General features: G+C 75.7%; 53 protein-coding genes and 1 tRNA gene (2 of these 54 running past the window's edge). 29 read left to right on the top strand and 25 right to left on the bottom strand.

Features of this window, described 5'->3' with window-relative positions; all coding sequences use genetic code 11:
* A protein-coding gene (locus tag HDA31_RS22840; protein WP_246384455.1) for a hypothetical protein crosses the window boundary here: on the top strand, positions 1 to 435 show its end. 513 nt of this gene lie to the left of the window's left edge; 435 of the gene's 948 nt are visible here — the last part of the coding sequence; the start codon falls outside the window, past its left edge; it ends in the stop codon at positions 433 to 435.
* Positions 436 to 555: 120 nt separating this feature from the next.
* Positions 556 to 894 (top strand): hypothetical protein, encoded by a 339-nt coding sequence (locus HDA31_RS22835; RefSeq protein ID WP_246384456.1) that lies wholly within the window; start codon positions 556 to 558, stop codon positions 892 to 894.
* Positions 895 to 1150: 256 nt separating this feature from the next.
* On the opposite strand, the gene HDA31_RS22830 is transcribed toward HDA31_RS22835, so the two are convergent.
* On the bottom strand, positions 1151 to 1876 hold the full coding sequence (locus HDA31_RS22830) for an MIP/aquaporin family protein (protein ID WP_178063647.1): 726 nt from the start codon (positions 1874 to 1876) through the stop codon (positions 1151 to 1153).
* 240 nt (positions 1877 to 2116) lie between these two features.
* Between HDA31_RS22830 and HDA31_RS22825 the strand changes: the two genes are divergently transcribed.
* Positions 2117 to 2395 (top strand): adhesin, encoded by a 279-nt coding sequence (locus tag HDA31_RS22825; RefSeq protein WP_178063648.1) that lies wholly within the window; start codon positions 2117 to 2119, stop codon positions 2393 to 2395.
* Here HDA31_RS22825 and HDA31_RS22820 read toward each other — a convergent pair.
* Positions 2382 to 3455: a beta family protein gene (locus HDA31_RS22820; protein ID WP_178063649.1), complete on the bottom strand. Its 1074-nt coding sequence runs from the start codon at positions 3453 to 3455 to the stop codon at positions 2382 to 2384. The genes HDA31_RS22825 and HDA31_RS22820 overlap by 14 nt on opposite strands.
* A gap of 88 nt (positions 3456 to 3543) precedes the next feature.
* Between HDA31_RS22820 and HDA31_RS22815 the strand changes: the two genes are divergently transcribed.
* The 4 genes from HDA31_RS22815 to HDA31_RS22800 all read left to right on the top strand — a co-directional run bounded on the left by HDA31_RS22815 (position 3544) and on the right by HDA31_RS22800 (position 7738).
* Positions 3544 to 4437 carry a sulfotransferase domain-containing protein gene (locus HDA31_RS22815; protein ID WP_178063650.1) on the top strand — a complete coding sequence of 298 codons (894 nt, stop codon included), beginning with the start codon at positions 3544 to 3546 and terminating at the stop codon, positions 4435 to 4437.
* Positions 4438 to 4692: 255 nt separating this feature from the next.
* Positions 4693 to 5091 carry a hypothetical protein gene (locus HDA31_RS22810; protein WP_178063651.1) on the top strand — a complete coding sequence of 133 codons (399 nt, stop codon included), beginning with the start codon at positions 4693 to 4695 and terminating at the stop codon, positions 5089 to 5091.
* Positions 5092 to 5405: 314 nt separating this feature from the next.
* Positions 5406 to 5798, top strand: coding sequence for a cupin domain-containing protein (locus HDA31_RS22805; RefSeq protein WP_178063652.1), 393 nt, complete (start codon positions 5406 to 5408; stop codon positions 5796 to 5798).
* Between the two features lie 155 nt (positions 5799 to 5953).
* Positions 5954 to 7738, top strand: coding sequence for a glycoside hydrolase family 15 protein (locus tag HDA31_RS22800; protein ID WP_178063653.1), 1785 nt, complete (start codon positions 5954 to 5956; stop codon positions 7736 to 7738).
* Between the two features lie 110 nt (positions 7739 to 7848).
* Here HDA31_RS22800 and HDA31_RS22795 read toward each other — a convergent pair whose 3' ends face one another.
* Positions 7849 to 9039 (bottom strand): threonine synthase, encoded by a 1191-nt coding sequence (locus HDA31_RS22795; protein ID WP_178063654.1) that lies wholly within the window; start codon positions 9037 to 9039, stop codon positions 7849 to 7851.
* A gap of 209 nt (positions 9040 to 9248) precedes the next feature.
* Here HDA31_RS22795 and HDA31_RS22790 point away from each other — a divergent pair, with 209 nt between their 5' ends.
* Positions 9249 to 10034, top strand: a complete 786-nt coding sequence (locus HDA31_RS22790) for an aldo/keto reductase (RefSeq protein WP_074473632.1) — start codon at positions 9249 to 9251, stop codon at positions 10032 to 10034.
* 57 nt (positions 10035 to 10091) lie between these two features.
* Here HDA31_RS22790 and HDA31_RS22785 read toward each other — a convergent pair whose 3' ends face one another.
* Complete coding sequence (locus HDA31_RS22785; protein WP_074473634.1) at positions 10092 to 11210, bottom strand: glycoside hydrolase family 12 protein; 1119 nt, start codon at positions 11208 to 11210, stop codon at positions 10092 to 10094.
* Between the two features lie 132 nt (positions 11211 to 11342).
* Positions 11343 to 12164, bottom strand: coding sequence for an IclR family transcriptional regulator (locus HDA31_RS33150; protein WP_246384458.1), 822 nt, complete (start codon positions 12162 to 12164; stop codon positions 11343 to 11345).
* Between the two features lie 229 nt (positions 12165 to 12393).
* Here HDA31_RS33150 and HDA31_RS22775 point away from each other — a divergent pair, with 229 nt between their 5' ends.
* Positions 12394 to 13500, top strand: coding sequence for an FAD-dependent monooxygenase (locus HDA31_RS22775; RefSeq protein WP_178063656.1), 1107 nt, complete (start codon positions 12394 to 12396; stop codon positions 13498 to 13500).
* A gap of 257 nt (positions 13501 to 13757) precedes the next feature.
* Positions 13758 to 15515 (top strand): aa3-type cytochrome oxidase subunit I, encoded by a 1758-nt coding sequence (ctaD, locus tag HDA31_RS22770; RefSeq protein WP_074473640.1) that lies wholly within the window; start codon positions 13758 to 13760, stop codon positions 15513 to 15515.
* A gap of 340 nt (positions 15516 to 15855) precedes the next feature.
* Here the strand turns inward: ctaD and HDA31_RS22765 are convergent, their stop codons facing one another.
* The 4 genes from HDA31_RS22765 to HDA31_RS22750 all read right to left on the bottom strand — a co-directional run bounded on the left by HDA31_RS22765 (position 15856) and on the right by HDA31_RS22750 (position 21978).
* Positions 15856 to 17157 (bottom strand): MFS transporter, encoded by a 1302-nt coding sequence (locus tag HDA31_RS22765; protein ID WP_246384459.1) that lies wholly within the window; start codon positions 17155 to 17157, stop codon positions 15856 to 15858.
* A gap of 72 nt (positions 17158 to 17229) precedes the next feature.
* A complete protein-coding gene (locus tag HDA31_RS22760; protein WP_178063657.1) occupies positions 17230 to 17811 on the bottom strand; it encodes an isochorismatase family protein in 582 nt (193 codons plus the stop codon).
* 53 nt (positions 17812 to 17864) lie between these two features.
* Entirely contained in the window at positions 17865 to 19151 is a 1287-nt protein-coding gene (locus HDA31_RS22755; RefSeq protein WP_178063658.1) for a nicotinate phosphoribosyltransferase, read from the bottom strand.
* Between the two features lie 16 nt (positions 19152 to 19167).
* A complete protein-coding gene (locus tag HDA31_RS22750) occupies positions 19168 to 21978 on the bottom strand; it encodes a LuxR C-terminal-related transcriptional regulator (protein WP_184871972.1) in 2811 nt (936 codons plus the stop codon).
* A gap of 198 nt (positions 21979 to 22176) precedes the next feature.
* Between HDA31_RS22750 and HDA31_RS22745 the strand changes: the two genes are divergently transcribed.
* The 10 genes from HDA31_RS22745 (at position 22177) to HDA31_RS22700 (ending at position 30216) form a co-directional block, all read left to right on the top strand.
* Positions 22177 to 23823 (top strand): hypothetical protein, encoded by a 1647-nt coding sequence (locus HDA31_RS22745; protein ID WP_178063659.1) that lies wholly within the window; start codon positions 22177 to 22179, stop codon positions 23821 to 23823.
* A gap of 127 nt (positions 23824 to 23950) precedes the next feature.
* Positions 23951 to 24241 (top strand): ATP-dependent Clp protease adapter ClpS, encoded by a 291-nt coding sequence (gene clpS, locus HDA31_RS22740; RefSeq protein WP_043962170.1) that lies wholly within the window; start codon positions 23951 to 23953, stop codon positions 24239 to 24241.
* Between the two features lie 2 nt (positions 24242 to 24243).
* Entirely contained in the window at positions 24244 to 24738 is a 495-nt protein-coding gene (locus tag HDA31_RS22735) for a DUF2017 domain-containing protein (protein ID WP_176734816.1), read from the top strand.
* Positions 24739 to 24792: 54 nt separating this feature from the next.
* Complete coding sequence (locus HDA31_RS22730) at positions 24793 to 25281, top strand: M67 family metallopeptidase (protein ID WP_074473645.1); 489 nt, start codon at positions 24793 to 24795, stop codon at positions 25279 to 25281.
* A gap of 74 nt (positions 25282 to 25355) precedes the next feature.
* On the top strand, positions 25356 to 25709 hold the full coding sequence (locus HDA31_RS22725) for a MoaD family protein (protein ID WP_178067138.1): 354 nt from the start codon (positions 25356 to 25358) through the stop codon (positions 25707 to 25709).
* 11 nt (positions 25710 to 25720) lie between these two features.
* A complete protein-coding gene (locus HDA31_RS22720; RefSeq protein WP_178063660.1) occupies positions 25721 to 26686 on the top strand; it encodes a PLP-dependent cysteine synthase family protein in 966 nt (321 codons plus the stop codon).
* 266 nt (positions 26687 to 26952) lie between these two features.
* On the top strand, positions 26953 to 27699 hold the full coding sequence (locus HDA31_RS22715) for an MBL fold metallo-hydrolase (RefSeq protein ID WP_178063661.1): 747 nt from the start codon (positions 26953 to 26955) through the stop codon (positions 27697 to 27699).
* A 163-nt stretch (positions 27700 to 27862) separates the two neighbouring features.
* Positions 27863 to 28591 carry a ribonuclease PH gene (rph, locus tag HDA31_RS22710; protein WP_178063662.1) on the top strand — a complete coding sequence of 243 codons (729 nt, stop codon included), beginning with the start codon at positions 27863 to 27865 and terminating at the stop codon, positions 28589 to 28591.
* A gap of 52 nt (positions 28592 to 28643) precedes the next feature.
* Positions 28644 to 29261 (top strand): RdgB/HAM1 family non-canonical purine NTP pyrophosphatase, encoded by a 618-nt coding sequence (rdgB, locus tag HDA31_RS22705; RefSeq protein ID WP_178063663.1) that lies wholly within the window; start codon positions 28644 to 28646, stop codon positions 29259 to 29261.
* 34 nt (positions 29262 to 29295) lie between these two features.
* Positions 29296 to 30216 (top strand): AEC family transporter, encoded by a 921-nt coding sequence (locus HDA31_RS22700; protein ID WP_074473650.1) that lies wholly within the window; start codon positions 29296 to 29298, stop codon positions 30214 to 30216.
* Positions 30217 to 30318: 102 nt separating this feature from the next.
* Here the strand turns inward: HDA31_RS22700 and hutH are convergent, their stop codons facing one another.
* The 6 genes from hutH to HDA31_RS22670 are packed head-to-tail and all read right to left on the bottom strand — an operon-like array spanning position 30319 to position 38210.
* Entirely contained in the window at positions 30319 to 31857 is a 1539-nt protein-coding gene (hutH, locus tag HDA31_RS22695; protein WP_178063664.1) for a histidine ammonia-lyase, read from the bottom strand.
* A complete protein-coding gene (hutI, locus tag HDA31_RS22690; RefSeq protein WP_178067139.1) occupies positions 31845 to 33053 on the bottom strand; it encodes an imidazolonepropionase in 1209 nt (402 codons plus the stop codon). The genes hutH and hutI overlap by 13 nt, the downstream gene beginning before the upstream one ends.
* Positions 33053 to 34423, bottom strand: coding sequence for a formimidoylglutamate deiminase (locus tag HDA31_RS22685; protein WP_178063665.1), 1371 nt, complete (start codon positions 34421 to 34423; stop codon positions 33053 to 33055). The genes hutI and HDA31_RS22685 overlap by 1 nt, the downstream gene beginning before the upstream one ends.
* Positions 34424 to 34439: 16 nt before the next feature.
* Positions 34440 to 35681, bottom strand: a complete 1242-nt coding sequence (locus tag HDA31_RS22680) for an allantoate amidohydrolase (RefSeq protein WP_178063666.1) — start codon at positions 35679 to 35681, stop codon at positions 34440 to 34442.
* Entirely contained in the window at positions 35675 to 37342 is a 1668-nt protein-coding gene (hutU, locus tag HDA31_RS22675) for a urocanate hydratase (protein ID WP_178063667.1), read from the bottom strand. Before hutU ends, HDA31_RS22680 begins: the two co-directional genes overlap by 7 nt.
* Before the next feature lie 13 nt (positions 37343 to 37355).
* The gene (locus HDA31_RS22670) at positions 37356 to 38210 is read right to left on the bottom strand and encodes a MurR/RpiR family transcriptional regulator (RefSeq protein ID WP_178063668.1); all 855 of its coding nucleotides are present in this window, start codon (positions 38208 to 38210) and stop codon (positions 37356 to 37358) included.
* A gap of 105 nt (positions 38211 to 38315) precedes the next feature.
* Here HDA31_RS22670 and HDA31_RS22665 point away from each other — a divergent pair, with 105 nt between their 5' ends.
* The gene (locus HDA31_RS22665; RefSeq protein ID WP_178063669.1) at positions 38316 to 40325 is read left to right on the top strand and encodes a trypsin-like peptidase domain-containing protein; all 2010 of its coding nucleotides are present in this window, start codon (positions 38316 to 38318) and stop codon (positions 40323 to 40325) included.
* A gap of 135 nt (positions 40326 to 40460) precedes the next feature.
* Here HDA31_RS22665 and HDA31_RS22660 read toward each other — a convergent pair whose 3' ends face one another.
* Positions 40461 to 41318 (bottom strand): glycosyltransferase, encoded by an 858-nt coding sequence (locus tag HDA31_RS22660; RefSeq protein ID WP_246384460.1) that lies wholly within the window; start codon positions 41316 to 41318, stop codon positions 40461 to 40463.
* Positions 41319 to 41464: 146 nt separating this feature from the next.
* Between HDA31_RS22660 and HDA31_RS22655 the strand changes: the two genes are divergently transcribed.
* From HDA31_RS22655 to HDA31_RS22635, 5 genes are all read left to right on the top strand, one after another.
* Positions 41465 to 42952, top strand: a complete 1488-nt coding sequence (locus HDA31_RS22655) for a hypothetical protein (RefSeq protein ID WP_178063670.1) — start codon at positions 41465 to 41467, stop codon at positions 42950 to 42952.
* Positions 42918 to 43778 carry a glycosyltransferase family 2 protein gene (locus tag HDA31_RS22650; protein ID WP_074473663.1) on the top strand — a complete coding sequence of 287 codons (861 nt, stop codon included), beginning with the start codon at positions 42918 to 42920 and terminating at the stop codon, positions 43776 to 43778. Before HDA31_RS22655 ends, HDA31_RS22650 begins: the two co-directional genes overlap by 35 nt.
* 91 nt (positions 43779 to 43869) lie before the next feature.
* Positions 43870 to 45228, top strand: coding sequence for a lipopolysaccharide biosynthesis protein (locus HDA31_RS22645; RefSeq protein WP_178063671.1), 1359 nt, complete (start codon positions 43870 to 43872; stop codon positions 45226 to 45228).
* Positions 45218 to 46387 (top strand): polysaccharide pyruvyl transferase family protein, encoded by a 1170-nt coding sequence (locus HDA31_RS22640; protein ID WP_178063672.1) that lies wholly within the window; start codon positions 45218 to 45220, stop codon positions 46385 to 46387. Before HDA31_RS22645 ends, HDA31_RS22640 begins: the two co-directional genes overlap by 11 nt.
* Before the next feature lie 97 nt (positions 46388 to 46484).
* Positions 46485 to 47606, top strand: coding sequence for an endo-1,4-beta-xylanase (locus HDA31_RS22635; protein ID WP_178063673.1), 1122 nt, complete (start codon positions 46485 to 46487; stop codon positions 47604 to 47606).
* Between the two features lie 28 nt (positions 47607 to 47634).
* On the opposite strand, the gene HDA31_RS32455 is transcribed toward HDA31_RS22635, so the two are convergent.
* The 4 genes from HDA31_RS32455 to HDA31_RS22615 form a co-directional block, all read right to left on the bottom strand.
* Positions 47635 to 47880 carry a DUF4253 domain-containing protein gene (locus tag HDA31_RS32455; RefSeq protein ID WP_178067141.1) on the bottom strand — a complete coding sequence of 82 codons (246 nt, stop codon included), beginning with the start codon at positions 47878 to 47880 and terminating at the stop codon, positions 47635 to 47637.
* Positions 47877 to 48539 carry a response regulator transcription factor gene (locus tag HDA31_RS22625; RefSeq protein WP_178063674.1) on the bottom strand — a complete coding sequence of 221 codons (663 nt, stop codon included), beginning with the start codon at positions 48537 to 48539 and terminating at the stop codon, positions 47877 to 47879. Before HDA31_RS22625 ends, HDA31_RS32455 begins: the two co-directional genes overlap by 4 nt.
* Positions 48527 to 49837, bottom strand: a complete 1311-nt coding sequence (locus HDA31_RS22620; RefSeq protein WP_178063675.1) for a sensor histidine kinase — start codon at positions 49835 to 49837, stop codon at positions 48527 to 48529. Before HDA31_RS22620 ends, HDA31_RS22625 begins: the two co-directional genes overlap by 13 nt.
* 108 nt (positions 49838 to 49945) lie before the next feature.
* Positions 49946 to 51013, bottom strand: coding sequence for an LCP family protein (locus tag HDA31_RS22615; RefSeq protein WP_178063676.1), 1068 nt, complete (start codon positions 51011 to 51013; stop codon positions 49946 to 49948).
* Positions 51014 to 51128: 115 nt separating this feature from the next.
* On the opposite strand from HDA31_RS22615, the gene HDA31_RS33145 reads away from it, so the two are divergent.
* On the top strand, positions 51129 to 51962 hold the full coding sequence (locus HDA31_RS33145) for an O-methyltransferase (RefSeq protein WP_178063677.1): 834 nt from the start codon (positions 51129 to 51131) through the stop codon (positions 51960 to 51962).
* Positions 51963 to 52031: 69 nt separating this feature from the next.
* Positions 52032 to 53069: an expansin EXLX1 family cellulose-binding protein gene (locus HDA31_RS22605; RefSeq protein ID WP_246384461.1), complete on the top strand. Its 1038-nt coding sequence runs from the start codon at positions 52032 to 52034 to the stop codon at positions 53067 to 53069.
* A 104-nt stretch (positions 53070 to 53173) separates the two neighbouring features.
* Here the strand turns inward: HDA31_RS22605 and HDA31_RS22600 are convergent, their stop codons facing one another.
* From HDA31_RS22600 to bcp, 5 genes are all read right to left on the bottom strand, one after another.
* Positions 53174 to 53725: a GNAT family N-acetyltransferase gene (locus HDA31_RS22600; RefSeq protein WP_178063678.1), complete on the bottom strand. Its 552-nt coding sequence runs from the start codon at positions 53723 to 53725 to the stop codon at positions 53174 to 53176.
* Positions 53726 to 53840: 115 nt separating this feature from the next.
* The gene (locus HDA31_RS22595; RefSeq protein WP_178063679.1) at positions 53841 to 54287 is read right to left on the bottom strand and encodes a DUF5980 family protein; all 447 of its coding nucleotides are present in this window, start codon (positions 54285 to 54287) and stop codon (positions 53841 to 53843) included.
* A 210-nt stretch (positions 54288 to 54497) separates the two neighbouring features.
* Positions 54498 to 54585 (bottom strand) — tRNA-Leu (locus tag HDA31_RS22590).
* Positions 54586 to 54666: 81 nt separating this feature from the next.
* Positions 54667 to 55248 carry a pyridoxamine 5'-phosphate oxidase family protein gene (locus HDA31_RS22585; protein ID WP_178063680.1) on the bottom strand — a complete coding sequence of 194 codons (582 nt, stop codon included), beginning with the start codon at positions 55246 to 55248 and terminating at the stop codon, positions 54667 to 54669.
* Between the two features lie 223 nt (positions 55249 to 55471).
* Positions 55472 to 55948: a thioredoxin-dependent thiol peroxidase gene (gene bcp / locus HDA31_RS22580; protein ID WP_074473679.1), complete on the bottom strand. Its 477-nt coding sequence runs from the start codon at positions 55946 to 55948 to the stop codon at positions 55472 to 55474.
* A gap of 152 nt (positions 55949 to 56100) precedes the next feature.
* Here bcp and HDA31_RS22575 point away from each other — a divergent pair, with 152 nt between their 5' ends.
* Positions 56101 to 56478, top strand: the 5' portion of a protein-coding gene (locus HDA31_RS22575; RefSeq protein WP_074473681.1) for an energy-coupling factor ABC transporter permease. Its footprint extends 342 nt past the window's final position; 378 of the gene's 720 nt are visible here — the first part of the coding sequence; it begins with the start codon at positions 56101 to 56103; its stop codon lies off the right edge, out of view.

The raw sequence follows: 56478 nt of genomic DNA, 5'->3' as shown, positions 1-56478 counted from the left end.
GTCCGCAAGCGCGACGGGTCGGGGGAGATCGCCGACGAGGGCGGCCGCGGCGACCGGGTGGGCCACGACGTCAGCCCGGAGACGTTCAGCTGGCGCGACGGTGCCCCGGTGACGTCGTCTTCGGCAACCACGACAGGCGTCTCCGCCTGCGGCGTCGGCAGCGGCTTCGCGCTCGCCGTGGACGGTGGGGGCGAGGCCCGCACCGTGCGCCTCTACGCCGGCCTGTGGATGGCGCGCGGCCGGCTGGAGGCGCGGCTGTCCAGCGGCGGCGGGACGGCCGTCCGCCGGCTGGAGGACCCGCACACCACGCACACCACCGAGTTCACCGTGCGGTTCCGGGCCCCGAAGGGGACGAAGCTGCTGCTCACCTGGACCGTCGAGGCCACCTTCGGCGGGTGCGGCAACGTCAACCTGCAGGCCGTGGCGCTGCGCTGAGCCGGTGCGGGCGGTCGGGGCCCGCCCGCCGGTCGGGACAGTTTGTCCGTCGGGCCGCCTCCGGACGGTCGTAGGTTGTCCGCTGACCTGGTCCGTCCGTCCTCTGTGGAGGCATGCCCGATGAGCCGCACCGCCACCCCCGCCCGTGCCGTCCGTTCCGCCGCCGTCCCCCGCGCCCGCGAGGAGGCCGGGGAGGGGCTGTGGGACATTCCGCTGCCGCCGTACGTCACGGGGGAGGACGCCCAGTTCGCGGTGCGGGCGGTCGTCGTGCACGCGCCCCGGCGCTGGTCCGGCGGGATGGTCTGCCGCAACGACGCCAGCCCGCACCCCTGCCGGCTGCACCGCTGGGGCCGGCGCGTGCTCGCCCTGCGCGGCCTGCGGGCCGCCGAGATAGACCTGCTGATCGAACGGGGCGACCCGGCCGCCACGGTGCGCCCGCCGGACCGCCCCGGCGCGTGACGCGCCCGTCGGCCCCTGGGACGCCCGTGGGCCCGGGCCCCTTCCTCCGCACCCGGAAGGGGCCCGGGCCGGTCCGACAGGTGACGCCTCCACCCGCTCGGGGCCTGCGGCGCGACGCTGCATGCGCTGATGCTGCCATGGAGAATTCTGCCGGCCAAGCCCATGGAGCGAAGGTTAGTGCCGGATCGGACGGCGTTCGGGGTCCGCGGCGGGCCGACGGGCCGGTCCGCCCCGTCTCCCGGCCCGCCGGCTCGCGTCAGGCGGTCCCGGGCGCGGGGCCGGTGGGCTTCTCCGGATCGGCGCGGTAGCGCGGGTCGCGCCGCACCACGAGGGGGGCTGCGAGGGCGGCCAGCGCGCCGCCGAGCAGCGGGAAGACGACGAACACCCAGAGCTGCCGCAGGGCCGTGCCGCCCTCGAACACCGCCGGGCCGAACGACCGGGCCGGGTTGATCGAGACGCCGTCGAGGGTCAGACCGACCAGGAGGCAGGCGGCCAGGCTCAGCCCGATCGCCAGCCCGGCGAACCCGGCGTGCTCGGCCCGGCTGGTCACCACCAGCACGACGAGGACGAACAGGAAGCTCAGCACCGTCTCCAGCACGGCCGTGCCGCCCAGGTTGATGTGCGCGCCGTAGCCGTTGGTGCCGAGCACCCCGGTCTGGTCCGCCACGCCACCCCAGCGGGTGAGCCCCCAGATGAGCAGCGCGGCCACCGTCGCCCCGGCGAACTGCGTGATCCAGTACGCCGCCGCGCCGACCGGGGAGATCTTGCCCGACAGCAGCACCCCCAGGGTCACCGCCGGGTTGACGTGGCAGCCCGAGAGCGGGCCGATGGTGTAGACCAGCCCCACCAGGATGAAGCCGAAGGCCAGCGCGACCACCACCATGCCGCCCTGGACCTGGGCGAAGACCGCGCTGCCCACGCCGAAGAAGACCAGCAGCAGGGTGCCGACGAACTCGGCCGCGTACCGCCTCGCGTCGTCCATGGGCTCCAGCGTAGGGAGCATCCGGGCAGCTCGGAGCCGGTTCCGTCGCAAGGCCCGATCGAACTCGTTCCATTTGACGGATGCCACCGCAGCGGGCACGGTGGGTGCAGGGGCGCGTGCCGAGCAGCCCCGTTTCGCCCGGTGACGGCCCCGCCGTCACCCGAGCTCCCCCGTGTGACCGTCCGCGGGCCGAGCCCGGTCCGCACCCGGGTGCCACCGAGAATCCACGAGGAGTGCCCCATGCTGACCATGACCGACAACGCCGTGCTGGTGATCCGCGACCTGGCCGCCCAGGAGGACGTCGCCGAGGGCGGCGGCCTGCGCATCGCCGCCGACACCGACGCCGGCTCGCTCACCATCGAGCTGGTGCCCGAGCCCGTCCAGGGCGACCAGGTGGTCGACCGGCAGGGCGCCCGGATCTTCCTCGACTCCGACGCCGCCGACCTGCTCACCGACACCTCGGTCGACGCCGCCGTCGACGACGAGGGGATCGTGCAGTTCGGCTTCACCGAGCAGTAGCCGGCCCCTCGCCGCGTCGGCCCGCCGCGCGCCTGGGCCGGGCGGCGGGGCGGCGTTCGCCGTCGTGACGGAGCTGGTGCAGCACGTGGGCCAGGTGGTGCGAGGTGCTCCAGGCCGCCCAGTTCGTCGTGGAGCCGGCCCCGGCCACCCGCCGGGCCCGACGCAGGATCTCGTGGTCACCCCACGAGAACGCCGCCCCGGTCGTCGGCCAGTGCGTCGCCGACACCAGCGTCCGGCACAGGTCGGCGACCCGCTCGTCGCCCCGGCCGCCCCGCCGGGACCAGCGGTAGAGCCACCACGCGTGGTCGGTGGTGTAGCGGACCGTGGGCAGGCGGTCGGAGAGCGCCTCGCCGCCGGGCACGGCGCAGCCGACCGCGTAGTCGCCGTACCGGACGCCGAGGTCGGCCAGCCGACGCCAGAGCAGCCAGTCCCAGCGTTCGAGGCGGACCGGCTCGTCGGTGGGGAACCCGGCCCGCGTCGGCGGCAGCCCGCCGGCCGCCACCGTCACCGCCCGCCAGGCGTGCCGCCGCGCCCAGTCCACCAGCCGCCGCACGCGCGGCTCGGCCAGCCGGACGTCCGCCGGGCAGCAGACGTCCCCGGCGTCGACGAGGAGCTCGCACTGCTCGGGCACGAGCCGGGTGAGCCGCCAGATCCGCTCCACCGAGGCCGTCGCGGCGTCCGGGCCGGACCGGTCGCTGCGGGCCCGCAGCCGCACGACCAGCCGTCCGGCGTACGCCCGGGCCGCCACGCCGTGCGCGGCCAGCCGCACGTCACTGTCCGCGAGCCCGGCCACCGGCACCAGGGGCACGTTCCACCGGGCCAGCTCGGCGTCCGGCCCGTCGGGCAGGGCGGTGACGTCGACCGCCGGCAACAACCCGGGTGGGAGCCGGGTGAACGCCTCCGCGAGGGCGCGGTCCACGATGGACACGTCGAGGACCGGGGCGACCAGGGCGGCCGTGGCGCTGTCGAGGTGGCGGAGCGCCTCCAGTTCGCCGCGGTGGCAGGCGAGGATGGGGTGGTAGACCGGTTCCGCCGCCCGGCCCCCGTGGGCGGGCACCATACCTCAATGTAGCGATACATCGGCCCTCGTCACAGGGCTCGCGGCAAATGCCGGGCGTCCGGCCGGGGGGCGCTCGTACGATCCCCGGATGCCCGACGCGCCCTTTCGCTACCGATCGTCCGAAGAAGACAGCGCCCGCTGGGCCGGATTCCCGTTCCGCGACGGCGACATCGTCATCAGCACCCGGTCCAAGAGCGGCACCACCTGGATGCAGATGATCTGTGCCCTGCTGGTGTTCGGCACGCCCGACCTGCCGGCCCCGCTGTCGCGGCTCTCGCCCTGGCTGGACTGGCTGGCCGAGCCCCGCGCCGAGGTGTACGCCCGGCTCGCCGCCCAGCGGCACCGCCGGTTCGTCAAGACCCACACGCCGCTCGACGGGGTGCCGCTGGACGACCGGGCGCACTACGTGGTGGTGGCCCGGCACCCGCTGGACATGGCGGTGTCGCTCTGGCACCAGAGCGGCAACCTGGACCGGGCGCGGCTGGCGGAGCTGACCGGCCGGCCCGCCCCGGCGGGGCCGCCCGCCCCGCGTACCCCGTTGGTGGAGTCGTTGCGGCGGTGGGTGGACCGCGAGGTCGACCCGCGCGCGGAGCTGGACTCGCTCCAGGGGGTGTGGTGGCACCTGGGCGACGCCTGGGGGCGTCGCGACCGGCCCAACGTGACCCTCGTGCACTACGACGACCTGGCGGCCGACCTGGCGGGGCAGATGCGCGCGCTGGCCGGCCGGCTCGGCGTCGAGGTGGCGCAGCCGCGCTGGCCGGAGCTGGTCGAGGCGGCCACCTTCGACCGGATGCGTGAGCGGGCGGACCTGCTGGTCCCGGATCCGGCGGGGGTGCTGAGGGACCGGCACGCGTTCTTCCGGCGCGGCCGTTCGGGGCAGGGGCGGGAACTGCTCGACGCGGCGACGCTGGCCCGCTACCGGGCGCGGAGCGCCGCCCTCGCCCCGCCGGACCTGCTGGCCTGGCTGCACCGCGACGGCTGACCGGGCCGGGCGGCCACGCGGGCGGCGGGGGTCCGTGATCGGACAGAGTCCGCCCAGCTCAGGGCCCTGATCAAATAGCCGGCTGTCCATGATTGGACAGCGGGCGGGGATGGCTGGCCGGCGGGTGGCGGGGCTACCGTTCTACTCGTAAAAGGTATTGATCGGCGCGAAACTCTTCTTTCGTTTCGATCACTACTTTTCACTACATCCCTCTATTTGGTCGTCCGCCGCCCGGGCGGCCGCGAAGGAGTCATCATGTCCGAGTCCAAGAAGACCGCCGACCAGCCCGCCGCCAGCCCCGAGACCCTCGCCGAGGTGGCCGCGCTGGCCGTCCCCGCCACGCTGTACGGGATGCCCCCGACAGCGCAGATCCTCTTCGCCGTGGTCGACGCCAACGGGACGCTGATCCGGGGCTTCGGCACGGTTTCGGCGACCCGCCTGGGCGTCGGGACCTACCAGGTCGTCTTCTCCCACGACCTGACCCGGTCCGCGTACCTCGGGACCCTCGGCCTGCCCGGCAGCGTCGGCGGCTCGCCCAGCGGCGAGATCGCCGTCGTCGGCCGCGCCGGCGTGCCCAACGGGGTGTTCGTGCAGACGTTCACCTCGGCGGGGGCGCCCGCCGACCGGGCGTTCCACCTCGCCGTCGCGTCCTGACGCGCCCGCACCGGCCCCCGTCGCAGCCCGCGGCGGGGGCCGTCCGCCGCCCGCCCCGCGCACCGGTCGCCGGCCCCGGACAGGAGCGCACGGCGCCGCTGCGACCCGAGGGTCGTAACGTCGCCGCGCTCCGGCCGTCTCCCGCCACCGCAGCCGTACGGCGGTACGCCGGCGGGGACCTGGCTCGACCGGACGGGTGCGCCGGTCGAGGTGTCGATGCCCGGTCCGCACGGGTCCAAACCTCGGATCAGTGGGAAATCGCACCATCCGTCGTTCCCGGCGTGACGCGCGGCGGGACCGGGTATGTGCGGGCCATGGAGCATTTCACGATCGCGACCGTCGCCGAGAAGAGCCCGGACTTCCGCCGGGTGCTGTGGACCGGTGACCACACCCAACTGGTGATCATGACGATCCCGCCGGGCGGTGAGATCGGCGAGGAGGTCCACGAGGGCATCGACCAGATCCTCACCTTCGTCAGCGGCACCGGAGAGGCCCGGGTCGCCGGCGAGACGAAGGAGGTCGCCCAGGGCGACCTGGTGGTGGTGCCCGCCGGCACCAAGCACAACTTCGTCAACACCGGCCCCAACCCGCTGGTGCTCTACACCGTCTACGGCCCGCCCGAGCACGCCGACCAGGCCGTCCACCACACCAAGGCGGAGGCCGACGCGGCGGAGGCGGCCGGCGAGGACGAGCCGCCCACCGCCTGAGGCCGGCGGGCGCGCGGCCCGGGCCCGCCCGCGCGGCGGTCCGGGCCCGCCGTCCGAGGGGCCGCCGGCCGGTCGAGGCCGGCTGCCTGGTCGGGGGGCCGGCTGTCTGACCGGGGCCGCTGTCTGATCGGGGCCGGCGCGGGTACCCCGGGCGGGTGGACCAGCCGCCCATCTCCGACTACGCCTTCCTGTCCGACTGCCGCTCCGGCGCGCTGGTGGGCCGGGACGGCTCGATCGACTGGTGGTGCCCGGACCGGTTCGACGGGGCCGCCGTCCTCGGCCGGGTGCTCGACCCGGCGGCCGGGCACTGGCGGCTCGCACCGCTCGCGCCGTCGCGGGTCGAGCGGGCGTACCGGCCGGACACCCTGGTGCTGCGCACCGTCCACCACACGCCCGCCGGCAGCGTCGCGGTCACCGACGCGCTCGCCGCCGAGTCCGGCGCGCGCGGTCACGAGCTGGGCATGAACTCCCCGGCCGTGCTGCTGCGGGTCGTCGAGGGGCTCACCGGCCGGGTCCGGATGGGCCTGGACCTCGCGCCCCGGCCGGAGCACGGCCTGCTCACGCCGTACCTGCACGAGCAGGCCGACGGCAGCGTGCTGGCCGCCGCCGGCCCCGCGGTGCTGGTGCTGGCCGGCACCGGGCCCGCCCTGCGCGCGGACCGCGACCGGGTCCGGCAGGAGTTCACGGTCGCGGCCGGTGAGACCGTCGGCTTCACCCTCGCGTACGCCCCGGCGTACGGCGGCCCGCCGGTGCGCCTCGACCCGGTCGCCGCGCTCACCGACACCACCCGGGCGTGGCAGGCGTTCCGCGAGTCCCACCACTACGAGGGGGAGTACGTCCCGCAGGTCCGGCACAGCGCGGTCGTGCTCACCGGCCTCACGTACGCCCGCAGCGGCGCGGTCGCCGCGGCCCTGACCACGTCGCTGCCGGAACGCCTCGGCGGCGACCGCAACTACGACTACCGGTTCTCCTGGCTGCGCGACTTCGCCTCGACGATGCGCGCCCTCTGGGTGGCGGCCTGCCCGGAGGAGGCGTCCCGGCTGTTCGCCTGGGCGGCCCGCTCGATCGGCCGCATCGGCGACGCGCCGGTGCCCGTGCTGTTCGGGCTGGAGGGGGAGCGGGACCTCTCCGAGCACGACTGCCCCCACCTGCGGGGATACGCCGACAGCCGGCCCGTCCGCCTCGGCAACGACGCCTGGCGGCAGCGGCAGCTCGACGTGCCGGGCGAGGTGATCTCGGCGGTCTGGCGGCTGCACGAGCAGCTCGGCGACACGCTCGCCGACGAGCTGGCGGAGATGGTGGTCGGCCTCGCCGACCAGGTGGCCACGACGTGGCGGCTGCCCGACCGGGGGATGTGGGAGACCCGGGACGCCGACCGGCACTACCTGTCGTCCAAGGTGCTCTGCTGGGTGGCGCTGAACCGGGCGGTGGCGCTGGCCCCGCAGCTCGGTGGGCGGGCCGACCCGGGCCGCTGGGCGGCGACCCGCGACGAGATCCGCGTGATGGTGCTCCGGGAGGGCTGGAACGAGCGGGTCGGCGCGTACACGGGGGCCTTCGGCTCGCCGGAGCTGGACGCCTCGGCGCTGCTGCTGCCCCTGGTGCGCTTCGCCGACGCGACCGAGCCCCGGATGCGCGCCACCATCGAGGCGGTCGAGCGCGAGCTGGGCGCCGGCGACGGCCTGGTGCGGCGCTGGTCCACGGACCCCGCCGGCTTCCCGCTGTGCTCGTTCTGGCTGGTGGAGTGCCGGGTGCTGACCGGCGAGCGGGACCGGGCCCGGCGGCTGTTCGAACGGCTCCTCGGGCACGCCAACGACGTGGGGCTGCTGCCCGAGCAGATCGACCCGGGCAGCGGCCTCCACCTCGGCAACACGCCGCAGGCGCTGTCGCACATCGGGCTGGTCAACGCCGCGTGGCGGCTGACCGACCCGACGACGAGCTGACCCGCCGCGCCCGGCGGGTCGGCCGCCCGGCCGCGGCGTGTTAGGAAGGGGCCCTTCCTATACCGAAAGCGTTAACAAGGGGCCCTTCCTTGCACCAAGGCGGGTCGGCGTCAGGCCACGACCGGGACCGCCGAGACGTCCACCGTCTCCGGGTATTTCAGCCCGGCGCCCGTGTTGAGCACCACCACCCGCTCCCCGGCCCGGATCCAGCCGCCCTCGCGCAGGTGCCGGGCGGCGGTCAGGCAGGCCGCCCCCTCCGGGCAGAGCAGCAGCCCCTCGTCGACGCCGAAGCGCCGCAGGTCGGCCAGCAGCTCCGCGTCGTCCACCGCGATCGCCGTGCCGGCGCTGGCGCGCAGCGCGCCCAGAATCAGCTCGTCGCCGAGCGGTGCCGGCACGGTGATCCCGTACGCGACGGTGCGCGCGTCGGCCCACGGCCGCGCCCGGTCCTCCCCGGCGGCGAAGGCGCGCACGATCGGCGCGCAGCCGGTCGACTGCACGGCGACCAGCCGGGGCGGCCGGTCGGTGATCCAGCCCAGCCCGTGCAGCTCCTGCATGGCCTTGTGGATGCCGATCAGCCCCACCCCGCCGCCCGTCGGGTAGACGATCACGTCCGGCACCTGCCAGCCGAGCTGCTCGACGATCTCGTACCCCATGGTCTTCTTGCCCTCCAGCCGGTAGGGCTCGCGCAGCGTGCCGGCGTCGAAGACCGCGCCGCCGGCCGCCGCCACGAGCGCGGCCACGTGCCGCCCGGCGTCGCCGATCAGCCCGTCGACCAGCCGCAGGTCGCCCCCGGCGGCCAGCACCTCCCGTCGGCAGATGGCCGGCGCGTCCAGCGGCATCACGACGGTCGCGGCGAGACCGGCGCGGGCCGCGTACGTCGCCCAGGCCGCGCCCGCGTTGCCGTTGGTCGGCAGGGCGATCCGCCGGACGCCCAGCTCCCGGGCCCGGCTCACGCCGACCGCCGCGCCGCGCGCCTTGAACGACCCCGTCGGGGTGAGCCCCTCGTCCTTGACGATCAGGTCGGGGATGCCGATCCGGGCCCCGTACGCCGGGGCGCGCAGCAGCGGCGTCCAGCCCTCGCCCAGCGTGGTGACGTGCCGGGGGTCGGCCACGGGCAGCAGCTCCCGGTAGCGCCACAGGTCGGCCGGGCGCAGCGCGAACCGCTCCGGGGTGACCGCGGCGGCCACGGCCGCGAGGTCGTAGCGGGCCAGCAGGGGCGACCCGCAGGCGCACAGGTTCTGCGGCTCCGCGGCCGGGTACGCCCGCCCGCAGCGCGGGCACTCCAGGTGCGTCAGGTACACGGTGGGTTCTCCCGCCCTCGGCTCGGAGCTCTCAGGTCACGCCGGTGGTCGTGGCCGCGCCGGCGCAGAGGTGGAGGGCGGCGGTGCTCCTCCAGGCGGTCGGCCACCCCCGCATTCTGCGCCGAACCGGGCGGTCGCGCAGGCGGGCGCCGTGCGGCGTGCGTGCCGCGGCGGGCATGGCCGGCGCGATCAGGGGTACGACAGCGGCCATGGACACTCTCGACCAGCCCACCGTGCTGCTCCCCGGCGACGTGCGGATGCCGCTGCTCGGCTTCGGCACCTGGCAGGCCACCGGCGAGGCCGGGCACGCGGCGGTGCTCGCGGCCCTCGACGCCGGCTACCGGCACGTCGACACCGCCACCATGTACGGCAACGAGGCGGAGGTGGGCCGGGCGGTCCGCGACAGCGGACTGCGCCGGGAGGACGTCTTCGTCACCACGAAGCTGCCGCCCGACCGGGTGGGCCGGGAGCGCGAGACGATCGAGGCCAGCCTGCGTGCCCTGGGCCTCGACCACGTCGACCTCTGGCTGATCCACTGGCCGCCGTCGGCGGCGTCGGACAGCATCCCGGTGTGGCGGGAGCTGCTCGCCGCGCGGGACGAGGGCCTGACCCGCGCCGTCGGGGTGAGCAACTACGGCACCGGCCAGCTCGACGAGCTGATCCAGGCCACCGGGGAGGTCCCGGCGGTCAACCAGATCCGCTGGGGTCCCGCGCTGTACGACCGGCGGCGGCACGCCGAGCACCGGGACCGGGGCGTGGTGCTGGAGGGGTACAGCCCGTTCAAGTCCACCGACCTGTCCGACCCGGTGCTGACCCGGATCGCCGCCGCGCACGACGTGTCGCCGGCCCAGGTGGTGCTGCGCTGGCACGTCGACCACGGGATCGTGGTGATCCCGAAGTCGGTCACCCCGGAGCGGATCCGCGCCAACGCCGACATCTGGGGATTCTCGCTGACCGCCGAGGAGATGCACGACATCGACGCCCTCGGCGGCTGACCTGCACGCGGCGCGGGGGCGGCCCGGACCGGGCCGCCCCCGCGCCTGCGGTGGTGGTCAGGAGCGGGTGCAGGTCATGCCGTTGAGGGTGAAGCTGCTCGGCGACGAGTACGCGCCGCTCAGCGTGCCCTGGTAGCCGAAGCTGGCCGTGCCGCCCGGGGCGAGCGTGCCGTTGTGGCTGATGTTGCGCGCCGTCACGGCCGAGCCGCTCTGGGACACGGTGGCGTTCCACGAGCCGGTGATCTGCTGGCCGCCCGGCAGGTTGTAGTTCAGCGTCCAGCCGTTGAGCGTCGCCGTGCCCGTGTTGGTGATCTGCACGTCGGCGGTGAAGCCGTTGTTCCACGAGTTGGCCGTGTACTTCACCGCGCAGGCGCCGGTGCCCGGGGGCGGGGTCGGGTTGGTGGTGGGTGGGGTGCCGCCGGTGTTGACGCTCTGCGAGAAGTTCGTCACGGCCAGCCCGGCGCCGCCCTGCCAGGGCTCGAAGCCGGCCTGGATGCTGGTCAGGTACCAGGAGTTGGTGATCGCCCCGCGGTTGCGGGTGTCGTTGATGAAGTGCAGCACGTCGAAGCTCAGGCTGGGGATCGCCGACGACGCGACGTAGGAGATCACGTTGTTGCCGCCGTTGTTGCCGCGCCAGACCTCCCAGTTGCGGCCGGCGATGTTGGCGTTGCCCACCGGGGAGCCGATCGGCTGGATCGGGCCCTGCCGGTTGAGCCAGATCATGATCTCCATCTGGTTCACCCCGTCCCGCTTGGGGCTCGGGTCGAGCCAGATGTCGTACGAGGCGTTGTAGATGGCCCCGCTGACGTAGCGGTAGTTGATGCTGCCGGGGGCGCTGCTGATCTGGCTGACCTGCACCGGCAGGTTGGTCCCCGGCGAGCAGTTCGTGTAGTGGCAGCCGACGAAGATCGACGGGTACGCGGTCGGCGCGCCGTTGGTCGGGCTGCTGCCGTTGAGGGTGGTGATCTCGAAGCCCGTGCTGGTGGCGTTGATGCACTGCTGGGCGGTGGTGCCCCAGCGGTTGTTCTGCACGACGTACTTGCCGCCGATGACCGTCGAGCCGAACTGCTCGCAGATCTGGGTGTCGGCGGAGGCCGTGCCGCCGACGGCGACGGCGACGATCGAGGCGGCCGCGAGGAGGCCGGCGGCCGCGAGGGCGCGGAGTGGACGCTTCATGATGCTCCTTGCTGCGACGGCGAAACGCTCGGGACGGGTCGGGGTGCGGTGTGGTCGGTAGGTGGGTGCGGGAGCGCTCCCACGCTCCGCCGACACATTTACATGTTTGAAACCGTTGCGCAAATGAAACGGTTAAGCTAGCGGGGAGTCGGCGTTCGGCCCGTCGAACGGCGGCCACGAATCCCCGGCCAGCAGCCAGCGCCCCGCGCCCACCCGCCCGGCCGCCTCGACCAGCGCGGCGGCCATCTGCGCCCGGGTCTGCGGCCCCAGCCGCGCCACCGGCGCGCAGAGCGCGATCGCCTCCGTCGCCGGCCGCCGCAGCGGCACCGCCACCGCGACCGCCGCCAGCCCCGGGTCGCACTCCTGCGCCTCCGCCGCCCAGCCCCGTTCGCGTACCGCCGCCAGCTCGGCGCGCAGCCACGCCGGCCCCGTCGCCGTGCTCGCCGTCCGGGCCGGCAGCGGCCAGCTCAGCAGCCGGTCCACCGCGTCGTCCGGCCGCTGGGCCAGCAGCGCCCGGCCCGCCGCCGTGGCGTGCGCCGGCAGCCGGCAGCCGACCGGGTGGTACGCGCGCAGCGCGTGCGGCGACTCCCGCCGGGCCAGCAGCACCACCGACCCGCCGTCGAGGCGGAACAGCTGCGCGGTCTCGGCGAACCGGGCCGCCAGCCGGTCGAGCACGCCGCCCAGCAGGCCCGTCGCGCCGTCGCGCCCCAGGTAGGCCGCACCGACCTCCAGGGCCCGCAGGCCGAGCGCGAACCGGCCGCCGCCGTCGTCCGTCTCCACCCAGCCCCGCGCCAGCAGGGTGCGCAGGAGCGCGTGCAGGCTGCTCTTGGGGATGCCGAGCGCCCGGCTCAACTCGCCCAGCGGGCGCGGGCCGCCGGCCGCCGCGAGGGCCTCCAGCACGTCAAGCGCGCGACCGGCCGACTTCACCGCCCGGTGCGCGTCGCCCGCCGTCACCCGGAACACTTTAGCGGTCGTCGATGGATCGGCCCACCGGCGGAACGGAGTTCACCTCGCGGAACAACTTTTTCGCCCGCCCGGCCGACCCGTGGGGCGTCCCCCGGCGATCGACGCAACCCGTCGAGGGTCGACCCGCCCGAGACGAACGGCCCTGGCGTGCGTCGATCGCACCGAGTAGTGTCTTGCCTCCAACGCGTGCCGCTACCCCCCGGAGGCGTACACCACGATGGGTGGCTCCCCCCTGCGCATCCTCGTCGTCGGCGCGGGCATCGCCGGTCTGGCCGTGGCCCGGGCACTGCGGAGGGTGGGTCTCCGGCCCGACGTCACCGAGCGCCTGCCCGCGTCGGCCCTCGTCGACACCGGCCTCTACCTGCCCGGCAACGCGGCCCGCGCCCTGCGCGGACTCGACCTCGACGGCCCCGTGCGCCCCCTCGGGCAGATCATCCGCCGGCAGTGCTTCCTCGACGCCGCCGGCGACCCGCTCTGCGAGGTCGACCTGGGGTCGCTCTGGGCGGACGTCGGCGAGTGCCGCGCGCTGCCCTGGTCGGAACTGCACCGGGTGCTGCTCACCGGCGCCGGCGGCGAGGTCCGCCACTGCGTCGAGGTGCGGGAGGTCGAGCTGCTGCCGGCCGCCGTCGGCATCACCTTCGCCGACGGCGCCACCGCCGAGTACGACCTGGTGATCGGCGCCGACGGTCCCCGCTCGGCCGTGCGCGCCCTGGCCGCGCTCGGCGGGGCGCCCCGCCCGGCCGGGCACGTCGTCTACCGGGGCGTCGTCCGGGGCGGCCCGCCGGTCGACGAGTGGACCGCGCTGCTCGGCCAGCAGGCCGGCTTCCTCGTCGTGCCGCTCGGGGCCGGCCGGCTCTACTGCTACGCCGACGAAGTGGGCACCGTGGCCCCTGCCGACCCCGTCGCGCGGCTGACCGAGCTGTTCGGCGCGTACGCCGGCCCGGTGCCCGAGGTCCTCGACGCGCTGGAGCAGGTGCACGTCGGCGTCACCGAGGAGGTCGAGCTGGGCCGGTGGTCCCGGGGGCGGGTGCTGCTCGTCGGCGACGCCGCGCACGCCACCGCGCCGACCCTGTCCCAGGGCACCGCCATGGCCCTGGAGGACGCCGTGGTGCTGGCCGAGTCGCTGACCTCCACCGATACCGTCGAGGAGGCCCTGGTCGCGTACGAGAGCCGCCGTCGCCCGCGTACCCAGTGGGTGCGGGACCGGACCCGGGACCGCAACCGCACCCGCGACGTGCCGCCGGCCCTGCGCGACCCGTTCCTGCGTCGGCGCGGGGCGGAGATCTTCGGCGCGCACTACGGGTTGCTGGTCAAGCCGGTGTGAGCGGGGTCGTCGGTCGCCCCGGCGCGCGGGGCGGTCGGTCGCGCCCGCGTGTCGGCCGCCCGCCGCATCGGCCCTGACGCCGACGACGGGCGCGCGGGCCGTCGCTCGCGCCGGCGCGAGCGCGTGCGAACGGGGCGTGATCGTAGCCGGCCACCCCACGCGGCACCCCCACCTGCCGGGGACTATCCTCCTTGCGGATGACGGCTCGCAGATAACCAGGGCGTGCCAGCGGGACAACCCAGAACCGGAGGCCACTCGTGACCACCGTCGCACCCAAGCCGGTCGTGACCCGGCCCTGGCCGGTCCGAGAGCCGGTCAAGGGGTCGGCAATCGCGCGGCTGCTGCGCACCACGGACGCGAAGCAGATCGGGATCATGTACATGGTCACCGCGTTCGCGTTCTTCATGATCGGTGGCCTGATGGCGCTGATCATGCGGGCCGAGCTGGCCCGCCCGGGGCTGCAGTTCCTGTCGCCGGAGCAGTACAACCAGCTGTTCACGATGCACGGCACGATCATGCTGCTGTTCTTCGCGACGCCGATCGTGTTCGCCTTCGCGAACTACGTGGTGCCGCTGCAGATCGGCGCCCCGGACGTGTCGTTCCCCCGGCTGAACTCCTTCGCGTACTGGCTCTACCTGTTCGGCGGCACGATGGCGACCGCCGGGTTCCTCACCCCGGGCGGCGCGGCCGACTTCGGCTGGACCGCGTACACCCCGCTGAGCACCGCCGAGCACTCGCCGGGCGTCGGCGCGAACATGTGGGTCGTCGGCCTGGCCATCTCCGGTCTGGGCACCATCCTCGGCGCGGTCAACCTGATCACCACGATCCTGACCCTGCGCGCCCCCGGCATGACGATGTTCCGGATGCCGATCTTCACCTGGAACATGCTGGTCACCAGCCTGCTGGCGATCCTGATCTTCCCGCTGCTGGCCGCCGCGCTCTTCGCGCTCGCCGCAGACCGGCTGCTCGGCGCGCACGTCTACGACCCGGCCACCGGCGGCCCGATGCTCTGGCAGCACCTCTTCTGGTTCTTCGGCCACCCCGAGGTGTACATCATCGCGCTGCCGTTCTTCGGCATCATCACCGAGGTCATCCCGGTCTTCTCCCGCAAGCCGATCTTCGGCTACAAGGGGCTGGTCGCCGCGACCATCGCCATCGCCGCCTTGTCGATGAGCGTCTGGGCGCACCACATGTTCTCCACCGGCCAGGTGCTGCTGCCGTTCTTCAGCTTCCTGAGCTACCTGATCGCCGTGCCGACCGGCATGAAGTTCTTCAACTGGATCGGCACCATGTGGCGGGGCCAGATCACCTTCGAGACGCCGATGCTCTTCGCCATCGGCTTCCTGGTGACCTTCCTCTTCGGCGGCCTCACCGGCGTGATCCTGGCCAGCCCGCCGCTGGACTTCCACGTGCACGACTCGTACTTCGTGGTGGCGCACTTCCACTACGTGCTGTTCGGCACGATCGTGTTCGCCGTCTTCGCCGGCATCTACTTCTGGTTCCCGAAGATGTTCGGCCGGATGCTCGACGAGCGGCTGGGCAAGATCCACTTCTGGCTGACCATGATCGGCTTCCACACCACGTTCCTGGTGCAGCACTGGCTGGGCAACGAGGGCATGCCCCGCCGGTACGTCGACTACCTGCCCGGCGACGGCTTCACCACGCTCAACATGATCTCCACGATCGGGGCGTTCATCACCGGCATCTCGACCCTGCCGTTCATCTGGAACTGCTGGAAGTCGTACAAGACCGGCCCGGTGGTCGAGGTCGACGACCCGTGGGGCCACGGCAACTCGCTGGAGTGGGCGACCAGCTCGCCGCCCCCGCTGCGCAACTTCGACCGGATGCCCCGGATCCGCTCCGAGCGCCCCGCGTTCGACGCGAAGTTCCCCGAGCTGGCCGCCGGCCAGAGCCTCGCCGGCCCGCCCGAGGGCGGCTCGAAGCCGCTGACCAGCGAGTCCGACAACGGTGCCAGCTACCAGGAGGACAAGGCGGGCAACGTCGACCAGCGCTGAGCCGCCGGTCAACCCGTACGACGGGCGCCGCACCCCACCCGGGGCGCGGCGCCCGTCGCCGCCCTGGGCCAGCCCGCCCGGTTGGGTTGCTCGGTTGGGTTGCTCGCCATGTCGGCGACATGGCGGGGTCGGAGGGGATGGGATACCGCCGTGTCACCGACATGGCGGGGCGATCAGGCGCGGGGCGGCGGTGCCGACTGGCCTTCGCGGCCCGCGACCCGGGTGACCACCGACGGCCGGGGCCGACCGTGACCGGCGGAGGGATCAAGCCTGACCGCCCGGAGCCGGGCACGGTCGGCCCCGGCCCCACCGTGCACGCCGTGCCACCGTGCGCAGCGGGTCAATCGGTGACGCCGGTGGTGGCGGAGGCCGGCGCAGCAGGGCACGGCGACGCGGGAACCGGTTCGGCCGGGAACGGGTCCGCCGCGGGAGCCGGGGCGGCCATCGTCGGGGCGGCCATCGTCGGGGTGGCCGCCGTCGGGGTGGCGCGGCGGAGCAGCTCGGCGGGGAGCACGGCGGCGGCGACCAGCAGCCCGATCGCGCCGGTGACCACGAAGCCCCACGGCGGGGCGGAGGCGTCGATGACCGCGCCGGCCAGCGGCGCACCGAGGGCGATGCCGACGGTCACCGCCGAGCCGTGCAGGCCCATCGCCTCGCCCCGCACCTCGGCCGGGACGAGCCGGCTGACCGTGTCGGCCGTCGCGGCGAGCGTCGGCGCGCAGAGCATCCCGGCCGGGACGAGGGCCAGGCAGAGCAGCCACCAGTGCGCGCCGCCGAGCCCGACGGGGATGGTGCACAGGCTGAGCACGGTGACCAGGGCCAGGGGCGAGACCGGGCGGCTGACCGCGCCGTACGCGAAGCCGCCGACCAGCGACGCGACCGCCCACGCGGCGAGCACCACCCCGGTCCAGCCGACCTCGCCGCCGGCGCGCAGCACGGCGACGACCGCGACGTCGGTGCCCCCGAGCACGAGGGTCGTGGCGAGGCTCACGGCGAGGACGGCGACCATCCGGCGGGTCAGCCACTCCCGGCGGGGCACCCGACGCCGCTGCGGGGCGGGCTCGTCGGCGGCGCGGGTGGGCGGGTCGAGCAGCCAGAGGGTGATGCCGGCGGCGACGATGCCCGCGCCGACCGCGTAGAGGGTGACCCGGGCGGACACGGCGGTGGACATCGCCACGGCGAGGGCGGGGCCGACCATGAACGACAGCTCCACCGACATCGAGTCCAGCGCGTACGCCGGGCGGCGGTGCTCGGGCGGCGCGAGCGCGGCGATGGACTGCCGGATCACCGAGAAGATCGGCAGGGCGAGCAGGCCGGCGACGAACGCGGCCGGCAGCAGCACCGGGTACGGCAGTGCCGGCGCGGTGGACCAGAAGATCGCCTCGGCGGCGGTGGTCAGCACGAGCACCGGGCGCAGGCCGCGCCGGTCGACGAGCCGCCCGAGCAGCGGGCCGCCGAGTGCCGCGCCGACGGTCATCGCCGCCCCGACCAGGCCGGCCGCGCCGTAGCCCCGGCCGAGGTCCAGCACCACGTGGAAGGTGATGGTCACCCCGGTCGCGGTGAGCGGAACGCGGGCGAGCACGGAGACCAGCAGCAGCGACCGAAGGCCGGGCAGGGCGAGCGCCTGCCGGTAGGGCGACATGTTCACGACGGTGGGACACCTCCGCCCGACATCCTCGACCGGGGGTGTGACACCCGCCAGCGGTTTACCCGTTCAGGCGGCTCTGACCACCGGCGTGCCGGTCATCGCCACCCCCGCCCCCTCCATCGCCCGCAGGGCCACGTCCAGCGTCTCGGGCGCCACGGCGGCGGTGAGGTCGAGCAGGACGGTGGTGGCGAACCCCTCCCGGGCGGCGTCCAGGGCGGTGGCCCGTACGCAGTGGTCGGTGGCGACGCCGACCACGTCGACCCGGTCGACCCCGCGGGCGCGGAGCCAGTCGGCGAGGTGCTCGCCGTCGGCGGCGTGCCCCTCGAAGCCGGAGTATGCCGCCGCGTGCTCGCCCTTGTGGAAGATCGCCTCGATCCGGCCGGTGGCCAGCTCGGGGTGGAACTCCGAGCCGGGCGTGCCGACGACGCAGTGGGCGGGCCAGGAGTCGACGTAGTCGGGCGGGTTGCCGAAGTGCGCGCCCGGGTCGACGTGGTAGTCCTTCGTCGCCACCACGTGGTCCCAGCGGTCGGGCTCTGCGGCGAGCAGCCGGGAGATCCCCGCCGCGACGCCGGCGCCGCCGGCCACCGCGAGGGAGCCGCCCTCGCAGAAGTCGTTCTGCACGTCGACGATGATCAGCGCGTTCGCCATGCCAGGGGTGCTCCTTCGCGGTGCGGGGCGACGGGGGTCGGGTGTCGGTCGGGTCAGCCGGCGGGGACGACGGTCACCGGGACCGCCGGGTCGCCGGCGGAGAGCTTGAGGCCCTCCCACGGGATCGAGATGAGGCACTGCCGCAGGTGTTCCCGCGACTCGTCCAGCGTCGGCGGCTCGACCGGCTCGCCGCCGGCCACGTACGTCCGCTGGAGCAGCCGGTCGTGCGGCTGCCGGTCGGGCACGCCCTGCGGCACGATGATCTCCTCGGTCGCGGTGCCGGTGGGCTTGTGCCGGCGTACCGCGACCTTCCGGCCGCCGATGGTGGCCTTGTGCTCGGAGCGCTTGACGACCGGCCGCCCGGCCACCTCGACCAGCTTGTAGACCAGCCCGGCGGTGGGCGCGCCGGAGCCGGTGACGACGGCGGTGCCCGCCCCGTACATGTCGACGGGCTCGGCGGCGAGCGCGGCGATGGCGTACTCGTCGAGGTCGCCGGAGACGATGATCTTCGTCTCGGTGGCGCCGAGCGAGTCGAGCAGCTCGCGCGACTGCTGGGCGATCACCGCGAGGTCGCCGGAGTCGATCCGGACGGCCCGCAGCTCCGGCCCGGCCACCGCGATGGCGTTGCGGATGCCCTGGCTGATGTCGTACGTGTCGACCAGCAGCGTGGTGTCCTTGCCCAGCGTGGCGACCTGCGAGGCGAACGCGGCCCGCTCGTCGTCGTGCAGCAGGGTGAACGCGTGCGCGGCCGTGCCGGCGGTCGGGATGCCGTAGCGCTGGCCGGCGGCCAGGTTGGAGGTGAACCGGAACCCGGCCAGGTAGGCCGCCCGCGCCGCGGCGACGGCCGCCTCCTCGTGGGCCCGCCGGGAGCCCATCTCGATCAGCGCGCGGCCCCGGGCGGCGGTGACCATCCGGGCGGCCGCCGCGGCGACCGCGCAGTCGTAGTTGAGCACCGACAGCACCAGCGTCTCCAGCACGACGCACTCGGCGAAGCCGCCGGAGACGGTGAGGATCGGCGAGCCGGGGAAGAACAGCTCGCCCTCGGCGTATCCGTCGATGTCGCCGGTGAAGCGGTAGCGGGCCAGCCACTCCGCGCCGGCGTCGTCGACGACGCCCGTGCGGCGCAGGAAGTCGACCTCGTCGGCGGAGAAGCGGAAGTCGCGGATCATGTCGATCAGCCGGGCGGTGCCTGCCACCACCCCGTAGCGGCGGCCGGTGGGCAGCCGACGGCTGAAGACCTCGAAGACGCACGGGCGGTCGGCGGTGCCGTCGGCCAGGGCGGCACTGACCATGGTCAGCTCGTAGTGGTCGGTCAGCAGCGCGGGGCGAAAGGTGCTCACCTGCCCAGCCTAGAGTTCACCTTTCCGGCTCGCCCCCCTGGCCCGGGAAGGGCCGCCCCTCGTCGGGGCCGGGGCGGGGCCACCCGCCGTCGCCGCCCGGGAAGTGCCGCCCGCCGCCGTCGCCCGGAGGGTCCGGAGAACCGGGACAACCCGGAGAGCCCGCAGAGCCCGGAGAACCCGATGGCCAGCGTAGGGCGGACCGCAGCTCGGCCCGGCCGGTCACGCCGAGCTTGTGGTAGATCCGGTGCAGGTGGTTGTCCACGGTGCGGCTGGACAGGAAGAGGCGCTCGCCGATGGCGCGGCTGGTGACGCCCTCGGCGGCGAGCCGGGCGACCTCCCACTCCCGGTCGGTCAGGGCGGGCTCCCCGAGCCGCAGCGCGGGGGTGTCGACCTGGTCACACCGCCCGAGCAACTCGCCGAGGCGCCCGTGGGCGGCGACCGCCGCGCCGGAGCGGCCGCCGCGCAGCCGGTGCACCGCCGTCGCGGCCGCCTCGGCGGCCCAGACCCGCAGGTCCAGCGCGGCGAGGCCGTCGGCGACCGCGAGCAGGTCGTCGGCCGGTCCGGCGACGGCGGCCCGGGCGTACCGGGCCAGCAGGGGCGGCAGCGGGCCGTCGACCCGTTCGCAGAGCTCGGCGAGCCGCTGGGCGACCGTCCGCCGGCCGCCGTCGGTGCAGGTCGGCCCCACGGGCGCGGCGGCGGCGTCCAGCCGCACCAGGTCGTGCAGGACGAGCAGCTCGTGGCCGGCGAGCCCGTCGTCGCGGAGCCGGTCGGCGAGGGCGGCGAGGTGCTTGGTCGCGCCGGCCTGGTCGCCGCCGGCGGCGAGCACCGCGCCCCGGGCCTGCTCCAGCCAGGGGTAGAGCACCGCCATCCCGGGGGCGTGGGTGCGGTCCGCCTCGGCCATCGCCTCGGCGGCGTGCGCGGCGTCGCCCCGCAGCGCCGCCGCCTGCGCCCGCTCGGCGTGGGCCAGGCCCGCGTACACCCGGCTGGTGGCGAGCACCGCGCACGCCTCCAGGGCCGTCTTCAGCGCGGTGCCGCTGCTGCCGCGCAGCCGCGCCGCGTACGCCCGGAGGATGCCCAGGTAGCCGGTGCCGAGCCGGAAGTCGCCCGCCCCGGCCAGGTCGGCGAACTCGTCGGCCACGATGGCGTCGATGCCGGCCAGGTCGCCGGCGAGCGCGAGCCGGGTGCCCCGGGCCAGCTCCAGCGCGAGCTGGAGGTAGGGCATGTCGGCGCGCCAGCGGGCCGCCTCGGCCTGCACCTGCCCGATCGCCGCGCCGCTGCGGGCGAACTGCCCCTGGGCGGCCTGGAGGTGGGCGAGGGTGCAGCGGGCCAGCTCCCGGGCGGCCGCGCTGGCGGCCGGGCGGTCCAGCACCGCCTGGGCCAGCCGCACGGCCCGGGCCGTGTCGAGCCGGTGCAGCCGCATGATCGCCTCGAAGGCGTGCACCCGGGCCCGGCCGGCGGCGTCGGTCAGCTCCGTGCCGCGCGCCGCGATCTCGTCGACGGTGGACTCCCGGCTGAGCCCCCAGTAGCTGACCATTCCGCGGACGGTCAGCCACCGCACGCACCTCGCCTGCTCCGCCGCGTCCTGCGCGACGGAGTCGAGCATCGCGATCGCCTCCTCCGGCCGGTCGGCGAACATCAGGAGGGTGGCCAGCAGCTCCGCGGCGTCGAAGCCGCCGTCGGCGTCCAGCGCCGCCCGGGCCAGCCGGGTCGCCAGTGGTACGTCGTACCGGGCGAACGCCTGCGCGGCGGCCCCGAGCAGTAGCGCCGGGTCCTGCGCGGTGCCGGAGTCGAGCCGCCAGACCGCCACCCGCAGCAGGTCGTCGCGGCGGCGCGCCCCCGCCGCCTCCAGCAGCTCGGCGAGGCGGGCCTGTAGGCGGCGGGTGCGGCTGACCGGGCACCGTCGGCGCATCATCTCGCCGTAGAGCGGGTGCGCCAGCCGCACGTCGGTGCGGCGGTCGTTGGGCTCCACCGCGATCAGCCCGCGCTCCTCGGCGGTCTCCACGTCGGCCGGCTCCACCGCCTGGTCGAGCAGGCGCAGCCCGAGCGGCTCGCCGAAGGCGACCAGCTCCAGAACCGCCCGCACCCCGGGCGTGAGCCGCCCGATGCGGGTGTCGATGAGGTCGGTGAGGCTGGGGGCCAGCGCCGGCCGCCCGGTCCACCGCCAGACGCCGTACGTGCGGGTCAGCTCGTCGGCCGGCGCGCCCATGACGAGCTCGCGCAGCAGCAGCGGGTTGCCGCCGGAGAGCCGCCACAGCCGGTCGGCGGAGCACGCGTCGACGGGGCCGCCGAGGATGGCGGCGAGCAGCCCGGCGGTGTCGGCGGGCCCCAGCGGGGCCAGCTCCACGCGGTCGACCAGGTCGTCGGTCCACAGTGCCCGGATGGGCAGCGGCAGTTGCTCGCCGTCGCGCAGCGTCCCGATCACCGTGGTGTTCTCGACGCGGGCCACCAGGTGCACCAGCGCGGCCGAGGGCGGGTCGAGCAGGTGCGCGTCGTCGACGGCCAGCACGATGCGCCGCCCGGCGGCCCGCTGCTGCAACTGGCCCACCGCCCAGCGCAGCACTCCGGCGGGGGAGAGCCCCTCCGGCGGCTCGGCGGGGAGCACCTGGACCATGCCGCCGAAGGGCAGGGCGGCGGTGGTGGCGCTGGCCGAGACCGACCAGACGGCGTGCCGGTCGGCGGGGACGGCGGTGAGCGCCTCGCGCAGCAGCCGGCTCTTGCCGACCCCGGCGGAGCCGCTGAGGAAGAGCCCGCGTTCCGTCGCCCCGGTCGCCGCGACCAGGAGACGGTCGAGCTCGGCGCGGCGGCCGACGAAGTCCCACCGACTCATCCGGGCAGCATATCGACCGCCATCCTTCCGTACGGGCACCGTCACGCGGCGAAGTTGAGTAACCTGTCGATTACCGGTGAGTATCCGACCGGCGCGGTCGAGCTGTCCCAAAGGCGTAATCTTCCCGCATCCGGGTGCCACCGCCGGATGATCCACGCGGCCGGGTCCCCCGCGGCCGCCCGCACCGGGAGGCCGCTGATGAAGCCGGGCCCTCTCCCCGGGGTCGCCGTGCCCGACGAACCGGGCGACCCCGCCGCCCCGCCGCGCCGCGCCCCGCTGCCCGCCCGACTCGGGCGCACCGAGCCGTCGGCGGGCGAGCCCCTCGCCGTGGTCGCCGCCGGCCCGGCCGGCGCCGCGCGCCGCGACGTGCTCGCCGCCCTGCTGGGGCTCGCCCCGGAGCGGCTCGCCGTGCCGCCCGGGAGCTGGCTGCTGGTCGACCACGCCCGGGTGTCGACGCGGGCCGCGTACGTGCCGGGCTACCGGCAGCCGCACGCGTACGCGCCGGACGGCTCGGCGACGGGGCCGGCGCTGGCCCGGCCGCCGCGGCGGGTCGAGCTGACCGTCGCCGAGCCGCTGCTGCGGCGGTTCGCCGTGGTCGACACGCCCGACACCGGGACCCTCGGCCTCGCCGGCGGGCGGCTGCTGCTCGACGCGGTCGGCCGGGCCGGGGCGCTGCTCTTCGTGATCGCCGCCGACCAGGCGTTCAGCGCCGCCGAGCTGCGCCTGCTGGCCGAGGTCGCCGCCCTGCCGGCCGAGGTCTTCTTCGTCGTCACCCCGGGGCTGTCGGGCTGGGCCGCGTCGCCGGAGCTGGCCGGGCCGCCGGAGTCGGCCGGGCCGCCGGAGCTGGCCGCGTCGCCGGAGCTCGCCGGGCCGCCCGGGCCGGCTGACCCGCCGACGCCCGCCGGGCCGCCCGACCTGCCTGACCTGCCCGGTCCGGCCGGTCCGCCCGGGTCGGCCGGGTCGGTGGATCCGGCCGGGGTGGCGGTCGCCGCGCACCGCGCCGCGCTGCTCGCCGCCGCGCCCGGGCTGGCCCGGGCACGGTGGTACCCGGCCCGCCCCGACGACACCGAGGCGCTGCGCCGGGCCGTCGTGGGGTGGGCCGCCGACGAGGGACTGCGCCGGTGCAGCGCCCAGCCGCCCGAGCCGCCCGGCGCGCACGACCGGGTGCCGGTCCTGCCCGGCGCGGAGGCGACCGACTGGGCCGGTCAGCTCGAACGGCAGGCCCGCTCCTGCGCCCAGCGGATCCGGCAGGACGTCGCCCTGGAGTTGGCCGACACACACCTGCGGGTGGTGCAGGAGATCGTCTTCGGGGTCGGGTGCGCGGGGCTGCCGCAACTGCTCGACCGGGAGCTGGAGGTGCTCTCCCTGTTCGCCACCGCCCTGTGCGACCGGGCCGTGCGGGCCATCTGCGACGACGCCGCCGAGCGGGTCCTCGGCGGACCGGTCCCCGACGGCGTACGGCGGCGGATCGCCGAGGCCGTGCGGTTCGGGCTCGACGACCACGCGGCGGGCCGGGGCCTCGACCGGGTGCTGCTGGTCACCAGCACCGCCGGGGTGGCGGAGCTGACCGGCCCCGGCGCGTCCGACGCGCTGCGCGGCTATCCGGGCGCGGAGCGCCCCGAGGTGCTCCCGCCGATCGCCGTGGGGCTCTCCGGCGGGTGCTGGCAGCGCTGGCGCGGCCCCGGCAACGACGACCCGGGCGGTGCCCGGGCCTGGGCGCAGCGGGCCCTGCGCGAGGTCGAGCTGGAGCTGACCCGGGAGGTGTCCCGGCGGTTCGAGGCGGTCCGGCTCTCGCTCGGCACGGTGCTGGCCGATGCGCTCGACCACGGCATCCTGCTCGCCTGACGGCGGGCCCGGCGCGCGGTGGCGGGGCCCGGCCGGGCCGGCCCGGTGCGCCGCTCCGGCGGCCGATCCGGGCCCGTCCGGCGTTCCGGTTCATCGCTTCCCCGCGACCGGTGGCACGATGGGGGGCATGGCGGCTCCGCAGGTTGCGCCGGTCGAGACCCCGGACACCGAAGAGGTGCCGGTCTCCGACCGGCCATGGGTGACGATCGTGTGGGACGACCCGGTCAACCTGATGTCGTACGTGACCTGGGTCTTCCAGAAGCTGTTCGGCTACAGCCGGGAGAGGGCCGAGAAGCTCATGCTGGACGTGCACCACAAGGGGCGGGCGGTGGTCTCCAGCGGGGCCCGGGAGCGGATGGAGCACGACGCGGCGCAGCTGCACGCGTACGGGCTGTGGGCCACGGTGGAGAGGTCGTGAGCATGTTCCGTCGCCGGGGCGAGCGGTACGTCGCCACGCTGGCCGTGGACGAGGTCCGGGTGCTGCGCAAGGTGGCCTCCGAGGTGGTGGGGCTGCTCACCGAGGGCTTCGACCACACCGACCCGGTGGTCGGCCGGCTCTTCCCCGAGGTCTACCCGGACGACTCGGCGGGCACGGCGGAGTTCCGCAAGTACACCGAGGGCGACCTGAAGACCGGCAAGATCGACCAGGCCGGGGCGATCCTCGCCGCGCTGCCCGACTCCGCCGGTGGCGAGGTGCAGCTCGACGCCGAGGCGGCCGAGGCGTGGCTGCGGGCCCTCAACGACGCCCGCCTCGCGATGGGCGTCCGGCTGGAGATCAAGGACGGCACGGACCTGGGCGCGGAGCTGGACGCGGCGGTCGGCGCCGACCCGTCGTCGAGCCGGGTGTTCCAGCTTTCGGTCTACGCCTATCTCGGCTATCTCCAGGAATCCCTGCTCAACGCCATGATCGACTGACCGTGACCCGCGCCACCTCGCTGTGGGCGTCGGCGAGGGGCTAGGCTGGGCGGCGTGCTGAGCATCGACCGGTCGATCATCGACGCGATCGTCGCCCACGCGCGTCGGGACCACCCGGACGAGGCGTGCGGCGTGGTCGCCGGCCCCGCCGGCAGTGACACCCCGACCCGGCACATCCCGATGGAGAACGCGGCCCGCTCCATGACGTTCTACGAGTTCGACTCGATGGAGCACCTGCGGGTGTGGCGGGAGATGGACGACCGTGACGAGGAGCCGGTGGTGATCTACCACTCGCACACCGCCACGGAGGCCTACCCCTCCCGCACCGACGTCTCCTTCGCCGGCGAGCCGGGGGCGCACTACTTGCTCGTCTCCACCCGCGAGCCCGACACCGAGGAGATCCGGTCCTTCCGGATCGTCGACGGCGTGGTGACCGAGGAGCCGGTGGAGATCGTGGACGCCGCCGTGGACCCGCACGCCGTCCAGTCCTACATGTTCGGGCAGAGCCCGGCGACGGTCGACTACGAGTGTTCCGACCGCTGACCCAGCGGCCCCGCGACATTCCTTCTCTTCCCGTCACCGTGCAGACCGCACACCCGAACAAGGAGTACGACACCATGGCCATCGAGGTTCGCATCCCCACCATCCTGCGCACGTACACCGGCGGCGCGAAGGTCGTCGAGGGCGCCGGCGACACCCTGGGCGACCTGCTGACCGACCTGGACTCCCGGCACGGCGGCCTGCGGGCCCGCCTGGTCACCGACGCCGGCGCGCTGCACCGGTTCGTCAACGTCTACGTCAACGACGAGGACGTCCGCTTCCTCGGCGCGCTCGACGCCAAGCTCAACGACGGCGACAGCGTCACCATCCTGCCGGCCGTGGCCGGCGGCGCGTTCGGCTTCGCCGCCGCGGCGGCGATCGCCTCGCACAGCGCCTCGCACCCGGCGACCCCGCACGCCGTCGCCCGCTGAGGCGGCCGGCTATGGCGCGCTACGACAGCCTGCTGGACGCCTGCGGCGGCACGCCCCTGGTGGGGCTGCCGCGGCTGTCGCCGGTGGTGCCCGAGGGGGCGCCGCCGGTGCGGCTGTGGGCGAAGCTGGAGGACCGGAACCCGACCGGCAGCATCAAGGACCGGGCGGCCCTGTTCATGGTCCGCCGGGCGGAGTCCGACGGCAGGCTGCGCCCCGGCGACACGATCCTGGAGCCGACCAGCGGCAACACCGGCATCTCCCTGGCCATGGTGGCCAAGCTGCGGGGCTACCGGCTGGTCTGCGTCATGCCGGAGAACGTCTCGACCGAGCGGGTCCAGCTGCTCCGGATGTACGGCGCGGAGATCATTTTCTCGCCGGCCGCCGGCGGCTCGAATCAGGCCGTCGCCACCGCCAAGCAGATCTCGGCCGAGCACCCCGACTGGGTGATGCTCTACCAGTACGGCAACGAGGCGAACGCCCGGGCGCACTTCGAGACCACCGGCCCGGAGCTGCTGGAGGACCTGCCCACGATCACGCACTTCGTGGCCGGGCTGGGCACCACCGGCACGCTGATGGGCACCGGTCGCTACCTGCGGGAGAAGGTCGACGGCATCCAGATCGTCGCCGCCGAGCCGCGCTACGGCGAGCTGGTCTACGGACTGCGCAACATCGACGAGGGCTACGTCCCGGAGCTCTACGACGCCACGGTGCTGACCCGGCGGTTCTCCGTCGGCACCCGGGACGCCGTGCTGCGCACCCGGCAGCTCGTCGAGGTGGAGGGGATCTTCGCGGGCTTCTCCACGGGGGCGATCCTGCACGCCGCCCTCGCGGTGGCGCACGAGGCGGTCCGCGACGGCCGCCGCGCCGACGTCGCGTTCGTGGTCTGCGACGGCGGCTGGAAATACCTGAGCACCGGCGCGTACGGCGGCACCCTCGCCGACGCCGAGGAGGCCCTGGAAGGGCAGCTCTGGGCGTGACGAAGGGGCCGGCGACGGGCCCGACGGGGCGCCGGCCGGGGTGACGACACGGACGGGCCGTGACCGGGTGACCGGCGGCGGCCCGTCCGTCGTCGCTGACCCGGGGACGGGCCGGGGGTGTCACGTTCGTGACAACTTCCAGCAGATGATTCTTGCCCCGGGGTGCGTCAGCGTAGGCTGCGCAGCGTGTCGTACGCGTCGGTAAAGATCATCGACGGAGTGGCGGCCGACGTGACGACTACGGTATGCGACAGCGGGACGACTCCATGAGACTGACCGTCCTCGGCTGTGCCGGGAGCTTTCCCGGACCCGACTCCCCGTGCTCGGCCTACCTGGTCGAGGCCGAGGGTTACCGGCTCCTGGTCGACTTCGGCTCCGGCGCCCTCTCCACCCTCCAGCGCTACGCCGGGCTGCACGCCCCGGACGCGATCCTCCTCACCCACCTGCACTGCGACCACATGCTCGACGCCGCCTCCTACGTGGTGGTGCGGCGCTACGCCCCGGACGGCCCGTACCCGGCCCTGCCCATGTACGCCCCCTCCGGCGCGCCGGACCGGCTCGCCCTGGCCTACGGCCAGGAGGGCAGCACCGTCGAGGACGTCTACCAGTTCTACGGCCTCCAGCCCGGCACGTTCCCGATCGGCCCGTTCACCGTCACCGTCGACCGGATGAACCACCCGATCGAGACGTACGGCGTGCGGCTGGAACACGACGGCCGGGTGCTCTGCTACTCCTCCGACACGGCGCCCTGCGAGGCGCTGCTGCGGCTGGCCCAGGACGCCGACGTCTTCCTCTGCGAAGCCAGCTACCTCGACGGGGTGGAGAACCCGCCGGACCTGCACCTCACCGGCCGGGAGGCCGGCGAGGCGGCCACCAAGGCCGGCGTGGGGCGGCTGCTGCTGACCCACCTGGTCGCCGCGTGGGGCAGCGAGGCGCTCACCGTCGAGGCGGCCGGCACGACGTACGACGGTCCGCTGGAAGTGGTCCGCGCGGGCGCCTGCTACGACGTCTGACCCGGCGGGTGTAAGGAAGGGCCCCCTGTTAACGCATTCTGTTGTACAGGGGCCCCCTCCTAACCGCTGGGCCGGCGAGCGCGCCGATCCGGCGTGCGCCGACGCGAGCGCGCGGGGCGGGACCCGCGGCGGCCCCGTCCGCCGCACCGCATAGGGTGCAGGGATGGCGCGACCTGACGGGCGGCGGCCCGACCAACTCCGACCGGTGACCCTGAGCCGGGGCTGGAGCACCCACCCGGAGGGCTCGGTGCTCGTCGAGTTCGGCGGGACGCGGGTGCTGTGCACAGCGAGCGTCACGGAGGGGGTGCCCCGCTGGCGCAAGGGCTCCGGGCTCGGCTGGGTGACCGCCGAGTACGCGATGCTGCCCCGCGCCACGAACACCCGCTCCGACCGGGAGAGCGTCCGGGGCAAGGTCGGCGGGCGCACCCACGAGATCTCCCGGCTGATCGGCCGCAGCCTGCGGGCCGCCATCGACCTCAAGGCCCTCGGCGAGAACTCCGTCGTCCTCGACTGCGACGTGCTCCAGGCCGACGGCGGCACCCGCACCGCGGCCATCACCGGCGCGTACGTGGCGCTGCACGACGCGGTGACCTGGCTGGCCGCCCGCAAGGCGCTGGCCGGCAGGCCGGAGAAGGTGATGCACCGCTCCGTCGCCGCGGTCAGCGTCGGCGTGATCGCGGGCGAGGCCCGGCTGGACCTCTGCTACACCGAGGACGTGGCCGCCGAGGTCGACATGAACGTGGTCTGCACCGGGGCCGGCGAGTTCGTCGAGGTGCAGGGGACGGGCGAGTCCGGCGTCTTCGCCCGCGACCAGCTCGACGCCCTGCTCGACCTGGCCGTGGCCGGCTGCGCGGAGTTGGCCGAGGCCCAGCGAAAGGCACTGTTCCCGTGAGCGCGAGGAGTGAGCTTGCGAGCCCCGCAGTCGCGAACGAAGGCGGTACAGCGTGAACAAGATCCTGCTCGCCACCCGTAACCGCAAGAAGCTCGTCGAGCTGCAGCGGATCCTCGACGGCGCGCTCGGCGCGCACCGGGTCGCGCTGCTCGGCCTCGACGACGTCGAGGAATACCCGGAGCTGCCGGAGACCGGCCTGACCTTCGGCGAGAACGCGCTGATCAAGGCGCGGGAGGGCTGCCGGCGCACCGGGCTGCCGACCATCGCCGACGACTCCGGTATCGCCGTGGACGCGCTGAACGGCATGCCCGGGGTGTTCAGCGCCCGCTGGTCCGGCAAGCACGGCGACGACCGGGCCAACCTGGAGCTGGTGCTGGACCAGATCGCCGACCTGCCCGACGAGCACCGGGGCGCGTCCTTCGTCTGCACGGTGGCCCTGGTGCTGCCCGGCGGCAAGGAGCACCTGGTCGACGGCCGCCAGGCCGGCCGGCTGCTGCGCGCGCCGCGTGGCGAGGGCGGCTTCGGGTACGACCCGATCTTCCTCGGCGACGGCCAGGACCGCACCAACGCGGAGCTGACCCCGCAGGAGAAGGACGCGGTCAGCCACCGGGGCAAGGCGCTGCGCGAGCTGGCGAAGCTGGTCGCGAAGGTGCTGCCGCCGGCGGCCTGACGGCGGGGCGGGCGGCGGTCGGCCGGGTGGCGACGTGCCTGGTGTGCTGACGGGGTTCGCCGTCATCGGCGCCGTCATCGGCGTCGGCTACCTGGTGGGCCGCCTCGGCGTGCTCGGGCCGGGGGCGTCCACCGTACTGTCCCGGGTGGCGTTCTTCGTCGCGACCCCGGCGCTGCTGTTCGACACGGTCGCCCACGCCGACCTGCGCGAGGTCTTCTCGGCCGCCCTGGTCGTCACGGTGGCGGGCACCACCGTCGTGGCGACGGTGTTCGTGCTGGTCGCGCGGCTGCTGTGGCGGCGTCCGGCGGCGGAGGCCACGATCGGGGCGCTCACGTCGTCGTACGTGAACGCGGCGAACATCGGCATCCCCGTCGCCGTCTACGTCCTCGGCGACGCGTCGTTCATCGCGCCGGTCATCATGTTCCAGCTCGTCGTGATGGCACCGGTCGCCTTCGCCGTGTTGGACACGGCGGTCGGCGGGCGGCGCTCGGTGGCCCGGTCGGTGGTCGCGCCGCTGGCCAATCCGGTCACGGTGGGCTGCGCCCTGGGCCTGGCCGTCAACCTGACCGGCTGGCTGCCGCCGGAGCCCGCGCTGCGGCCGGTGGAGCTGGTCGCGGCGATGGCCGTGCCCGCCGCCCTGCTGTCGTACGGGCTGTCGCTGCACGGCGCGCCCCGGCCCGGCTCCGGGGACACCGGGCGGGACGTGTGGCTGGCCGTCGCGCTGAAGACCCTGGCCCAGCCCGTCGTCGCGTACCTCGTGGCGCGGTACGCGCTGGGGTTGCCGCAGCCGACGGTGCTGGCCTGCACGGTCACGGCCGCGCTGCCGACCGCGCAGAACGTCTTCGTCTACGCGGTCCGCTACGACCGGGGCGTGGTGCTGGCCCGGGACGCGGTGCTGCTGTCCACCGTGGCGGCGGTGCCGGTGCTGATCGGCGTGGCGGTGCTCGGGAGCTGAGGCGGCGCGGCGCGAGGACGGCCGGGCCGGGCGGGACGGCACGGCCGGGCGGGGACACGGCCGGGGAGGGCGGGACGGCGCGGCCAGGCGGGCCGGTGACGCTCAGCCCAGCAGGCCGATCTCCCGCTCGATCGCCGCCCGCAGCTCCGGCCCGGCCACCACGGCGCGGGCCGCCTCCATCAGCGGCGCGAGGAAGACGTCCGGCCCCGGCTGGCCGACGGCCCCGCCGAGCGCCGCGAGGGCGGCCCGCCCGGCCGGGGACGGCGTGAGCGGGGCGCGGAGCTGGAGGCCCCGCACGGCGGCCAGCAGCTCCACGGCGAGCAGGCTGGTCAGGTTGTCCAGCACGGTGCGCAGCTTCTTGGTAGCCGCCCAGCCCATCGACACGTGGTCCTCCTGCATGCCGCTGGTCGGCAGCGAGTCCACCGAGGCGGGTGCGGCGAGCCGGCGGTTCTCGGCGACGATCCCGGCGGCCGTGTACTGGGCGATCATCAGCCCCGAGTTGACCCCGGCGTCGGGGGAGAGGAACGCCGGCAGGTCCCGGTTGCGGGTGACGTCGAGCAGCCGGTCCACCCGCCGCTCGGCGATCGCCCCGACCTCGGCGGCGGCGATGGCCAGGAAGTCGGCGGCGAAGCCGAGCGGCGCGCCGTGGAAGTTGCCGGTCGACTCGACCCGGCCGTCGGGCAGCACGACCGGGTTGTCCACCACGGACACCAGTTCCCGGTCGGCGACCGCCCGCACGAAGTCCAGGGTGTCGCGGGCCGCCCCGGCGACCTGCGGCGCGCAGCGCATCGAGTACGCGTCCTGCACGGCGTGCGCCAGGTCGTCGCGGTGCGAGTCCATCACGGCCGAGTCCTGGAGCAGCCGGTGGATGTTCGCGGCCGACACCGACTGGCCGGGGTGCGGGCGGATCGCGTGCAGCTCCGGCAGGAACGGCCGCTCCGAGCCGAGCATCGCCTCGATGGCCAGCGCGGCGGTCACGTCGGCCAGGGTGAACAGGTGGGCCGCGTCGCGGATCGCCAGCAGCAGCATGCCGAGCATGCCGTCGGTGCCGTTGATCAGCGCCAGCCCCTCCTTCGCGGCCAGCTCGACCGGGGCCAGCCCGGCCGCGCCCAGCGCGTCGGCGGCGGGCAGCCGCTCGCCGGCCGGGCCGAGCACCCAGCCCTCGCCGAGCAGCGCCAGCGCGCAGTGCGCGAGCGGGGCCAGGTCGCCGGACGCGCCGAGCGAGCCGTGCTCCGGCACCCACGGGGTGACGTCGGCGTTGAGCAGGTCGACCAGCGCCTGCGCGACCAGCGGGCGGACCCCGGAGCGGCCCAGCGCCAGCGAGCGTACCCGCAGCAGCATCATCGCCCGGACCACCTCGCGGGGCATCGGCGCGCCCACCCCGGCGGCGTGGGAGCGGATCAGCGCGTGCTGCAACTCGGCCCGCCGATCGGGCGCGACGAACGTGTTGGCCAGCGCCCCGAACCCGGTGGAGACGCCGTAGACGGGGCGGCCGGCGGCCTCGATGCCGTCCACGATGGACCGGCTGGTGGCCATCGCCGCCACGGTGGACGGGTCGAGGACGACCTGCGCGCCGCCCCGCGCCACGGCGAGCACGTCGGCGGGGGAGATCCCGGTGGGCTGGACGGTCACGATCGACATTGCGGCACTCCGTTGTGCAGGACCTGGCGGATCAGGGGGACACCGGGCCGGTAGGCCAGGTGCAGGTGGGACGGGGCGTCGAGGACGATCAGGTCGGCCCGCGCGCCGGGCCGCAGCACCCCGACGTCGTCGCGGCGCAGCGCCCGCGCGCCCCCGGCGGTCGCGGCCCACACGGCCTCCGCCGGGGTCATCCGCATCTCGCGTACGGCGAGCGCGACGCAGAACGGCATCGACGAGGTGTACGACGACCCGGGGTTGCAGTCCGTCGCCAGCGCCACGGTCACGCCCGCGTCGAGCAGCCGCCGCGCGTCCGGGTACGGCGACCGGGTGGAGAACTCCGCCCCCGGCAGCAGGGTGGCGACGGTGGTGGTCGCCGGGCCTGACACCCGGTCCATCGTGGTGGACGCGAGCGCGTCGACGTCGGCGTCGGACAGGTGGGTGCAGTGGTCGACGCTGGCCGCGCCCAGCTCGACGCCGAGCTGCACCCCCGGGCCGGGGCCGAGCTGGTTGGCGTGCAGCCGCACCCCGAGCCCGGCGGCCTGCCCGACGGTGAGGATCGCCCGCGCGTGGTCGGCGTCGAACGCGCCCCGCTCGCAGAACACGTCGACCCAGCGGGCGTACGGCGCGGCGGCGGCGAGCATCGGCCCGCAGACCAGGCCCACGTAGTCGTCGGGGCGGCCGGCGTACTCGGCGGGGACGACGTGCGCGCCGAGGAACGTCGTCTCGGCGGTCACCTCGGCGGCGATCCGCAGGGAGCGGGCCTCGTCGGCGACGGTGAGGCCGTACCCGCTCTTCGTCTCGATCGTGGTGGTGCCCTGCCGCAGCGCCTCGCCGACCAGCCGGCGCACGGTGGCCCGCAGCTGGCCGTCGGAGGCGGCGCGGGTCGCGCCGACCGTGGTGCGGATGCCCCCGCCCGTGTACGGTTCGCCGGCCATCCGGGCGGCGAACTCGGCGGCCCGGTCCCCGGCGAAGACCAGGTGGGCGTGGCTGTCCACGAAGCCCGGCAGGACCGCGCCGCCCCGCGCGTCGACGCGGCGGTCGGCGGCGGGGGCGTAGCGCGCCGGCCCGACCCAGGCGACCCGGCCGTCCTCGATCAGCACGGCGGCGTCGCGGCGCAGGCCGAGCGGGCTGCCGTCGCCGGTGCCGGCCACGTTGGTGACCAGCTCGCCGATGTCGTCGACCAGCAGGCTGCCGATCACCGGGTCACCGCCCCGATGGCGGCGCGCAGCTCGGCGGGCACGTCCACGGTCAGGTGCCGCCCGTCGGCGACCACCTGCCGGCCGTCGACGACCACCGAGGCGACGTCGGCGGCGGTCGCCGCGAAGAACGCGCCGACCGGCGGTACCCCGGCGGTGCGGGCGGTGTCCAGGCGCACGGTCACCAGGTCGGCGCGGGCCCCGACGGCGAGCCGGCCGGCGTCGGCCCAGCCCAGCGCGGCGTGCCCGGCGGTGGTCGCGGCGGCCAGCAGCTCCGCCGGGGCGAAGTGCCCCCGGCGGCGGGTGCGCAGCCGCTCGTCCAGTTCCACCGCGCGGGCCTCCTCGAACGGGTCGACGACGGCGTGGCTGTCGCTGCCCAGGCTCAGGGCGACGCCCGCGTCGGCGAGCCGCCGCGCCGGCCCGATCCCGTCGGCCAGGTCCCGCTCGGTGGTGGGGCAGAGGCAGACCCCGGCGCGGGCCCCGCCCAGCAGCGTCACGTCGGCGCTGGTCAGGTGGGTGGCGTGCACGGCGGTCGTGGCCGGGGTGAGCGCCCCCCGGTCGGCCAGCAGCCGGGTCGGCGTGCAGCCGTACGCGGCCCGGCAGGCGTCGTTCTCGGCCGGCTGCTCGGACAGGTGCACGTGCAGCGGCACCCCCTCGTTGCGGGCGGCGAAGGGGGCGATCTGGTCGGCCGGCACCGCCCGCACCGAGTGCAGCGCGGCCCCGATCCGGGCGTGCGGCCGGCCTCGTTGCGCGGCGGTCAGCCGGTCGTGCCGGTCGGACCACCCGTCGACGTCGCCGTCGCCGAAGCGCCGCTGCGGCCCGGCGAGCGGCGCGCCGTCCACGGTGGCGGTCAGGTAGAGCGTGTCGAGCAGGGTGAGCCGGATGCCGGCCTGGGCGGCGGCCTCGATCAGGGCCGCGCCCATCGCGTTCGGGTCGGCGTAGCCGGTGCCGTCCGGGCCGTGGTGCAGGTAGTGGAACTCGCCGACGCAGGTGATCCCGGCGAGGGCCAGCTCGGCGTACGCGGCGCGGGCCAGGGCCAGGTAGCCGTCCGGGTCGAGGCGGGCGGCCACCTCGTACATCCGGTCCCGCCAGCTCCAGAAGTCGCCCCGCCCGCCGTCCGCGCCCTGGGTGCGCCCGCGCAGGGCGCGGTGGAACGCGTGCGAGTGGGCGTTGGCGAGGCCGGGCAGGGTGAGCCCGGGCAGCCGTACGGCGTCGGCCAGCACCTCGACCCCGGCGGTGGGCGCGCCGTCGGCCGACAGCGGGGCGACGGCGGTGATCCGGCCGCCGTCGGTCTCGATCAGCACGTCGGCGGTGGGCCCGGGCCGGTCGGGCAGCCACGCGTGCTCGGCGAGCCAGCGGGTGACGGTCATCGGCGCGCCTGTCCGGTCATCGGCACGTCAGCTCCGCCAGCACCCGGGCCAGGGCGGTCACCCCGGCGGCGCAGTCGGCGTCGGTGGCCGCCTCGGCGGGGGAGTGCGACACCCCGGTCGGGTTACGCACGAACAGCATCGCCGTGGGCAGCCGCCCGGCGAGGACCCCGGCGTCGTGGCCCGCCCCGGTGGGCAGCACCGGCGCGTCGAGCAGCGCCGCGAGCCGCCGGCCGAGGTCGCCGTCGAAGCCGACCAGCGGCGTCGCCGACTCCTCGGTCACGGTGACCTCCGTGCCGTCGCGCCCGGCCCGCTCGGTCGCCTTGGCGCGGACCGCCTCGACCAGGCCGGCGACGGTCTCCGGGTCGGCGGCGCGGGCGTCCAGCCAGCCGGTCACCCGCGCCGGGATCGCGTTGGTGGCGTTCGGCTCGACCCGGACCCGGCCCACCGTGGCGTGCGCGCCGCGCAGCCGGGCCTCCTTGTTGGCCGCGAGCACCGTGAACGCGTACGTGAGCATGGGGTCGCGGCGGTCGGCCATCCGGGTCGTACCGGCGTGGTTGCCCTCGCCGTGGAAGTCGAAGCGCCAGCGGCCGTGCGGCCAGATGGCGCTGGCGACCGCGACAGGCGCGCCCTGGTCGACCAGCGCGCGGCCCTGCTCGACGTGCAGCTCCACGAAGCACGACCAGCCGGCGAGCAGGTCCGGGCGGTGGCCCGCCGGCCGGTCGCCCAGCGCCTCGGCCAGGCTCACCCCGTCGGCGTCGCGCAGCCCGGCCGCGCGGTCGGCGTCGAGCGCGCCGGTGAGCAGCCTCGACCCCAGGCAGGGTACGCCGAACCGGGCCCCCTCCTCCTCGGCGAACGCGGCCACCACGAGGGGCCGGGACGGGGTGACGCCGGCGGCGCGCAGCTCGTCCACGGCGAGGAACGCGCTGACGATGCCGAGCGGCCCGTCGTACGCGCCGCCGTGCGGCACCGAGTCGAAGTGGCTGCCGGTCAGCACCGCCTGCGGTGCGTCGGGCTCGCCCCAGCGGGCGAAGAGGTTGCCGTTGCCGTCGACGGTCACCGGCATGGCCCGGCGCTCGGCCTGCGCCCGGAACCAGTCGCGCAGCGCCAGCTCGGGGTCGGTGAACGCGTACCGCAGGTAGCCGCCGCTGCCGGCGTCACGGCCGATCGGCGCGAGCTGATCCCACAGCTCGCGGAACCGCCGCTGGCTGCTGTGGTCGTTGTTAGGAAGGGGCCCTTCACCCGCAGAATGCGTTAACAAGGGGCCCCTCCTTGCGCCTCGGCCATCGGGACGCGGACGCCGGTGCGGGCGGCGACCTCGTGGGCCGCCGGGTAACCGGCGTCGACGTGCCGGATGACGCCCATCGCCGGGTCGTTGGTGAGCACCCGCTCGATCTTCTGCCCGGCCAGCGGGGTGCCGTCGGCGACGCAGACCTGGCCGGCGTGGATGGACCGGCCGATGCCGACCCCGCCGCCGTGGTGGATGGACACCCAGGACGCCCCGCTGGCCGTGTTGACGAGCGCGTTGAGCAGCGGCCAGTCGGCGATCGCGTCGGAGCCGTCGGCCATCGCCTCGGTCTCCCGGTAGGGGCTGGCCACGCTGCCGCAGTCGAGGTGGTCGCGGCCGATCACCACCGGCGCGGAGAGCTCGCCGGAGGCGACCATCTCGTTGAACCGCACCCCGGCGCGGTCGCGCTCGCCGTAGCCGAGCCAGCAGATCCGCGCCGGCAGGCCCTGGAACGCGACCCGCTCGCCGGCCAGCCGGATCCACCGGGCCAGCGACTCGTTGCCGGGGAACAGGTCGAGGACCGCCCGGTCGGTGGCGGCGATGTCGGCCGGGTCGCCGGAGAGCGCCGCCCAGCGGAACGGGCCCCTGCCCTCGCAGAACAGCGGCCGGATGTAGGCCGGCACGAAGCCGGGGAAGTCGAACGCCCGCTCGTAGCCGCCGAGGCGCGCCTCGCCCCGGATCGAGTTGCCGTAGTCGAAGACCTCCGCGCCGGCGTCGAGGAAGCCGACCATCGCCTCGACGTGCCGGGCCATCGACTCCCGCGCCCGGTCGGTGAACTCGGCCGGCTTCGCCCGCGCGTAGTCGGGCGCGTCGGCCGGCTCCACCCCCTCCGGCACGTAGGACAGCGGGTCGTGCGCGTTGGTCTGGTCGGTGACGACGTCGACCGCGACGCCCCGGCGCAGCAGCTCGGGGAAGACCGTGGCCGCGTTGCCGACGACGCCGACCGACAGCGCCCGACGGTCCCGCTTCGCGGCTAGCGCCCGCTGCACGGCGTCGTCGAGCGAGTCGGCGACCTCGTCGAGGTAGCGGTCGCGCACCCGGCGGTCCAGCCGGGACCGGTCGACGTCGACGATCAGGCACGCGCCGCCGTTCATGGTGACCGCGAGGGGCTGCGCCCCGCCCATCCCGCCGCAGCCGGCGGTGAGTGTCAGCGTGCCGGCGAGCGTGCCGCCGAAGCACTTCGCGGCGACGGCCGCGAACGTCTCGTAGGTGCCCTGGAGGATGCCCTGGGTGCCGATGTAGATCCATGAACCGGCGGTCATCTGCCCGTACATGGTCAGGCCGAGCGACTCCAGGCGGCGGAACTCCGGCCAGGTGGCCCAGTCGCCGACCAGGTTGGAGTTGGCCAGCAGCACCCGGGGGGCCCACTCGTGGGTGCGCAGCACCCCGACCGGGCGGCCGGACTGCACCAGCATCGTCTCGTCGTCGCGCAGGTCGGTGAGCGTGCGCACCAGCGCGTGGTACGACGGCCAGTCCCGCGCCGCCCGCCCGGTGCCGCCGTAGACGACCAGGTCGTCGGGGCGCTCGGCGACCTCCGGGTCGAGGTTGTTCATCAGCATCCGCAGGGCGGCCTCCTGCGGCCACCCCCGGGCGGTGAGCGCGGCCCCCCGGGCGGCGCGGACGGGCTGGGGCATCTCGTCTCTCCTCTCAGCCGAGGAACAACTGGCGACGGGCGGCGGAGGACTCGAAGGCCTCCAGCCGGCGCTGGGTCTCGGCGGGGGCGGCGTCGCAGATGGCCGACAGGACCACCATCGCCAGGGTCATCGGTGCGGTGTGCAGGTCGAACACGAGGTCGGTGCCGACGGCGGCCGGGAGCACCACCTCGGCGTGCTCGGTCGCGGGGCTGACCGGCGAGTCGGTGATGGCCACCACCGTCAGCCCGGCGGCCCGCGCCTCGGCCAGCGCGTCGAGGGTCTCCCGGGGGTAGCGGGGCAGGACGAAGGCCAGCAGGGCGGTCGCGCCGGCCGATGCGGCCTGCTCCAGGCGGTCGGCGAGCAGGCTGCCGCCGTCGTCGAGCACCCGCACGTCGGGGTGCACCTTCGCGGCGAAGAACGCGAAGTACGCGGCCAGCGGCGCGGCGGCCCGCAGCCCGAGCACCGGCAGGGGGCGGCTCGCGGCGAGCAGCTTGCCGACGGCGGCGATCCGGTCGGTGTCGGCAAGCTCGCCGGCCAGCCGCTCCAGGTTGGCCACCTCGGTGTGGACGGCGCGTTGCAGCTCGTTGCCGCCGGAGGGCTCGTCGGTGCCGGCGGCGCCGGTCAGCTCGCGCAGCCGGCGGCGCAGCGCCGGGTAGCCGTCGTGGCCGAGCGCGACGGCGAACCGGGTCACCGACGGCTGGCTGACGCCGGCCAGCTCGGCCACCTCGGCCGCCGACAGGTACGCCGCCGCGGCGGCGTGCTGCACCAGGCTGTGCGCGATGCGCCGCTGCGTCGGGGTGAGCCGGACGCCCTGGAAGAGGTCGAGCACCCGGGCGGCGGACGCCCCGGAGGTGCCTCCTTCATTCATGGCCTGACCCTATGCATGAGAACTTTCAGAGGCAACCCCGCGACGGCCTCCCGCGTCGTGCCGCCTCGGTACTATCCGCACGGCGGGTGAACAGAGGAGTGGGGCATGCAGCCGGAGGGTCCGTACAGGTTCACCGAGGCGTCGGGCGTGTGCCAGGTCGGCAGCGTCTGGTGGGCGGTGGACGGTCAGGACCGGCTGCTGACCATCGCCGTGCTGGAGGGGGCCGCCGCCGCCGACCGGCCCTGGCGGGAGGCGTTCACCAACGCGGCGGACACCCTCGCGCAGACCCCCGGCGGCCCCCGCTACGTCAACGCCGACTTCGCCGCCGCCCGCCCCTGGGTGGCCTACCCGGCCGAGGTGGAGAACGCCGCCGACAAGCTCTTCGGCCTGCTCGGCATGCCGCTGCGCTCGCCCCACCTGGAGCCCGTCGGCGACCCGGCCACCCAGGGGGCGACGCCGGCACCCACGCCGGCCACCCCGGCCACGCCGACCACCCCGGGCAGGCCGACCACGGCCACGCCGACCTCGGGCGTGCCCGCCTCGGCCGTACCCGCCTCGGGTCAGCCCGCCTCCGGTGTCCCCGCCTCCGGCGTCCCGGTCTCGGGAACGCCCAGCTCGGCGGTGCCCGCCTCCGGAGCGCCCGTGTCCGGGATGCCCGGCTCGGGGGCCCCGCCGGTCTGGGCGGCGCACGCCACCGGCTCGCCGGTCGTCGCGACCGTGCCGGCGGAGCCGCCGGCCGCCCACCCCGGGTTCGCCGACCCGCCGCCGCACGACCCGTTCGCGTCGCCCGCCCGGCGCATCCAGCCGTCCCCGCCGCCCCGCCCGCGCACCGGGCAGCGGCTCGGCGTCGCGGCGCTGGCCCTGGTCGTGCTCGCCGCGGGCGGCGGGCTCGCGGCCTGGGCCGTCACCCGGGGCGCGGACGCGCCGTCGCCGGCCGGCCCCGCCGGGGCGTTCCCGACCGTCACCCCCGCCGCCGGCTTCCGCCCATGGAGCCAGGCGGCCCCCTACAGCGCGCAGGAACGGGCGCTCGCCACCGCCGCGCCGGGGCTCGTCTTCGTCGAGGCCGTGTTCAACGGATACCTGCGCGACGGGCGGACCGGGGCGCTGCTCAACCCGACCCCCGTCACGTTCCAGCGGCGGTGCAGCGGCTTCGTGGTCGACCCCGCCGGGCACGTGCTCACCAACGGCCAGTGCGTCGCCCCCGACGAGCCGGTCGCCCGGGAGCGGGCCCTCTACACCCTCGGCCGGATCCTCGTCGCCGGCAAGAAGCTCACCTCGGGCGCGCTCGACGGCTGGGTCCGGTCGCGGACGGCCGGCACCCGGTTCACCGGCAAGGAGCCGGACCGTCCCCCGTCCAGCCAGGTCTTCGTGCAGCTCAACCAGGCCACCGGCGGGCTCACCGGCACCCCGGCGATCGCCGGGGAGGTGGTCCGCACCCGGGCCGCCGACGCCGGGGACCTCGCCCTGGTCAAGGTCGCCCGGCCCGACCTGCCCGCCGTCGAGCTGGGCGACGCCGCCGCGCTGACGCCGGGCGGCGTGGTGGCGGTCGCCGGCTACCACACCGTCGACGCCGACTTCCGCGACGCCACCTACACGCTGCGCTCGAAGACCGTGCAGGTCACCGCCACCGACACCGGCCAGGGCCCGGTGCCGCTGTTCCGGATCGGCGACGACATCGGGATCTACTCCCACGGCGGCGTCGCGCTCGACCCCGCCGGCCGGGTCGTCGGCGTGCTCACCAACGACCGGTCCGGGGCGGGTGGGGCCAACCGGGCCGTGGTGCCGGTCACCGCCGCCCGGGAGCTGCTCGCCGAGGCCGGGGCCACGCCCGCGCTCGGCGACGCCGACCGGCTCTACCGGCGCGGGCTGGACGCGTACTTCACCGGGCGGGACGACACGGCGGTGTCCCAACTGGACGCCGTCGCCCGGGGCGGCAACGGCAACGAGCTCGCCGAGGCGTACCGGCAGAGCGCCGCCGACCGGGAGCAACTCGCCACGGCGGCACCGGAGCAGTCCAACCTGCCCACGGTCCTGTTCTCGGGGCTCGGCGGCGCGCTGCTCGCCGCGCTCGCGATCGGCGTGGTGCTGCTGGCGCGGCGACGACCGCGCCGCTGACCCGCCGCCGGGCCAACCGGGCCGCCGGGCCGGTCGCGCCCCGTGCCGCCGCGCCAACCGGGTCGTCACGCCGGTCGTGCCCCGTGCCGCCGCGCCGGGCGGGCGTCGGGCCGGGCACGCCGTCGCGTCGACCGGTCAGCGGGTCGAGGTGTCCCGGCCCCACGCCCCGCGCGGGTGGCGGCGGGCGCGCAGCGCGGCGGCGAGCGTGACGGCCACGTAGACCACCGCGGCCGGCGCGAGCCAGGGACGGGGCAGCACCACGTCCCGCAGCCAGGACGACGGGACCGACGGGCGGATCCCGGGGTGCGAGGCGCGCAGCATGGCGTTGCCGGCCCGCACCCGGGCCAGCGTGCGGACCAGGTCCCGCAGCGTCCGGGGGGTCTGCACGACCGACGCCACCGCCGACACCTCGCGCTTCTCGGCCGAGGCGAACCGGGAGTCCAGGAAGAGGTCGTCGGCGATCTCGGCCGGGAACCGGTCGAAGCGCTCCCGTCCCGCCGCCGACACCCCCAGCACGCCCCGGCCGAACAGCGCGTCGGCGAAGATCGGCAACCGGGTGTTGACGGCGTAGTAGGCGCGCACCAGCAGCGGCCGGCCGGCGGTGACCATCTCCCGGCGGGGCGTCACGGCCAGCGGCGGGTCCACCGGGGCGGTCAGCGCGGCGGCCATCGCGCGCAGCGCGCCGGGGCCGAGGACCACGTCGGCGTCCAGATAGAACCGGGGGAAGCCGCGCGCCACCGCGTCCCCGGCGTTCAGCGCGGCCGCCTTGCCCGCCTCGGCCAGCTCCACCACCCGTACGCCGGGCCGCGCGGCGGCCACCCGCGCCGTGTCGTCGGTGCAGCCGTTGGCCACCACGACGATGTCCAGCTCGACGCCGGAGCCGGGGCCCGCGTCGGCGAGCAGCGCGTCCAGGCAGCCGCCGATGACGTTCGCCTCGTCGTGGGCGGCGATGACCACACCGATCGGGACGGGGCGGGGCAGGGGGCTCGGCACGGCTGACCAGCTTGCCGGACGGGCCGCCGCGCCGGCAAGGCGGGGTCGCGTCGCCGCGCGCCCCGCCGGGCGGCCTCGGGGTCAGCGGACGGGCCCCCGCGTTGGTATCGTCCTGGTGTTTCGCCCCTTACCGACGGTTGGACAAGGTGGACAGTCCCACGCCGCTCACCGCCCCCGGCCCCCGGCTCGCGGGCGGCACGCCGGAGCGGCTCGACCGGGCCGCCGGCCACCTCGCCACCGCCGCGCTGGCGCTGATCGCGGTCAAGCCCCTGCTCGACATCGGCGAGCGCGACGCGGGTGGCGGGGTCGACCTGGGCGTCCTGCTCAGCGCCGTCGGGGCGGGCTGCATGCTGGCCGCCCTCGCGGCGGCGGTGCTCGCGGCCCGCCGGCTGCCGCCGCGCCCCGTGCTGGCGATGCTGCTCGCCCTCGCCCTGCTGCTGGTCGTCTCCGGGTTCAGCTACCTGGCGGCCGGTCCGCGCGCCGACCTGCTGGCCCTGTTCGACATCCGTCGCTATCCCATCTACGGTCCACGGCTCGACCCCGCCTCGGCGATCCCCGCCGAGGCGGTGCGGCTGCTGGTCAGCTTCGCCCCGGCGGCGCTGATCGGGATGGCGCTGATGAGCCCGGCCCGGTTCCCCGTCCGCCGGCTGGCCGGGGTGGCGGCCGTCGTGCTGGCCGGCGCGGTCGTCCACTGCGCGCTGGCCTGGCTCCAGGTGGTGGGCGTCGTGCCCTACTCGTTCTACTTCGAGCTGCCCGGCCAGAAGATCGGCCGGGCGTCGGGGGGCTACTACCACCCGATGTCGCTCGGGCGGCTGCTGATGTTCTCGGTGTTCCTCTGCTACGTGCTCGGCGACCGGCTCCGGGCGGCCGGCGACCGGCTGCGCCTGACGCCCCTGCGCCGCTACGCGCTGATCGGCCTCTTCGTGGCCACCGGCGCGGTGTCGCTGCACCGGCTCACCATCGGCTGCCTGCTGGTGATCGTGGCCGCCTTCGAGGCGCGGCGGCTGGGGGCCCTGCGGGCCGCGCTGGGCACCCGCGTCGGCCGGCGGCGGGTCGTGGCCGTGGCCGCCGGCCTGGTCGCGGCCGGCGGGGTCGCCGTCGCGCTCGCGGGCGAGACCGTCCGGGACCGGGCCGGGGTGGCGCTGACCGAGGTCGGCTCGCTCGACGTACGCTCCGACACGTTCATGCACGGCCGGGGCGCGATCTGGAACGACGTGGCCCGCGTCCTGCACCGGTCCACGCCGGACGTCTGGCTCTTCGGGTTCGGCTACGAGCCGTGGGACATGCACAACGACCTGCTGCGCATCCTCGTCGTCTGGGGCGTCGTCGGCCTCGTCGCGGTCGTCGGGATCGTCGCCGGCCTCCACGTCGTCGTCCGGCGGCGGTGCGCCGACCCGGCGCAGCGCTGGGCGCTCGGCGTGCTCTACGCGGTCTTCGTGCTCTTCGGGCTCACCCAGAAGCCGATGGCGTACCCGTACTTCATGTGGCTGTTCCTCTTCGGGCAGCTGGTGATCCTGTCGCTGGGCGGCGCGGCGGGCGCGTCGCCGGGCGACGCCACGGTCGCGGCCGAGGTCGAACGGGGGGAGGAGGGGCGGCTCGATGAGGCATCCACTGCCGGCGTCCGTCCAGGGTGAGCACGACGCGGACGGGGTGGCGCACGCGGGCGACGACGCGGCCGTGGTGCCGACGTTCTCGGTCTGCATCGTGGTCCGCGACCGCGCCGAGCTGCTGGTCGACGCGGTGCGCAGCGTGCTGGCCAACCACCACCGGGACTTCGAGCTGGTCGTGGTCGACGACGGCTCGGCCGTCCCGGTCACCCGGGTGCTGGCGGAGGCGGGCGTGTCCGCCGACCGGCGGGTCCGGGTGCTCAGCCTGCCGCCGAGCGGCATCGCGCGGGCCCGCAACGTCGCCCTGCGCGCCGCGACCGGCCGCTACATCACGGTGCTGGACTCCGACGACGAGCTCTCCGCCGACGCGCTGGGCCGGCTGCACGACCTGCTCACCGCCACCGGCGGCGGCTGGGTCTACGTCGACTACCACGAGGTGCGCGGCGACGCCTCCCGGCGCATCCGGCTGCCCGAATACACGTCGGCGCGCACCATGCTGCTGGGCGTGCTGACCCGCCCCCGGCTGCCGTTCAAGCACTCCGGCACCACGATCGACCGGCGGGTGCTGGAGCGCATCGGCGGGTACGACGAGAGCTTCCGGCTCTTCGAGGACGTGGAGCTGATGCTGCGGGCGCTGCGCGCCGGCGTGCACCCCCGGCACCTGCCCCACCCGGTGGTCCGGTTCCGCCGGCACGACGGCAACATCACCCGGGGCCGCCTCGGCGGCCTGGTCTTCTGGTTCCGGCTGGTCGACATGTACCGCCCGTCGCGGACGCCCGGCGTGGCGCTGGGCATCAAGGCGCTGCGCACCCTCAGCGAGACGGGGAAGTGGCTTGTCAGCCTCGGCCGTTGACGCCGGGCGCGGCGGCGAACCGCGGCGCGGCCCGGAGCCGGACTCCGGCCCCGGGCCGCACCCGAGGCCCGGGCGCGGTCGGGCGGCCACGATGCTGGCCCAGGTCGGCCTGCTGGGGCTGAGCCAGGCCGGCGTCACCGTCGCCGCGTTCGGCAGCCAGGTGCTGCTCGCCCGCACGCTCACCCGGGAGGACTTCGGCTCGTTCACCGCCGTGCTGGCCGTGGTGTCGCTGACCGCGCCGCTGGCCGTGTTCGGCGTCTCCGAGCTGTGGTTGCAGGTGTTCGGGCAGGAGGGCGCGCGGGCGTACCGGTGGGTGGGGCCGTCGCTGCGGCTGGCCGGCGCGGCCTGCGCGGCGCTGCTGCTCGGCGTGCTGGCCTGGAGCGCCGCCGAGCTGCCCGACGCCACGGCGGCGGTGCGGGCCCTGCTCGCCACCGTCGTGGCGGCCCAGGCGGCGCTCGCGCTGGCCGGCTCGGTGCGGCAGCTGCGCGGCGACTACCGGGGCCTGTCCGCCCTCCAGTTGGCCCCCCACCTGGGCCGGGTGCTGGTCACCGTGGCGGTCTGGGCGGCCGGGCTGTCGGTCGTCGCCGCGGCGGCCGGGTACGCGGTCGTCGCCGTGGCCACCGTCGCCGCCTGCCTGCTGGCCACCCGCGAGTTCCGGCGCGGCGCGATGCCGCTGGAGGGCCACCCGGCCCCCGCCGCCGTCCCGGCCCCCGCTGTCGTCCCGGCTGGCCCCGCCGTCCCGGTCGGGGGCCTCGACGCCGGCCCCCGGCTGGGCGAGCTGCTGGGGGCGGCCACCCCGTACGTGCTCGGCAACGTCTGCTACCTGCTCGGCATCCACTTCGGCACGGTCCTCGCCGCCGAGCTGCTCGGCGGGGCGGAGGCGGCCCTGCTCGCCGTGCCGATGGCCGTGCTCACCGCCGTCTACCTGGTGCCCCGGGTCGTCTACCAGCAGTACCTGCTGGGCAAGCTGCACCGCTGGGCCGGCTCGGACGCCGAGGCGGTGCTGCTGGCGTACCGCTGGGGCAGCGCCGGGATGGTCGCGCTCGGCGTGGTCGTCGCGGCGGCGGTGGCGGTCGGCGGCCTGGTGGCCCTGCCGGTGGTGTTCGGCCCGGAATACCGCGACGCCGCGCCGGTGCTGGCGGTGCTGGCGCTGGCGGTGCCGTTCCGGTTCGGCGGCGCCGCCGTGGCCGCGCTGCTGACCAGCGGCGGGCTGCTGCGCCGCAAGGTGGTGTACCAGGCCGTGGGCGCCGTGGTGCTGCTGGCGGCGCTGGCGGTGGCCGTCCCGGCGTGGGGCGTGCGCGGTGCCGCCGGGGCGACGGTGCTGGCGGAGGCGGTACTCTGCTGCCTGCTCTGGGTCGCCGCCCGACGGGGCGTCGTGGGCGACGCCCCGCTGCCCACCTGGCGCGACCTGCGCAGGCGCTTGAGCAGGGAGGCTCCCCGTGCGTCCTGAACCGGCCCCCACCCGTCCCGCGCCGGCCGCCGTGGCCCGTCGGCCCCTGGTCGTCGGCTACTACGGCATGGAGAACGTCGGCGACAACGCCTTCTGCGTCGTGATGGACTGGGCGACCCGGGTCTACTGGGGAGCCGAGGAGCCCGTCTTCGCCGCGCCGCCCATGGTGGACCTGCCGCCGGAGCGCACCGGCATGGACCCGCGCTGGTACCGCTCGCGCGGCACCGCCGACCGGGCCGGCTGGGTGCTCAACAAGGCCGCCCTGCTGCGCCGCTCCACCATGCTGGTCTTCGGCGGCGGCTCCGTGTTCCGCGAGATGGGGCCGCTGAGCGAGAAGAAGGTCTTCTCGCTCTTCTCCGGGGTGTCCGGGCATCCGATGGCCGCCGTCGGGGTCTCCGTCGGCCCGTTCGTCTCCGCCGCCTCCGAGCGCCGGTTGCTGCGCGTCCTGCGCCGGGTCGCCTTCATCGGCGTACGCGACATCGCCTCCGCCGAGGTCCTCGAACGGGCCGGCTACCCGGGCGTGCTGGTGCCCGCCGGTGACCTCGCCGGCCTGCTGCCGGAGGCGCTCGGCGAGCCGGTCCCGCCGCGCCGGCCGCGTCCCACCGGCCGGGCCCGCCTCGGCGTGACCCTGCTCGGCGTCGACTACGAGGCCGCCGACGCCGACGTGCGCCGCCGCGAGGACGCCCTGGTCGAGGGGGTGCGCGCGCTGGTGCGCGCCGAGCCCGTCGACGTCACCGTGTTCGTGTTCAACACCCACCCGCTGCACGGCGACGAGCGGGTCGGCGAGCGGCTGCGGGCCGCCGTCGCCGGGCACTGCGACGTGCGGGTCGTCACCGCCCGCGACGGCGTGCGGGCCTGCTGGGACGAGATGAAGCGCTGCGACCTCGGGCTGCACATGCGGCTGCACGGGGCCGTCTTCGCGTACCTGGCGGGGGTACCGTTCACCCTCGTGCCGTACCAGCGCAAGTGCGACGACTTCCTCGACGAGATCGGGCAGCCGGCGGCGCTGCGCACGCCCGCGGTGCCCGGCGACGCGGCGGCGGTGACCCGCACGCTGACCGGCCTGCTCACCACCGAGGAGGTGCCGGAGCTGCCCCGGGCGATCTACGCCGAGCGCGCCCGGCGCAACTTCTCGGCGGCGCCCTGGGCCCGTGGGTGACGGCGGCCGGAGCCTCGATCGGGCGTCGCCGCCCCACCCCGACGCCGCCGCCGGGGCCGTGGCCGGCGCGCCCACCCGACCTCGGCCGGTTCCGGCGGTGACTCGGCCGCGCCCGCTCACCGCCGCCGGCCTGCTGGTGGCGGCGGCGCTGGTCGTCGCCACCGTGCTGCTCGCCGGCATGGCCGCCGTCGGCACCGGCCGCGCTGGCGACCCGGACGGGGCCGCCCGGGCAGCGCCGGCCTACACGCCGTCGGCGGCCGGCACGCTGCGCGGCCTCGCCCCGCCCGGGACGCTGATCGGCACGGCCGTCGACCCGAGGGGCCTGAACCTCGACCCCGCCTACCCGGGCGTCCTGGCCGCCGAGTTCAACGCGGTCACCGCCGAGAACGCGATGAAGTGGCGCAACCTGGAGCCGTCGCCCGGCGTGTACGCGTGGGCCGGCGGCGACCAGATCGTCGACCTGGCCCACCGCAACGGCCAGGCCGTCTACGGTCACACCCTGGTCTGGCACAACGACGTGCCCGACTGGGTCTCCCCGGACTGGCCGGCGCAGCGGCTGCGGGAGGTGCTGCGCCGGCACGTGACCGCCGTCGTCGCGCACTACCGGGGCCGGGTGTGGGCCTGGGACGTGGTCAACGAGGTGCTCGCCGAGGACGGCTCCCTGCGCGACACCCTCTGGCTGCGCAAGCTCGGCCCCGGCTACGTCGCCGACGCGTTCCGCTGGGCCCGCCAGGCCGACCCCGACGCCAGGCTGTTCGTCAACGAGTACGGCACCGAGGGGCGGACGGCGAAGGCCGACGCGCTGCTGGAGCTGGTGCGGCGGCTGCGCGCCGACGGCGTACCGGTCGACGGGGTGGGCTTCCAGGGGCACCTGGACGCCGAACGCCCACCCGAGGGCGTCCGGGGCAACCTGCGCCGGTTCGCCGCGCTGGGCGTGCGCGTCGCCGTCACCGAGCTGGACGTGCGGGTGCGGCTCCCCGCTACGGCGGAGGGGCTGCGCCGCCAGGCGGCGGTGTACCGGGACGTGCTGCGCGCCTGCCTGGACGTGGCGGCCTGCGCGGCGGTGACCGTGTGGGGGTTCACCGACGCCCGTAGCTGGATCCCCGGCTATCACGTCGGCTTCGGCGCGGCCTGCCTCTTCGACGCCGACTTCCGGCCGAAGCCGGCCCACGCGGCGCTGCTCGACGAGCTGGCGGCGCGGCGGCGCACCGGCGGCTGACGCCCCCCGGGGGAGGGGCCGCCGGCGGTCAGTCCCACCAGAACGACCAGCTCTGCCTGCCCCGGATCTCCTCCGCGTACGCGGCCAGCGAGCCGCTGCCCTGCCGGACGTTGTCGGGGCAGAAGGCGAGGTGCTCGGCGGCGACGCGCAGGGCGTGCCCGGCGGCGGTGGGCGGGGCGGCCACACTGAGCTGGAGGGTGTCGAAGCCGACCCCGACGGTGCGGGGCCGACGGTCCCGGCCCCCCGGCGGCGCGACCCGGGCGGAGCCGGTCAGGACGGGGTGCCGCGCAGGAAGGCCAGGACGGCCAGCACCCGGCGGTTGGTGTCGTCGCTGGGCGGCAGGTCGAGCTTGGCCAGGATGTTGCCGACGTGCTTGCCGACCGCCGCCTCGGTGACGTGCAGCCGCGCGGCGATCGCCGCGTTGGAGTGGCCCTCGGCGACCAGCGCGAGGACCGTGCGTTCCCGGGCGGTCAGGGCGGCCAGCGGGTCGCGCGGGCGGTGCAGCAGGTGCCGGACCACGTCGGGGTCGATGGCGGTGCCGCCGTCGACGACCCGGCGCAGCGTCCCGGCGAACTCGGCGACGTCGGCCACCCGGTCCTTGAGCAGGTAACCGACCCGCCGGCCGTCGCCGCTGTCGAGCAGCGCCGACGCGTACTCGGACTGCACGTACTGGCTGAGCACCACGACGGCGAGCCCGGGACGGCCGCCCCGGAGGGCGACCGCTTCGCGCAGCCCGTCGTCGCGGTGGCGCGGCGGCATCCGGATGTCGGTGACGAGCAGGTCCGGCCGGTGCGCCTCGACCGCGTCCCGCAGGGCCGGCGCGGAGCCGACGGCGGCGACCACCTCGAAGCCGAACCGGCCCAGCAGGGCGACGAGGCCCTCCCGGAGCAGGACCTCGTCCTCGGCGAGCACGACGCGGGTCATGGGCGGCACGGCAGCTCCACCCGGAGCAGGGTGGGGCCGCCGGCCGGGCTGGCCAGCAGCAGCCGCCCGTCCGCCGCCGCGACCCGGTCGGCGAGGCCGGTCAGCCCGGTGCCCCGGGCCGGGTCCGCGCCGCCCCGGCCGTCGTCCTCGACCTCGACGACGAGGTGGCGGTCGGTCTGGGTGAGCCGCACCTCGGCGCGGGCCGCGTCGGCGTGCGAGGCGACGTTGGCCAGCGCCTCGGACACCACGTAGTAGGCGGTGGTCTCGACCGGCTCCGGGACCGGCCGGGGCAGGTCGGCGCGCACCTCCACTCCGATGGCGGCCTCGCCGGCCAGTTGCCGGGCGGCGCCGGCCAGGCCGAGCTCGGTGAGCTGCTGCGGGCGGATGCCCTGGGCGATCTGCCGCAGCGTGACCATCAGCTCCTTGGCCTGCTCGTGCGCCACCGCCAGCGGCCGGGCGGCCGGCGAGTCGTCGGGCACGTCGAGCCGGGCCAGTCCGAGCTGGACGGTGAGGCTGGTCAGCCGGGGCTGCGCGCCGTCGTGCACGTCGCGTTCGATGCGGCGGCGTTCCGCCTCGTACGCGTCGACGAGGCGGGCCCGGGAGCGGGTGACCTCGCGCAGCGCCGCCGGCTCGGCGGGCGGGCCGGCGAGCAGCCGGCGGGCGACCGTGGCCTGGCCGGCGACGAGCAGCCCGGCCAGGTACCAGAGCACGGGCAGGACCAGGGCGGCCCCGACCGCGTACGGCGCCGCCTCGCGGGGCGTGTCGACCGTCGTCCACATCACGATCACGTCGTCCGTGCCGTCGACCAACCAGGGGCTCGCCAGGAGGGTGAGGTCGAGCAGGGCCAGCACGGCGAACGTCCAGTACGCCACCGGCACCACCGTGCCCAGCCAGCAGGCGTACGCCACCTCCCGCCAGGCGGCGGCGTCGGTGTACCGGGCGGCCAGGCTGCCCACGACGTCGCCGGAGAACGGCCGCCGGGCGGGCAGCGGGCGGGAGTCGACCACGCCGAGACGCCACCGCTCGAACCCGGCCACCGGGGCGCTCACCAGCGGGGCCACGGCCGCCAGGGCCAGCCCCGCCACGGCGAGGAAGACGACGACGGGCAGCTCGACCGGGCGGCCCTGGCGGGCCGCGTTGAGCACCGCCACCGCCGGGGCCACGACGACCCCGAGGCCGAGGGCCAGCGCCCCGGCGACCGGGACGGTCGTGCCGGCGTAGGCCAGGGCCCGCCAGGGCCACCAGGAGATCAGGTATCCGGGGCGGCGTAGCGCCGCCGCCAGGTGCAGGGGTCGGTTCGTCGTCATGCCGTCACGCTAGGGCGGCGGCTGCGGCCGGCCCAGCCGGCTGGGTCCACTCCACAGGTAGGCCCAGCCCCACCTTTTCCGGCCGGTCCACCCTCTCCGTCGGTGCGGTCACGAGCCGGCGGCGACGATCTCCTTGACGGCGTCGCGGCGGACGGCGTCGTAGAGGGTGCGCGCCCGGCGGTCGTCGGCGAAGACGACGCTCTCGCTGCCGACGGTGCCCGTGCCCCGGCTGGGCGAGGTGAAGAAGAACAGGTTGCCGCCGCGCAGCCCGCGCAGCTGGGTCGCCATGTCCAGCAGCGACATGCCCCGGTCGACGGAGACCGAGTCGGAGGTGGCCCGCACGAACGCGTTGAGCCGGCCGGGGTTGGCGAGGATGCCGCCGGACGCGGCCCGGTCGAGGATCGCCTTGATGACCTGCTGCTGGTGCCGGATCCGGGCGAAGTCGCCGTCGGCGAACTGCTTGCGCTGCCGGGCGTAGTCCAGCGCCGTCTCGCCGTCCATGAGCTGCGGCCCCTGCCGGAAGGTGCGGAACGGCGGGTGGATCGAGGTGAACGTCTTCTCCGAGGTGATCTCGACCCCGCCGAGGGCGTCGATGATCTCCCGGAACCCCGCGAAGTCGACGAGCACCACGTGGTCGATGCGGACGCCGGTGAACTGCTCCACCGTCCGCACCATCAGCGGCACCCCGCCCCAGGCGTACGCGGCGTTGATCTTCGCCTCGCGGCCGCCGTGCCGGCCGTCCGCCGAGCGGGGGACCGGGACCCAGGTGTCCCGGGGGATCGAGATCAGCTCGGCGCTCGACCGGTCCTTCGGCAGGTGCGCCACGATGATCGTGTCGGTGCGCGACCCCTGGGTGCCGTCCGGGTCCCGCGAGTCGCTGCCCAGGACCATGACGTTCAGCGCGCCCCGGGCCACCGTCGCCGGCCGCTCCTGCTCCGGCACCTCGGCGAACGCGTCGACCCGGTCGACGCCCCGCTCCACCGACCGCAGCCACAGCGCCCCGGCGACCGCGCCGCCCGCGCCGAGCAGCACCACGGCGAGCAGCGCCACCAGGGCGATCCGCCCCCACCGGCGGCGCTTCGGGCGCGCCCCGACGCCCGACGGCGTGGACGCTGCGGCGGGCGGGCCGGACGGGTCGCCCGGGGTCGGTGCGGCGGCCTGCTCGGGACGGGACATGGCGGCGATGCTATCGACGCGCCGCGCCCCGCACGTGCCCGTTCCGGTCGGTCCAGGGCCGGGCGACGGTGAAGTTCGCCACCCGTCGTTTCCCTGGACCTGGTAGAACCCTCCCGTGGACGCAACGAAGCTCCGGCGGGCCATCGCCCGCACCCGGCTCGCCCCGGTCGCCGCCTTCCCCAAGCGGCTCGCCCGGGTGGCCCGGCACGACGCCAGGGTGCTGCGCGTCTCCGCCCGCTGGCTGGTCACCTCCCGGGAGCACCACAACTACACGTACGAGCTGACCGGGCTGAGCCGGCACCACCTGTCCTGGTTCGTCAGCGTCGTCTGCGACGTGCCGGTGGCCCGCGTGCGCGGCTGGTTCGCCGAGATCGAGGGCGACGACGAGCTGCGCCGGCACATCGAGCGGGCCACCGCCGGGGCGGCCCGCCGGGGCCTGGCCGACCGCCAGGTCCGCTACGCCCGCCGGATCGGCTGGTACGCGATGGTCCGCGCCACCCGCCCCGCGCACGTGGTCGAGACCGGCGTCGACAAGGGGCTGGGCAGCTGCGTGCTGGCGGCGGCCCTGCTGCGCAACGCCGCCGAGGGCCACCCCGGCCGGGTCACCTCGCTGGACATCAACCCCGAGGCCGGCTACCTGGCCCGTGCCGCGCCCTGGTCCGGGGTCGTCGACCTGGTGGTCGGGGACTCCGTCGCCTCGATCGGCGCGCTCGACCGGCCCGTCGACCTCTTCCTGCACGACAGCGACCACAGCCGCGCCCACGAGAGGCGCGAGTTCGACGCCGTCGAGCCGAAGCTCGCCCCCGGCGCGCTGCTGCTCACCGACAACGTCACCGCCACGAACGTCCTCGCCGAGCACGCCGAACGCACCGGCCGGCGGTTCCTCGCGTACCGGGAGACCCCGGCCCGGCACTGGTATCCGGGCGACGGCATCGGCGTCGCCTGGTGACGCCCGGCGTCTTAGCTTTGGCTTAGCCGGCTTGTCCCCGACGCCGGGGGTCCGGCAGCATCGACCGGCGTGACCGACGCGAGCGCGCCCCCGGACGCCCCCCAACCCGCCGGCGGCCCCGGCCGCCGCCGCGCCCCGGGCCCCGGCCGGTCCCGCTGGCTCGCCGCCGGCGGGGTGGCCGTCCTCGCGGGCGTCCTCGGCCTGACCCTCGCCCTGCGCGCCGGGGCCACCCCCGCCTGCGCCGCCCCGCCCCGTGCCGCCGGCCCCCTCGCCGCGCCGGCCGCCGCGCCCGGTGCCGCCGCGCCGCCGGTCGGTGGGGCCGTCCACAAGGGCAAGGCGACGTTCTACGACTCGAAGGGCGCGGGCGGCAACTGCTCCTACCCGAGCGCCCCGGCGAACCGGCTCTACGTGGCGCTCGGCCCGTCGGAGTACGCGGCCGGCGCGGCCTGCGGCGGCCACCTCGACGTGACGGGCCCGAAGGGCACCGTCCGGGTCCTCGTCATGGACCAGTGCCCCGAGTGCGCGCCCGGCCACCTGGACCTCTCCCGCGAGGCGTTCGCGCGGATCGCCGACCCGGTGCAGGGCGTCGTCTCCGTCAGCTACCGCGCGGTGGTCGACCCGCCGTTGCCCGGCCCGCTCGCGTTCCGGATCAAGGAGGGCGCTTCGCGGTACTGGTTCGCCGTGCTGGTCGCCGACCACGGCAACCCGCTGCGCGCCGTGGAGGTGCGGCAGGGCGACTCGGGCGGGTGGCGCGCCGCCGACCGGCAGGACTACAACTACTGGCTGGTCGAGTCCGGCGTCGGCCCCGGCCCGTTCTCGATCCGGGTCACCGACGTCTACGGCCACCGCGTCACCGCCGGTGGCGTCCGGCTGACGCCCGGGCAGGTCCAGCGCGGCACGGTCAGGATGTACGGCGGCGCGACGGCCGGCGGTGGCCGACCGGCCACGCGCTCCGCGTCGCCCCGGCCCAGCGCCTCGCCGTCGCCCCGCGCGACGTCGCCCCGCCCGTCCCCGTCGGCCGCCCCGGCCTCAGCCGGCCCGTCGGCCCCGGACACGCCCGTCGTGCCGCTCGCCGCCGAAGCGCCCGCCGCCGGCTGCCGCAACTGACCCGGAGCCTCGTCGGCGTCCCCACCTGGCCGGGGCGGGATGTGTGGCCGGCTCCGCTACCCGACACGCCGACGCGATCGCACCGCAACCGGCCATTGATCGGACTACCGCGACGCCTGCTCGGCATCGGGGCTGCCGGCGGTGAGGTCGAGCCACATGAGGATCTCGTCGCGGTCGTCGCCCGGGGCGACCCGCAGCGCGCCGGGCAGCCGGCCCACCTCCCGGTAGCCGAGCCGCGCGTAGAAGCGTTCCAGCCCCAGCCCGCCCCGCACCGTCACGTGCAGCGCCTGGCGGCCCAGCTTCCGGCCGAGCCGTTCGGCCTCCCGCATCAGCGCCGAGCCGTATCCCAGGCCCTGCGTGCCCGGGTGCACCATCACCCGCTTCAGCACGCACCAGTGCGCCTTGAGGTCGAACCGGTTGTCGGCGAAGACCAGCACGGCCAGCGGGCGGTCGCCGTCGTAGCCGACGAGCAGCCGGTCCGGGCCGTCGACGATGCCGGCGAACGTCGCCTCGGCGACGGGGCGGACGTCGGCCGCGGTGACCGGCGGCACGAAGCCGACCGCGCCGCCGGCGTTGGTGACGTCCACCCACAGGTCGACGATCCGTCCGCGCAGCTCGGCGGTGGGGTCGGGGTCGAGGACGAAGCGCAGGCTCACCCCGTCATCCTGGCCCCGCCGCCGCCCGGGGGACGCCCGATCGTGACCGGCGCAACAGCGGGTGCCGGCCGCCCGCGACCCCCGTCGGCCCGGCGGGAGTCGGCCCCGGCCGGGCTCAGGCGCAGCCCCAGCTCTCCTGGACCTTGATCGTGACGGGGACGCTCTGCGTCTGCACCCCGTCCGACGCCGTCAGCTCCGGCTGGTAGACCCCGTAGGAGAGCGGCGGCAGGGTCATCGCGATCAGGGTGAGCGCGGTGTTGCCGTTGCTCGACCCGGGCGGGATCGGGGCCTGCGGCAGGCTCGTGGTGGTGCCGGCGGGCAGGTTCCGCGCGCCGACCTCGATCGGCGTCGACCACTGCCCGTCGATGGTGATCCAGAAGTACGTCCACCAGGACTGGCCGGCGGGGATGCAGATGCGCTGCCCGATGTCGGTCAGCCGCCAGGTGGCCGCCGTGGTGGCGGTGCCGGACGCGGTGGCCGGTTGGCCGCCGACCAGCGTCACCGCCAGCGCGGTGACCAGCCCGAGCGCCAGCCGTACGGTGCCGAAGATCGGTCGTGACATCGAAGCCTCCCGGGGCGTGCGACGGACAGCGGCGACCGGCCTCGTCGACGCATCGCCATCTATCAATATGGGACGGCCGGGTCGGTTCGGCAAGCCGGGGGAGGCGGTCGCGCCGGAGTCCGGCGCGCGACGGGGCCGGTCGAAGTCTCGGCCGGCCCGTCGACCGCGATGATGCGCGCGACGGAAACCCTGGTGCGCGCGATGGAAGCGTGGTGCGGGAGAGGGGACTCGAACCCCCACGTCCTCACGGACACAGGAACCTAAATCCTGCGTGTCTACCCAATTCCACCACTCCCGCCTGCCCGAGGAGTCTAGAGGGTTCGGCGTCCCTCGTGTTGGCACCGTCCGGCAGGCGGACCGCCCGGGTCCGGGCCCGGGATCAGTTGACCGGGACCGGCGTGCTGTCGCTCCCGCCGTGCGCGGGGTCGTGGGCGGGCGCGTTGATCTCGACCGGCGGCGGGAAGCGGGTCACGAAGTCGCACAGCGTGAGGTGGGTCGGCTTGATGGTGACCACCGCCATGTCGGTGGTGTGCGCGCGCTTCTGCTGCTCCCAGCCCGGGGCCAGGCTCTTGTCCGCGAACATGCGCCACGACGCCTTGACGTGGACGTCCGGCACCCCGGGGTGGACCTCGATCGACGCCGTGCCACGCACCAGCATGACGACGGGCGTGTAGTCGGAGACGGTCGGCCCGAGCTGCGCCGCGACCCTGCGCCGCACCTCCGGCGAGTACGTGTCGACGCTGAAGGAGACCTGCGGGTGCGCCGCGATCGCCCGCACCTTGTACGCGGTCGTGGGGCTGGCGAACTGGAACGCCTCGCCGTTCCACAGGTACGCGACCGGCACGGTGCGCGGGTGGCCGTCCAGGCCCACGTAGCCGAGCCGCATCGCGACCGGCGAATCCAGCAACACCTGCGCCACCGGATCGGTGTTGACCAGGTGCACGATTTCGGCGTAGTCCACAGCTGCCCCTTCCCGCCCGCGGATGCCGGCAGCCGCCTCGTCGCGGTGCCCGCCCACGGTGGGGCCGGCGACCCTCGGCGTCACCGGCCGTAGTCTGATCGCTACCAGGGAAGTATGGGTGGCGGGTGCCGCCCCGGCCATCTCGCTGCTTGCCGTTGTGCCGGGGCGCGGCCGCCTCGCCGGCCGTGTCGACCGAGCCGCGCGGGCCCGGTGGCCGGGTCGCTCAGTCGAGGCCGAGGTCGCGGCGCAGCTTGGCGACGTGGCCGGTGGCCTTGACGTTGTAGAGCGCCCGCTCGATCTTGCCGTCGGGGTCGATGACGAAGGTGGACCGGATCACCCCGGTCACCGTGCGCCCGTAGGACTGCTTCTCGCCGTACGCGCCGTAGGCGGTGAGCACCGCCCGGTCGGTGTCGGCGACCAGCGGGAAGGTGATGGCGTCCCGCTCGCGGAACTTCGCCAGCTTCTCCGGCTTGTCCGGCGAGATGCCGACCACCTCGTAGCCGGCGGACCGCAGCGAGGCGAGCGAGTCGCGGAAGTCGCACGCCTGCTTGGTGCAGCCGGGGGTCATCGCGGCGGGGTAGGCGTAGAGGATCACCGTCCGGCCGCGCAGGTCGGCCAGGGAGAGGCTCTCGCCGGTGTCGGTCGGCAGGGTGAACTCGGGCGCGGGGTCACCGGGGCTGAGGCGGGCGGGCGCGGTCATGGCCGAACCCTACCGCCGTCCCGGGTCCGCCGGGCCGACCGCACCGTGATCGACGCCTCCGCACTGTTGCAAGGGATTGGCAACAGCTCATCTGTGGAAATAGGCTGGGTCGAGCCGGCGAGGACGCTCCCGCCGGGCCTGCGGGAGGTCGAGTGGAAACCCTGGCGATGCACATCTCCAACGGCATCGTGAACGGCCCGGTCGCCGCCGTCTTCGCCGCGTTCGCCCTCGCCGTGCTGACCCTCTGCGTGCTGCGCGGCCGGCGCGACCTCGACGACCGGCTCGCCCCGATGGCCGGGCTCGTCGCCGCGTTCATCTTCGCCGTCCAGATGCTCAACTTCCCGATCTTCACCGCCGGGGTGAGCGGCCACCTGCTCGGCGGCGCGCTCGCCGCGCTGCTGGTCGGCCCGTGGGTCGGTGCGCTCTGCGTGGCGGTCGTGCTGGTCGTGCAGGCGCTGGTCTTCGGCGACGGCGGGGTGGCGATGCTCGGCCTGAACGTCACCAACATGGCGGTCCTCGGCACCGCCGCG

The sequence above is a fragment of the Micromonospora carbonacea genome (assembly GCF_014205165.1).
GTDB classification, from domain to species: Bacteria; Actinomycetota; Actinomycetes; order Mycobacteriales; family Micromonosporaceae; genus Micromonospora; species Micromonospora carbonacea.
The sequence above is the reverse complement of the archived record's forward strand: the minus strand, read 5'-3'. Positions and strand labels throughout refer to the sequence as shown.

Coding starts and splice junctions, on each gene's coding strand:
- HDA31_RS22835 (WP_246384456.1), top strand. CDS start 556: ATGAGCCGCACCGCCACCCCCGCCCGTGCCGTCCGTTCCGCCGCCGTC.
- HDA31_RS22830 (WP_178063647.1), bottom strand. CDS start 1,876: ATGGACGACGCGAGGCGGTACGCGGCCGAGTTCGTCGGCACCCTGCTG.
- HDA31_RS22825 (WP_178063648.1), top strand. CDS start 2,117: ATGCTGACCATGACCGACAACGCCGTGCTGGTGATCCGCGACCTGGCC.
- HDA31_RS22820 (WP_178063649.1), bottom strand. CDS start 3,455: ATGGTGCCCGCCCACGGGGGCCGGGCGGCGGAACCGGTCTACCACCCC.
- HDA31_RS22815 (WP_178063650.1), top strand. CDS start 3,544: ATGCCCGACGCGCCCTTTCGCTACCGATCGTCCGAAGAAGACAGCGCC.
- HDA31_RS22810 (WP_178063651.1), top strand. CDS start 4,693: ATGTCCGAGTCCAAGAAGACCGCCGACCAGCCCGCCGCCAGCCCCGAG.
- HDA31_RS22805 (WP_178063652.1), top strand. CDS start 5,406: ATGGAGCATTTCACGATCGCGACCGTCGCCGAGAAGAGCCCGGACTTC.
- HDA31_RS22790 (WP_074473632.1), top strand. CDS start 9,249: ATGGACACTCTCGACCAGCCCACCGTGCTGCTCCCCGGCGACGTGCGG.
- HDA31_RS22785 (WP_074473634.1), bottom strand. CDS start 11,210: ATGAAGCGTCCACTCCGCGCCCTCGCGGCCGCCGGCCTCCTCGCGGCC.
- HDA31_RS22775 (WP_178063656.1), top strand. CDS start 12,394: ATGGGTGGCTCCCCCCTGCGCATCCTCGTCGTCGGCGCGGGCATCGCC.
- HDA31_RS22765 (WP_246384459.1), bottom strand. CDS start 17,157: ATGTCGCCCTACCGGCAGGCGCTCGCCCTGCCCGGCCTTCGGTCGCTG.
- HDA31_RS22760 (WP_178063657.1), bottom strand. CDS start 17,811: ATGGCGAACGCGCTGATCATCGTCGACGTGCAGAACGACTTCTGCGAG.
- HDA31_RS22750 (WP_184871972.1), bottom strand. CDS start 21,978: ATGAGTCGGTGGGACTTCGTCGGCCGCCGCGCCGAGCTCGACCGTCTC.
- HDA31_RS22745 (WP_178063659.1), top strand. CDS start 22,177: ATGAAGCCGGGCCCTCTCCCCGGGGTCGCCGTGCCCGACGAACCGGGC.
- clpS (WP_043962170.1), top strand. CDS start 23,951: ATGGCGGCTCCGCAGGTTGCGCCGGTCGAGACCCCGGACACCGAAGAG.
- HDA31_RS22735 (WP_176734816.1), top strand. CDS start 24,244: ATGTTCCGTCGCCGGGGCGAGCGGTACGTCGCCACGCTGGCCGTGGAC.
- HDA31_RS22725 (WP_178067138.1), top strand. CDS start 25,356: ATGGCCATCGAGGTTCGCATCCCCACCATCCTGCGCACGTACACCGGC.
- HDA31_RS22720 (WP_178063660.1), top strand. CDS start 25,721: ATGGCGCGCTACGACAGCCTGCTGGACGCCTGCGGCGGCACGCCCCTG.
- HDA31_RS22715 (WP_178063661.1), top strand. CDS start 26,953: ATGAGACTGACCGTCCTCGGCTGTGCCGGGAGCTTTCCCGGACCCGAC.
- rph (WP_178063662.1), top strand. CDS start 27,863: ATGGCGCGACCTGACGGGCGGCGGCCCGACCAACTCCGACCGGTGACC.
- hutH (WP_178063664.1), bottom strand. CDS start 31,857: ATGTCGATCGTGACCGTCCAGCCCACCGGGATCTCCCCCGCCGACGTG.
- HDA31_RS22685 (WP_178063665.1), bottom strand. CDS start 34,423: ATGACCGTCACCCGCTGGCTCGCCGAGCACGCGTGGCTGCCCGACCGG.
- hutU (WP_178063667.1), bottom strand. CDS start 37,342: ATGCCCCAGCCCGTCCGCGCCGCCCGGGGGGCCGCGCTCACCGCCCGG.
- HDA31_RS22670 (WP_178063668.1), bottom strand. CDS start 38,210: ATGAATGAAGGAGGCACCTCCGGGGCGTCCGCCGCCCGGGTGCTCGAC.
- HDA31_RS22665 (WP_178063669.1), top strand. CDS start 38,316: ATGCAGCCGGAGGGTCCGTACAGGTTCACCGAGGCGTCGGGCGTGTGC.
- HDA31_RS22650 (WP_074473663.1), top strand. CDS start 42,918: ATGAGGCATCCACTGCCGGCGTCCGTCCAGGGTGAGCACGACGCGGAC.
- HDA31_RS22645 (WP_178063671.1), top strand. CDS start 43,870: ATGCTGGCCCAGGTCGGCCTGCTGGGGCTGAGCCAGGCCGGCGTCACC.
- HDA31_RS22620 (WP_178063675.1), bottom strand. CDS start 49,837: ATGACGACGAACCGACCCCTGCACCTGGCGGCGGCGCTACGCCGCCCC.
- HDA31_RS22615 (WP_178063676.1), bottom strand. CDS start 51,013: ATGTCCCGTCCCGAGCAGGCCGCCGCACCGACCCCGGGCGACCCGTCC.
- HDA31_RS22595 (WP_178063679.1), bottom strand. CDS start 54,287: ATGTCACGACCGATCTTCGGCACCGTACGGCTGGCGCTCGGGCTGGTC.
- bcp (WP_074473679.1), bottom strand. CDS start 55,948: ATGACCGCGCCCGCCCGCCTCAGCCCCGGTGACCCCGCGCCCGAGTTC.